Below are 54934 nucleotides of genomic sequence, written 5' to 3'. Positions count from 1 at the left end.
GCACTCGCGCCACGAGGTGACCTCGACGTCGCGGGCCGGACGCCGGCCCACGGTGACGCGGACGGCGTCGCGGGTGGTGCGGTCGTCGCTGTAGAGCAGCACCGAGATCTGGCGGGCCGAGGAGGCCGACGAGGTCGCTGCGTCGGCTGCGGGGGCGGGCGGAGCGGTCATGCGCCCGATGCTACCGGTGTGGTTCCGGACCCCCGCGCGGTGCCCGTCCGGGGCCCGAGTCGCACCTCACGGGGGGCCCCCGGTGTGCCGCGTTGCGAATGTGGCCATAATGGCGACCGTGGCGACAGCATCCGCAGTGACTTCAGAACCCTCGCGCGCGGCGAGCATCCCCGGACACGGACCGGTGTCCCGACCGAACATGGTGTCGGTCGGGACGATCGTGTGGCTCGCGAGCGAGCTGATGTTCTTCGCCGGCCTGTTCGCGATGTACTTCACGATCCGCTCCGTCGAGCCCGAGCTGTGGCGGACGTCCACCAGCGTGCTCAACGTCCCGTACGCGAGCGTCAACACGCTGATCCTCGTGATCTCCTCGGTGTGGTGCCAGCTGGGCGTCCACGCGGCCGAGCACGGCAAGGCGCACCGGGGCGACGCGAGGCTGCTCGACATCAAGAACTGGGGCATGCGCGAGTGGTACGTCCTCACCTACCTCTTCGGCGCGATCTTCGTGTCCGGCCAGGTGCTGGAGTACTCCGAGCTCGTGCACGAGAACATCACGCTGTCCTCGAGCGCCTACGGCTCGGTCTTCTACCTGACCACCGGGTTCCACGCGCTGCACGTGACCGGTGGCCTCCTGGCCTTCCTGCTCATCATCGGCCGCACGTTCACGACCCGGCACTACAGCCATGCCCAGGCCGCCGGCGCCGTCGTGACCTCCTACTACTGGCACTTCGTCGACGTGGTGTGGATCGCGCTGTTCGCGACGATCTACCTGCTGAAGTGACCCCGGTACCCCGACCACCCGTCATGTCCCCCGCCGCTCCCGCCCACACCGACAGGAACGCACCGTGAACGCTCTGGCCGCCCGTCGCCGCCACCCGGCCGCCATCGCCCTGCTGATCCTGCTGGGCCTGGTCGTCACAGGTCTGGCCTACTCCGCGTTCGCCCCGAAGGCGGCCAACGCCGCGACCGCCTCCGCGGACCAGGTCGAGCAGGGCAAGAAGCTCTTCCTCGCCAACTGCGCCACCTGCCACGGGCTACAGGCCCAGGGCACCAAGGCCGGCCCCACCCTCGCCGGCGTGGGCGCCGCCGCCGTCGACTTCCAGGTCGGCACCGGCCGGATGCCGCTGGCCGGCCCGAACGTGCAGGCCCCGCGGGCCCAGGTCCGGTTCAACCAGGACGAGATCTCCGCGATGGCCGCGTACGTCGCCTCGCTGGCCCCCGGGCCGGCGGTGCCGGACGCGCAGTACTCCAGCGGTGAGGGTGGCGACGTCGCCAAGGGCGCCCAACTGTTCCGCGTGAACTGCGCGATGTGCCACAACTTCGCCGGGTCCGGCGGTGCGCTCACCCGCGGCAAGTACGCCCCGAGCCTGCGCAACGTCGAGGGCAAGCACATCTACGAGGCCATGGTCACCGGCCCGCAGTCGATGCCGGTCTTCAACGACCAGAACATCTCCCCGCAGAGCAAGAACGACATCGTCGCCTACCTCCACGCGGTCGACAAGGAGGAGAACGTCGGTGGGATGAACCTCGGCAACCTCGGCCCGGTCTCCGAGGGACTGTTCGCCTGGGTCTTCGGCCTCGGGCTCATGGTCGCCTTCGCCGTGTGGCTCGGGAAGAAGGCCGCATGACCGGCCTGACCGCCCCGGCCGACCGGCCGCTCCCCGCACCCCACTCCTGCGACTCGACGGGATCGACGACACGATGAGCGAACACGACACGCCCCGCGGCGACGTCGTCCCCAGCGACGGCGACGGCTACGGCGCGAACGCCGTCCGGCTCGACCAGGGCCACATCGAGGGCACCGGCGGCCTGCCCGCCCGGTTCGACAACCCGGGCCTGCCGCCGCACGTCGCACGGATGAGCGACCTCGACGAGAAGGCGGCCAAGCGTGCCGAGCGCCAGGTGGCCACGCTGTTCGGCCTCTCGAGCCTCGCGACGATCGCCTTCGTCGTGGCCTACTTCGCGATCGACCCCGAGCACGTCGCGTTCATCCCCGGCATCGGCAAGGCCAACCTGTACAACGTCGTGCTCGGCGTCTGCCTGGCCCTGGCCCTGCTGGGCGTGGGCGTGGGTGCGGTCCACTGGGCCAAGACCCTGATGCCCGACACCGAGATGGTCGAGGAGCGCCACCCCCAGCGGGCCAGTGACGCCGACCGCCAGCGGGCCGTCGACAACTTCGTCGGCGAGGGCGGCAAGTCCCAGATCGGGCGACGCCCGCTCATCAAGTTCTCGCTCGCCGGGGCGCTCGCGCTGCCGCCGATCGCCCTGGTCCTGCCCCTGATCGGTGGGCTCGGCCCGCTGCCCAAGGACGAGCTGTCCAAGACCATCTGGAAGAAGGGCGACCGGCTCGTCCGCGACCCCGAGCGCACGCCCATCCGCGCCGACCAGGTCACCATCGGGTCGGTGTTCCACGTGCTGCCCGAGTCGATCAAGGACTCCCAGCACGTGCTCGAGGACAAGGCCAAGGCCGCCGTCCTGCTGATGCGCCTCAACCCCGAGGACATCAAGCCGCAGAAGGAGCGCGACTGGGGCCACGACGGCATCGTCGCGTACTCCAAGATCTGCACCCACGTCGGTTGCCCGGTCGGGCTGTACGAGCAGCAGACGCACCACCTGCTGTGCCCGTGCCACCAGTCGACGTTCGACGTCACCGACGACTGCAAGGTGATCTTCGGCCCGGCCAAGCGGCCGCTGCCACAGCTGAAGATTACAGTGGACTCCGAGGGATACCTGGTGGCCGACTCCCCGTTCCGCGAGGCGGTCGGCCCGAGCTTCTGGGAGCGTGGACACGCATGAGCACCACATCGACCGCGCGCGGCGCCGACCGGCTCCGCGCCGACGACCCGAAGCACGAGGCACCCCCTCCCGACGGCCTGAAGGCCGTCGGCGGTGTCGCGGGCTGGCTGGACGACCGCACCGGTGCGGCGAAGCCCTTCGGCTACCTGCTGAAGAAGGTCTTCCCCGACCACTGGTCGTTCATGCTCGGCGAAGTCGCCATGTACTCGATGATCATCTGCCTGCTCTCGGGCACGTTCCTCACCTTCTGGTTCGTGCCCAGCGCCGGCCAGGTCGTGTACGACGGCTCGTACCTGCCGCTGCGGGGGGTCACGGTCTCCGAGGCGTACCGCTCGACCGTCGACATCTCCTTCGACATCAAGGGTGGGCTGCTGATCCGGCAGATCCACCACTGGGCCGCGCTGATGTTCATCATCGCGCTGTCGGTGCACATGCTGCGCGTGTTCTTCACCGGCGCGTTCCGCAAGCCGCGTGAGATCAACTGGGTCATCGGCACGATGCTGTCGATGCTGGCCCTGATCGAGGGCTTCGCCGGCTACTCGCTGCCGGACGACCTCCTCTCGGGCACCGGCCTGCGCGCGGCCGAGGGCTTCATGCGCTCGGTGCCCGTCATCGGCTCGTACCTGTCGTACTTCGTCTTCGACGGCGCCTTCCCGGGTGAGGCGATCATCCCGCGCCTGTATGCCGTGCACGTGCTGCTGCTGCCGGCGATCCTCGTCGGCCTGTTCACCGCCCACATCGGGCTGGTGTTCGTGCACAAGCACACCCAGTACCCCGGCCCGGGACGCACCAACGACAACGTGGTCGGCTACCCGGTCATGCCGGTGTACGCCGCGAAGGCCGGTGGCTTCTTCTTCATCGTCTTCGGTGTCATCGCCCTCATCTCCGCGCTGGTCACGATCAACCCGATCTGGGCCTACGGGCCGTACGACCCCTCCCCCGTCACCGCGGGGTCGCAACCGGACTGGTACATGGGCTTCGCCGACGGCGCACTGCGCCTGTTGCCCGGCTGGCTGGAGTTCACCGCGTTCGGGTTCACCTTCAGCTTCAACGTCATGATCGGCGCCATCCTGCTCATCCCGGTCATGTACGGGCTGATGGGCGCCTACCCGTTCCTGGAGAAGTGGGTCACCGGCGACGACCGTGAGCACCACCTGCTGGACCGGCCCCGCAACAACCCCACCCGCACGGGCCTGGGCATGGCGGCGATGACGATGTACGGCGTGCTCATGTTCGCCGCCGGCAACGACCTCATGGCGATCAAGCTGCACCTGTCGATCAACGACATCACCCACATCCTGCGGGCGTCGTTCTTCATCGCCCCGGTCATCGTGTTCTGGGTCACGAAGCGGATCTGCCTGTCGCTGCAGCGCCGCGACCGCGACCTGGTGCTGCACGGTCGCGAGACCGGGCGGATCATCCGCACCGCGGAGGGCCAGTTCTTCGAGCAGCACGAGCCACTCGACGCGTACACCCGGTGGAACCTCGTGCAGCACGACGCGCACCAGGTCCTGCAGCTCGAGGCGCCGACCGACGAGCACGGGGTGGCCTCCCCCACCGCCCGCAAGGACCGCGCTCGCGCCGCCCTGTCACGGTTCTACTTCAACGACCGGATCGACCCGGTCACCCCGGAGCAGCTCGCTGCCGCGCACCACGACGGCCACGAGCGCGAGGCGATCGAGGCGGCTCCGCAGGAGCAGGAGACCCGCCCCGGCCTGGAGACCGCCAACCGGAAGCCGCCGCAGCGTCCCTGACGCCCGCACCGGCCCACCGACGCCGTGTGCCGCCCGCTCACCTCGAGCGGGCGGCACACGGCGTTCTGGTGCCCTTCCTGGGGCCGGCAGTGGTCGGTGGAGCTCCCGCGCCGCCGGTGTCGGGCCCACCCGGGGGACGTGCGAGGCTGAGCCGGTGGTGCAGATGGGACGAGCCGAGTTCGAGCAGGCGGTGGATGCCGCCCTGGACGGCGTGCCGCCCGAGCTGCTGCGGCTGATGGACAACGTCGTGATCTTCCTCGAGGACGAGCCCCCGCGGGAGGACGCCGACCTGCTCGGGGTCTACGAGGGGGTGCCGTTGACCGAACGCGGCGAGGCATGGGCCGCCGGCGCGCTCCCCGACCGCATCACGATCTTCCGCGGTCCGCTGAGCCGCATGTGCGCCACGAGGGACGAGCTCGTCGAGGAGATCGCCGTCACCGTGGTGCACGAGATCGCCCACCACTTCGGGATCGACGACGAGCGGCTGCACGAGCTGGGCTGGGGCTGATCCACGGCTGCCACCGTGAGCCGGCCGCACCTTCGAGCGCGCCTCCGCACAGGGCCCGACTCCGGGCAGGGCCCGACTCCGGGCAGGGCCCGACTCCGGGCAGGGCGCGGCTCCCGCGCCGCCCTCGGTTCCGACCCAGGTGCCCGCGGCAGCGGTCACGGCCGGACGGGCACGCCGAAGGCGGCGGCCAGCGAGGGTGCCTCCGCTCCCCGCCCCAGCGGTGCGGTGCGGGTCACCTCCGCGTAGAACCGCGTCAGCGAGTAGTGGTCGAGCGGTGTCGTCACCACGACGTGGTGCAGCGCCGGGTGTGCGACCACCGTGAGCACGCGGTTGCCGGAGGAGCGGTCGTCCTCGTCCGCGGTCAGCACCACGACCAGTCGTCCGGAGCGCCAGTCCGAGCCCGCCTCGATGCGGGTCATCCACTCCCGGAACCACGCGTCCGCCACCGCGAGCGAGCAGTCGTGGGCGTCGTGGCACAGGTCGGGCACGAGCATCCCCGCAGCCGGCAGGGAGCCTTGCGCGATCGCCGCGGGCAGGGCGGACAGCGGAAGGTCGAGCTGCCGGCACTGGCTGCGCTCGGCCGGGAAGTAGGCCCACGGGTTGTGCTTCACGGCGTACCGACCGTGAGGCTCCTGCTCGCAGGGCTGCGTCATGCCCTCGGCGTACACCGCGGCAGTCGACCCCGCCGCCAGCGCCCGGCCGAACACGGTCGCCCCGGGGAGCGGGTGCTCCGCCGGGGAGGCGTCGTCCCCCACCCCGTGGGTGCCTCCCGACGCGATCGCCAGGTAGTTCGGCAGCGAGGGGTGCCGCACGGCGCGGTAGTCGGTGGCGTACCCGTACCGCTGGGCCAGGCGGGAGGTGAAGGGCATCGCCGCCCGCATCTGGGCCAGCGAGTGGTTCTCCATGACCACGACGAGCAGCTTCGTGGCCACCACGGCGCCACCGGAGGGTGCGGCGTCGGAGGTGGGCGCCGGGGTCGACCCACCGGAGGACGGGCGAACGGACGACCCGGTGCTCGTCGCCCTCGTCGGGCCCGAGCCGGTCGCGGGAGCGGCACCGGCACTCGACCCCGTGGTGCCACCACCCCCGGTGCCGCCCGGACCGGCGCTGCAGCCCCCTGTCGCCACGAGGGCGGCCAGGGCCACCAGCACGAGCACCCGGCTGAGGGGCCGGAACCCGGGCGGCCGGGTCATGGCGAGGCGCCTCAGGCCAGCGCGCTCTGCTTGACCCAGTTGGCGTAGGAGTACTGCCACACGCCGATGCCCTCCGTGGGCTGGAAGACGCGGCTCGAGCCCGTGAAGACCACGACGTCACCGGCCTTGGAGATGGAGTACATCCAGGCCGCCTCGCTCGGCGACATGTTGACGCACCCGTGGCTGACGTTGGAGCTGCCCTGCGACCCGACCGACCAGGGCGCCGAGTGGAGGTACTCCCCCGTCCAGGTGACGCGCATGGCGGACTCGGTCTTGATCTTGTAGTAGCCGGGCTGGCCCTTCTTGATGCCGATGGTGCTCGAGTCCATGACCACGGTCCCCTCCTTGCGGATGATGACCTTGATGCCGGACCGGGTCTCGGTCTGGGGGCCGGGACGACCGGCGCTGATCGGGATGGTCCGCAGCACGCGGCCGTCCTGCCGGACGGTCATCACGTGCCGCTTGATGTCGACCGTCGAGATCGTCGAGGAGCCCACCGTGAAGCTGGCGCTGTCGTCGTTGGCGATCCACTTGCCCGGACCGGTCTGGACGCCGCTCAGCGGCGCCGTGATCGTGACCTTGGTGCCGGGCTTCCAGTAGGTCTTCGGGCGCCACATGAGCTGGCGGCTGTCGAGCCAGCCCCAGTGCCCCTCGACCTTGGGCGAGGTGGTGACCGAGACGAGCTTCTCGACCTCGGCCCGCTGCTCCGGGGTCGTCACGGGCGAGTCGAACTGGATCGAGGCGGGCATGCCCACGCCCACCGTCTGGCCGGAGTAGAGGATTCCGTAGGTCGCGGTCACCGCGGGCTTGAGCGTGCGGAAGGTCGAGGTGCTCGTGCTGGGGCTCTCGTCGGACCCGGCCGCCGTCATCGAGACCGTGTAGGTGCTGTCCGGTGCCAGGCGCCCCGTGGAGGTCCACGTGCTGCCCTCGAGCGAGCCCTCGAGCGGCCGGCCCTGGGCGTCCTTGACACTGACGGACTCCAACGTGCCGGACTTGGCCTCGACGACCACGGGCTGGCTCGGCAGGACGCCGGTGGCGCCGTCGGTGGGCTGCACCGCGAGGTCAGCGGGGACCACCGGTGCGGTGCTCGAGGACGACGACGAGGAGGACGGGCTGCCCGCCACGTTGTCGGTCGACGGGCTGCTGGGGGTGCCGGAGCACCCGGCGACGAGCGTCGCCGCCGTGACCAGCATCGCCGCGGCGACGAGCCGTCGTCGGGCCCCGAGAGTCATACCCACCACTGCCACTCCTGTGCTCGCGCCCTGGGGCGCGCTCCTCGCGGTTCGTGTCCTGTCTCGCGGGCCGGGCGCAGGCGCCCGGTCCACTCCGTCAGACGCTCGGCAGCCCCGGTTGGTTGGCTCCCTGCGCCTGTGATCGGCCAGGCGGTCACGACCGCGTCAGGCCCCCATGCAGACGGTCCGCTGGCGCGGACCGACGACACCATGGTACCCGCTGACCGCGCCGGTCCCTCGACGCGAGCGAGGCGGTGCCGCACCCCTTCCGGGTCCGGCACCGCCTCGGGGGACGTCGACGCAGGTCAGACGGCGTGCGGCCCCTTGAAGTACTCGAACGTCCACCCGACGAGGGCGACGACGCCGAACGCCGCGCCGATGATGAACAGCCACCAGCCGACGGCCAGGCCGAGGAAGCACACGGCGGCAGCGCCCGCGAGCGGGAGGGGCCACCAGGAGTGCGGGCTGAAGAAGCCGTACTCGCCCTCCTGCTCGGCGATCTCACCCGCCGGGTTGTCCTCCGGGCGCTCGGGCAGCCGGCGTCCCGTGGCCCAGAGGTAGAACGCGATCATCGCGCCGAGGCCACCCGAGAGGAACAGTCCCGCCGTGCCGACGGGCTCGTGCCAGTGCGTGAAGATGCCGTAGATGAGCGCGACGGGGGCGAAGAAGACCGCCAGGATGACGAAGAGCTTGAACTCGATCTTCATGCTCAGTCGCGCTCCTCGTGGAATCGGGCGTGGGTGTCGTGGTCGAGCTCACCGGTGTGGTGGGCGTGGGGTCCCTCGCCCTGGGCCGGGCCGATGATCCGGCTCAGGGTGTCGAGGTCGGCCGGCAGCGACGAGAACGGCGCCGCCTCGGGGTGGTGCAGGTCGAACGCGGGCCGCTCGGAGCGGATCCGGGGGATGACGTCGAAGTTGTGCCGCGGCGGCGGGCAGGAGGTCGCCCACTCCAGGGAGGCACCCCAGCCCCACGGGTCGTCGGTCTCCACCAGCGGGGCCGTGCGCCAGGTCTTCCACACGTTGTAGAGGAACGGCAGCGTCGAGGCCCCGAGCAGGAACGACCCGTACGTCGAGACCTGGTTCATCCAGGTGAACCCGTCCTCGGGCAGGTAGTCGGCGTACCGGCGCGGCATCCCGTCCACCCCCAGCACGTGCTGGATCAGGAACGTGGTGTGGAACCCGACGAACAGCATCCAGAAGTGGATCTTGCCGAGCTTCTCGTCGAGCATCCGCCCGGTGAACTTGGGCCACCAGAAGTAGAACCCGGCGAACATCGCGAACACCACCGTGCCGAACACCACGTAGTGGAAGTGCGCCACCACGAAGTAGCTGTCCGAGAGGTGGAAGTCCAGCGCGGGGCTGGCCAGGATGACGCCGGTGAGGCCACCGAAGAGGAAGGTGACGAGGAAGCCGATCGACCACAGCATGGGAGTCTCGAAGGTGAGCTTGCCGCCCCACATCGTGCCGACCCAGTTGAAGAACTTCACCCCTGTCGGCACCGCGATCAACATCGTCATGACCGCGAAGAACGGCAGCAGTACCTGGCCGGTCGCGTACATGTGGTGCGCCCAAACGGTCACGGACAGGGCCGCGATGCTGATCGTCGCGAAGACGAGCGTCTTGTACCCGAAGACCGGCTTGCGGGAGAAGACGGGCAGGATCTCGGTGACGATGCCGAAGAACGGCAACGCGATGATGTACACCTCCGGGTGCCCGAAGAACCAGAACAGGTGTTGCCACAGCATCGGCCCACCGTTCTCCGGCTGGAACACCTGAGCCCCGAACTTGCGGTCGGCCCCGAGCGCCAGCAGCGCGGCGGCGAGCACCGGGAACGCCATCAGCACCAGCAGCGACGTGATCAGGATGTTCCAGGTGAAGATCGGCATCCGGAACATCGTCATGCCCGGCGCGCGCATGCAGATGATCGTGGTGATGAAGTTGACCGCACCGAGGATGGTCCCGAACCCACCGAGCGCCAGGCCGAAGACCCACAGGTCACCGCCGAGGCCAGGGCTGTTCGAGGCGTCCGAGAGCGGCGCGTAGGCGAACCACCCGAACGACGCCGCCCCGGAGGGGGTCAGGAACCCGGCCGAGGCGATCAGGCCACCGAAGAGGTACAGCCAGTACGCGAACATGTTCAGCCGCGGGAACGCCACGTCCGGCGCCCCGATCTGGATCGGCATGAGGGCGTTGGCGAACCCGGCGAACAGCGGCGTCGCGAACAGCAGCAGCATGATCGTGCCGTGCATCGTGAACAGCTGGTTGTACTGCTCGGGGTTGTCCACCACCTGCAGGCCCGGCTCGAAGAGCTCCGCCCGGATCAGCAGGGCCAGGATGCCGCCGAAGATGAAGAAGATGAACGAGGTGATGAAGTACAGGTTGCCGATCACCTTGTGGTCGGTCGTGGTCATCCACTTGACCACGGTCTGGCCCTTGGTGAGCTTGCGCGTCGACGTCGCCTGCGTCGAGCGCAGGTAGGTACCCGCCGTGGACTCGGTGGCCGCTGCCATCACTTGCTCCCTGTGCTCGGGACGAGAGTCTTCTGGTTGTTCATGATCCGCTCGGAGTTGAGGCTGTTGTCGAGCTGACCGGTGTTGCCCTTGGCCTTGAGCTCGGCGATGTGGGCGTCGTAGGTGGCCTGGTCGACGACCTTGACGTTGAAGAGCATCTGCGAGTGGTAGGCGCCGCACAGCTCGGCGCACTTGCCCTTGAAGTCACCGGTCTCGGTGGGGACGACCTGGAACTTGTTGACCCGGCCCGGGATCATGTCGAGCTTCTGCAGGAAGGCCGGCACCCAGAACGAGTGGATGACGTCACGAGAGGTCAGCACGAACTCGGTCCGCTTGTTCACCGGCAGGTAGAGCGTGGGGAGCGACGCCTCCGCGCCCGGCTTGCCGGTGAGCTCGGCCTGGGTGCCGCTCTCGTAGGTGTCCTCGTTGACGTAGTTGAAGTCCCAGGACCACTTCTTGCCGACCACGTTCACGACCACGTCGGGGTGCTTGCTGGTGTCCAGCAGGGCCGACTCGTCACGCTGGGTGTAGTAGAAGAGCACGGCGATCATGAACACCGGAACGATCGTGTACAGGATCTCCATCGGCACGTTGTAGCGCAGCTGGACCGGCAGCTCGGTGTCGTCCTTGCGCCGGCGGTAGACCACGACGCACCACAGGATGAGGCCCCACACGAGGACACCGACGGCGAGGGCGGCGATCCAGGCGCCGTTCCACAGGGTCGTGACGCGCTCGCCACCCTGGGTGGCGGCTCGCGGCAGGAAGCCGTCCTGGACACGGCCGGCGCAGCCCGAGAGCGTGAGCGCCAGCAGGGAGGCCACGACACCCACGGTGGACCTGCGGAGAGCTGTCCGCCGGCGCGGGGGGCGCGGCGCAGAGACGTCGTGCTGACGCAACGGTGCACCTTCTTCGAAGCAGTGATGGGCCATTCGCGCCAAACCCTACTCCAGCCGCAGGGCGAAGTCGGGTCGGGGTGCGGCTACGGTCGGGGTGTGGCGAGACCCCTTTCCGGACGCGTGCTCCTCGATGCCGCCCCCGGCCCCCTGCACCCGGCCGCGAGGGCCACCCTGGTCGCCGCCGTGGACGCCGGTTGGGCCGACCCCCGGAGGCTGCACGCCGAGGCGCGGGCCGCCCGGCGCATGCTCGACCAGGCCCGTGAGGTCATCGCCGCCGGCCTGGGGGTCCGCCCCGCCGAGGTCGCCTTCGCCCCGGACGGCCCCACCGCGGTCCGGTGGATGCTCGAGGGGCTGCGGCACGCTGCGCGCCGACGCGGCGCCCGGACGGTCGCCTCGGCTGTGGAGCACTCGGCCGTGCTCGTCCCCGGCCGGCACGACGCCGTACACGCCGGTGAACCGGACCGCTTCGCCGAGGTGCCGGTCGACCGGCTCGGCCGGGTCGACCTCGACGCGTGGCGTGGCGCGCTCGCCCGGCCGGGCACGGTCGCCGCGGCCCTCCAGCAGGCCAACGGCGAGGTGGGCACGCTCCAGCCGCTCGAGGAGGCCCACGCCCTCTGCCGCGCGGCCGGCGTGCCCCTCGCGGTCGACGCCCAGGCGGCCCTGGGCCGGGTCGCGCCCCCGACTGCCTACGACGTCCTCGCCGGCGACGCGCAGTCGTGGGGCGGTCCCGGTGGCCTCGGGGTCCTGGTGGTCCCCGAGGCCACCCGCTGGCAGCTGCCGGGCGCCACCGATCCCGACGCGGGCCTGCACGGTCCCACGCGCCACACCCCGTGGGTGCCGCTCGCCCTCGCCGCGGCCGAGGCGTGGCAGCAGACGGAGGCCGTGCGCGAGCAGGACGCCGCCGAGGCGTTCGAGCTGGTGCGGCAGCTGCGCGCGGCGGCTGCCCGGCTGCCCGACGTCGACGTGGTGGGCGACCCCGAGGGCCGGCTCCCGCACGTCCTCACCTTCTCCGCCCTGTATGCCGACGGCGAGGCGCTCGTGCGCGAGCTCGACCGGGCGGGCTTCGCCGTCGCGTCGGGCTCGGCCTGCACGGCCAGCACCCTCGAGCCGAGCCACGTCCTGGCGGCCATGGGGGCGCTGACCCACGGCAACGTGCGCCTCACCCTGCCCCTGGCCGCCGTCGACCCCGACCGGGCCGCCGCCGTCGCCGCGTTCACGCAGGTGCTGCCCGGGGCGGTCCAGCGGGTGCGCGACGAGCTGGGGGCAGGGCGGCTGTGACGGACGGCGTCGTCGACGCGAGGGGGCTGCGCTGCCCGCTGCCGGTGATCCGGCTGGCCGAGCGGGCGCGCGACGCGGCAGCCGGCGCCGAGCTCGAGGTGTGGGCGACCGACCCCGCGGCCGGGGCCGACGTGCCGGCCTGGTGCCGGATGCGGGGCCACACGTTCCTCGGCGCGCTGGACGCCGGTGACCACACGGCATACCGCGTCCGGGTCGAGGCACCGCCGCGCTAGGGGACGGTGGCTAGGGGACGGTGAACGAGGGCGGGTCGAGGGCCAGGGCATCGCGGAGCCGGCGCAGGTACTCCGAGCGCGGGATGCTCACGATGCCGAGGGTGCGCAGGTGGTCGGTCGCCCACTGCACGTCGATGATGCGGCGCGGGTCGCCGTCGGCGAAGACGTGGCCGGCCATCGCGACCAGGGCGGCCTTGGAGGCGTCGGTCACGCGGTGGAACATCGACTCGCCGGCGAACAGCCCGCCCACGCCGATGCCGTAGAGGCCGCCCACCAGCTCGCCGTCCTGCCACGTCTCGATGCTGTGCGCCCAGCCGAGCGCGTGCAGCTGGGTGTACGCGTCGGCGACCTCCGCGGTGATCCACCGACCCTCGCGGGCCGGGTCCGCGCACGCCTCGACCACCTCGCGGAAGGCCGTGTCCACCCGGACCTCGAAGCGCCGCAACGCCCTGCGCAGCGACCGGCTCGCGTGCAGCCCGCCGGGGAGCAGGACGCCCCGGGGGTCGGGCGACCACCACCCCATCGGACGAGCGCCCTGGTCGCCCAGCCCCATGGGGAACACGCCGGTGCGGTAGGCCTCGAGGATCGTGCCGGCCCGCAGGTCACCCCCGACGGCGACGAGGTCCTCCCCCTCGTCGACCCCGGACAGGTCGAAGACCCAGCCGCTCGGCAGGGGCTCGACGGGCTCGGGGGCGGTCACCGGTCAGGGAGCCACGCAGGCGATGTGCGGCTCGATGGCGTCGGCGGAGTCCTGCCCGTACGCCTCGGCGAGGCGCCCGAGGAAGGTCGCCTTGCCGAGGGTGTACTCCTGCGTGCCGACGGTCTCGATGACGTAGGTGGCCAGCATCGAGCCCAGCTCGGCGGCGTGGCGCAGGCCGAGGTCGGCTGCGAGGCCGGTGAGGAAGCCGGCACGGAACGCGTCACCGACACCGGTGGGGTCGGCCCGGCGCACCTCGCGGGCGACGTCCACGTGCACGGGGTCCTCGCCCTTGCGCTCGATCGTCACGCCGTCCTTGCCCTTGGTGACGACTCGGGTGTTGACGCGGGCAGCGATCTCCTCCGAGCTCCAGCCGGTCTTCTGCTCGGTCAGGGCCGCCTCGTACTCGTTGGTGAGCAGGTAGTCGGCGCCGTCGATCAGCTGGCGGATGGTGTCGCCGTCGGCGAAGGCGAGCTGCTGGCTCGGGTCGGCCGCGAACGGGATCCCCCGCGAGCGGCACTCCCGGGTGTGCCGCAGCATCGCCTCGGGGTCGTTGGCGCCGACGACCACCAGGTCCAGGCCCATGACGCGCTCGGCGATGGGGCCGAGCTCGATCGCCCGCGCCTCGCTCATCGCGCCGGCGTAGAAGGTGGCGATCTGGGCCATGTCCTCGTCGGTCGTGCAGACGAACCGGGCCGTGTGCTTGGACTCCGAGACGTGCACCGAGGTGCAGTCCACCCCGTGCCGCTCCAGCCAGCTGCGGTAGTCGGCGAAGTCCTCGCCGACCGCACCCACGAGGATGGGTCGCTGGCCGAGGTTGGCCATGCCGAAGGCGATGTTCGCCGCCACTCCCCCACGGCGGACCTCGAGGTCGTCGGCGAGGAAGGACAGCGAGACCTTGTCGAGCTGCTCGACGACGAGGGAGTCGCGGAACCTCCCCTTGAAGGTCATGAGGTGGTCGGTGGCGATGGACCCGGTGACGGCTATCTGCACACGGGAAACCTACCTGCTCTCGGTGGGGTCTGCCGTTGCGGCCGGCGGCCCGGCGGTGGACAGTCTCCCCATGACCAACACGGGGGCAGGGACGGGGACGCAGACGGCGGCGGGGGCACTCGAGGAGGTGGACTTCAGCGACCTGCGGGCGACGTTCGTCAACTGCACGCTCAAGCGCTCCCCCGAGCGCAGCCACACCCAGGGGCTCATCGACGTCAGCACGGGCATCATGCGCGCGCACGGCGTCGACGTGCGCGAGTTCCGGGCCGTCGACCACGACATCGCCACCGGGGTGTACGTCGACATGACCGAGCACGGGTGGGACCGCGACGAGTGGCCGACGATCTTCGCGGAGATCCTCGAGTCGGACATCCTCGTCCTCGCCGGGCCGATCTGGCTCGGCGACAACTCCAGCGTCACCAAGCGGGTCATCGAGCGGCTCTACGGCGGGTCGTCGATGACGAACGCCGCCGGGCAGTACGTCTACTACGGCAAGGTCGGCGGCGCGATCATCACCGGCAACGAGGACGGCATCAAGCACTGCGCCTCGAACATCCTCTACAGCCTGCAGCACATCGGCTTCACGATCCCGCCGGGCGCCGACGCCGGGTGGATCGGCGAGGCCGGCCCGGGCCCGTCATACCTCGACGAGGGCAGCGGTGGCCCGCAGAACGAGTTCACCCGGCGGAACACCACCTTCATGACCTGGAACCTCATGCACCTCGCGGCGATGTTCCGGGTGGCGGGCGGCTTCCCGGTCGGTGGCAACCAGCGGGTGGCCTGGGACGCCGGGGACCGGTTCGACGCCCCCAACCCCGAGTACCGCTGACCGGAGTCCTCGGACGAGCCCGGAGGCACGTGGCAGGGCAACCGCTAAGGCCGTTGGCAAGCCATCCGGGCTGGTACTTGGCAAAGCCAGGTACCTGACGTACCTTGGTTCCGTGCCCCACGACCCGCAGATGCTCAAGGGAGTGCTCTCGCTGCTCCTGCTGAGCGTGCTGCGCGAGGAGCCGGGATACGGCTACGGCATCGTCACGCGGCTCAAGGCCGCCGGCTTCGAGGACCTGTCCGAGGGCACGGTGTACCCCGCGCTCACCCGGCTGGAGTCGGCCGGCCTGCTCGAGTCGCACCTGGTGCCGTCGGCGTCCGGGCCGACCCGCAAGTACTACCGCACGACCCCGGCAGGCGTGGCCGAGCTGGCCACCCGGGGCCGGGCCTGGCGGTCGCTCGTCGCGGCCGTCGACACCGTCACGGGCGCCGCACCGCCCACCACCGAGGGGGACACCGCATGAGGATCGTCGACCGTGCCCGCATCGCCTGGGCCCTGTCCCGGTACGACTTCTGGATGGACTTCAGGGGGGTGCCCGGGCGGCGGCGCAAGGAGCTGCGCACGGAGCTACGGGCCAACCTCGAGGAGGCGGCCGCGCAGGAGGGGACGACGCGCGCCCTGCTCGCGATCGGCTCCCCCAGGGCGCTGGCGTATGCCGTGGCCGAGGCCTACCGGGGCCGGCCGCGCTGGGCGTTCGGCGCCTACGTCGCGCTGGCCACGGGGGTGGTCCTGCAGCTGGTGTGGGCCTTCTCGGTCCTCGGCTTCGTCCAGGGCGTGCGGGCCAGCGGGGTGACCGGCCGGCCCGTCACCGGCTCGGTACCACCCCTCGTGCCGGAGGCCAGCGCCGAGTTCGGTGCGGGCGGTGACCCCGTGTCGATGGCGGGGGTGCTGCCGCTGACGGTGCTGCTGGTCAGCCTGGTGGTCTTCGTCCTCGCCGCCGCCCCGTGGCGGCCGCTGCTCCACCGCCGCACGGGCGCGATGCCTGCCTGAGTCGGTCGTCCCGGCACGACGACGGGCCCCTCACCGGCTGGTGCGGGGCCCTTCGTCACGACCGACCCGGTGGACCCGGGTCCGGTCGGCTCAGCTGAAGCTGTCGCCGCAGGCGCAGGAGCTGCCCGCGTTGGGGTTGTCGATGGTGAAGCCCTGCTTCTCGATGGTGTCGGCGAAGTCGATGGTGGCGCCCTCGAGGTAGGGGGCGCTCATCCGGTCGACGACGACCTCGACCCCGTCGAAGTCGCGCACCAGGTCACCGTCGAGCGTGCGCTCGTCGAAGTACAGCTGGTAGATGAGGCCGGAGCAGCCACCGGGCTGCACGCCCACGCGCAGGCGAAGGTCGTCACGACCCTCCTGCTCGAGCAGGGACTTGACCTTGCCGGCGGCGACGTCGGTGAGCTGCACGCCGTGCGCCTGCTCGACCTCGGCGGCCGTCTCGGTCGCGGCCGGAGCGGTCTGGTCCTGAACACTCATGGTGATGCGTCCTTCATGGTCGGGGAGGTGGGCCACTGGGGCCAACCTGCGGTCGGCGCGAAATGTTCCCCGCGCCGCTTCCACTGTACGTCGTCCTCAGCGCTGGGGTGACCAGGTGGCCGCCACCCGGGCGGTGCGGCGCGCGAGGGTGCCCACCGGGTCGGCCATCGCGGCCTCCACCTGCTCCGGGGTCTCGGCCACGGCATACGACCCCGACAGGCCCAGCGTCATCGCCTCACGGCGCCCGACGAGGGTCTGCCCCGCGATGACCACGCTGGGCGTGGCGGTCTCCAGGGCGAGGCCGGCCACGCCGGCGACGACCTTGCCCTGCAGGCTCTGCCAGTCGAAGCTGCCCTCCCCCGTCACCACCAGGTCCGCGGCCGCGAGCAGGTCGCGCAGGCCGACGGCGCGCAGCACCTCGGCCACCCCGCTGACCCGGGTCGCGCCGAGCAGGTAGAGGGCGTAGCCGAGCCCGCCCGCCGCGCCGGCGCCGGGCTCCTTGTCGAGGCGTCGTGGCTTGCCGGTCAGCAGGTCGGTCTGCTCGGGCACGGTGCGGCGGACCACCTCGACGAACCGGCCGAGGGCCGCCTCCAGCGCCTGGGCCAGCTCGGGCGAGGCACCCTTCTGCGGCCCGAAGACGGCCGAGGCGCCCTGCAGCCCGAGCAGCGGTGACTCGACGTCGCTCGCCAGCACCAGCTCGATCCCGGCGAACCGGTTGCGGGCGGCCTCGATGCCGCCGAGGGCGTCGTCGCCGATGTCGGCGAGGGGCAGGCCGCCGCGGGCCAGCTCCTCGGCCGCCCCGACCCCCAGGGCGGCGAGCATGCCCGCGCCGGCGTCGTTGGTGCCGCTTCCGCCGAGGCCCAGGACGATCCTCGTGGCACCCGCCGCAAGGGCGGCGTCGAGCAGCTGACCGACCCCCCACGTGCTCGTCACCGCAGGGTTGCGTTCGTCGGCGGCGAGCAGGTGCAGCCCGGCCGCCTGGGCGGACTCCAGGTATGCCGTGCGCGAGCCCTCCGTGTCGACGAGGAGCACCGCGGCGGGCACGTCCCGGCCCAGCGGGTCGGCGACCGTCACCACGACCGTCTCGGCCTCGGGCCGGGCACCCGCCAGGACGTCGACGAAGCCGGGACCCCCGTCGGAGAGCGGCACGAGGGTGAGCAGGTCGCGGGGTGCGACCTCGCGCCAGCCCTGGGCCATCGCCTCGGCCGCCTGCTGGGCGGTGAGGGTGCCGGTGAAGCAGTCAGGGGCGATGACGACGTGCACGCGACGAGGCTACCGGCGGCACGCGGTCCCCTGGCAGGGGCTCGGCTGACGAGCGCAACCGCTCCCCGAAGTCCCAGACCTCGGCGCTCAGGACCCGCCGGGCAGCCGAGGTCCCAGACCTCGGCGTTCAGGACGCGCCGGGCGGCCGAGGTCCCAGACCTCGGCGCTCAGGACCCGTCGGGCAGCCGAGGTCCCAGACCTCGGCGCTCACGAGCCGCGGGGCACCCGAGGTCCCAGACCTCGGATGCCCCGACGGGGTGCACGGCTGACGGTCAGCGACCGCGGCGGGTGCCGGCCCGGCTGCCGGAGGAGAAGGCGGCGGCTCCACCGGACATGGGGGTGGAGGTGGAGTAGGCCGTGCTGGACCCCGGGCCCGACCGGCGTCGGGAGCTGCCGGCGCCGGGACCGGCGTCGCTGCGACGGGCGCCGTCGCGTCCGCGGGCGTCACCGGCCTGCGACTGGCCCCCGGCGCGCTGTCCGCCGCCGGCGCCGCGGCCGCCCGAGCCTCCCCGGGCGCTGCGACGGCGGCCCGGTCCCCGGCCGGACGGCGCGTCGGAGGAGCGGTGGGAGCCACTACCGGCGGGTGCACCGGACGCGGCCCCACCGCCGGCCGGCACGAAGCCGCCCGTGAAGCTGCGCTCCCCCTGGGCCACCTCGGCGAGCAGGGGGTGCCCGAGGTGGACGCGGGTCGTGGTCGGGTTGATCCCGGCCTTGCGGGTCAGGTCACGCACGTCGCGGACCTGCTCGTCCGTCATGAGCGTGACGACCGTGCCGCTCGAGCCGGCGCGAGCGGTGCGACCGGAGCGGTGGAGGTACGCCTTGTGCTCGACCGGCGGGTCCGCGTGGATGACCAGGCCGACGTCGTCGACGTGGATGCCACGGGCGGCGATGTCGGTGGCGACCAGGGTGGTCGCGGTCCCGGCGTGGAACGCCTCGAGGTTGCGGGTGCGGGCGGTCTGGCCCAGGTTGCCGTGCAGCTCGACGGCGGGCACTCCGGAGGAGTTGAGCTGGCGGGCCAGCTTCTTGGCCCGGTGCTTGGTCCGCGTGAAGACCACCGTGCGGCCCGGGGCAGCGGCGAGGTCGAGCAGGACGGGGAAGTGGGCGTCGGGCCGCAGGTGGAAGACGTGGTGGGTCATCTGGGAGACGGGCGACTGCTCCGAGTCGGCCTCGTGCGTCACCGGGGAGCTGAGGTAGCGCTTCACGATCACGTTGACCCCGCTGTCGAGGGTCGCGGAGAACAACAGCCGCTGCCCACCGGCCGGGGTCGCGTCGAGGAGGCGGCGCACGGCGGGCAGGAAGCCGAGGTCGGCCATGTGGTCGGCCTCGTCCAGCACGGTGACCTCCACGGCGTCCAGACCCACGTGGCCCTGGCCGATGAGGTCCTCGAGGCGTCCGGGGCAGGCGAGGACGACATCCACGCCCGCCTTGAGCCCGCGGACCTGCGGGTTCTGGCCCACGCCGCCGAAGACCGTCTGGCTGCGCAGGCCCAGGGCCGCGGCCAGGGGGGCCATCGCGGCCTCGATCTGCAGCACGAGCTCACGGGTCGGGGCCAGGACGAGGGCACGGGGGCGGCCCGGCCGGCGGGGGGTGCCGCTGGCCGCGAGGCGGGTCAGCAGCGGCAGGAGGAAGGCGTAGGTCTTGCCCGAGCCGGTGCGTCCGCGGCCGAGCACGTCGCGCCCGGCGAGGGAGTCCGGCAGGGTTGCGGCCTGGATCGGGGTGGGTTCGGTGATGCCGCCCTCGGCGAGCAGGGCGACGAGGGAGGTGGGCACGCCGAGGCGCGCGAAGGTGGTGTCGACAGACACAGGTGGGTGCTCCAGAGGTCAGAGAGAGGTGTTCCGCCGGGCGCAGGCCGTCAGTGGCCGCAGCACACGAGAAGGGACGTCACACGATTCGCCCGTGGCGAAACTGTCCGGGCGACATCCGGAGTCTACCGGGTCGCCGCGGCGGATCCGACGCGGCCGGGGGTGGCGCGCACGTCCGCCGGCGTTTGGGTGGAGACTGGAGGCATGTCCACTCGCCCCCCGAGCAAACGCGCCCACCTGCAGAACAGCCCCTTCAACCGCGACACCGAGCCGGTCGTGCACCCCACGTTCGCCGTCGGCGACCGCGTCTCGCACGACCGCCACGGCCTCGGGTCGGTGGTGAAGCTCGAGGACGACCGGGTCGTCGTCCGCTTCGGCGACCAGCACGTGAGCGTCGCCCGGAGCAGCCCGAAGATCCACTTGCTCTGAGCCGGGTCCGCACGGCGGTGACGCGGGTCAGTGCGGCGCGAAGCCCGGCAGGTTCTGGCCCAACCACTGCAACGCTGACGGAACTTCCGAAGCCCACAGCATGACCCGGTGTCCGCCCGTCTTGAGCAGGTCCGTGGTCACCGAGAGGGGTGCCTTCACGTTCTTGAGGAAGAGCGCGGTGGGAGGGTAGGAGTAACCGTCCTTCTTGCTCGACTGGACCCACATCGCCATCGCTGGCGGGTTCTTCGCGGCCAGCCTCACCAAGTCATAACGCGCCGGCAGCGCACGGCCGAAAGGCCTGTAGGCCAAGGTGAACTCGGGCCTGAACGTCCCGCTGAAAACCAGGTCACCAGCGAAGATGTTGGGGTGCAGCATGCCGACCATTGCCGCGCACCAGCCGCCCTCCGAGTACCCGGCCACGGCCCACGAGCTGCGGTCGGTCGCGACCCGGAAGTGGGAGGTGACGAACCTCGGCACGTCCGTGGCCAGCCAGGTCTCCGTCTGCGGCGTGCCGCTGGGGCCGTTGACGCACTCACCGTCCAAGGACAGCGGGAAGTTGTCCTGAGGCAGCACGATGAGGCTCGGGGCAATCTTTCGTGCCGCCACCGCGGCATCAAGGGACTGCTCGAGGTCCATCCCTCTCAACCAGGAGGTGGCGCTGCCCGGGATCCCGTGCAGGGCTTCGATCACCGGGTAGTGCCGCGACGAACTGGGGTCGTACCCGGGCGGCAGAAGGACCAACACCTGGCCCGAGAGCCCGCTCTTCGCTCCCCTGACCTCGAAGGTCTGTAGCCGACCCGAAGCCCTCAGCGCGGGAAGGACGGACGGAGGCGGGGTGAGGCCACTGCGAAGATGGTGGTTCAACGCCAACCGCGTTGTCCCCCCGTGGTGCGTGACGGTGACGGGTGCCCGAGCGCCGGCGAGGTCGTTCCAGCTCACGTAGAACCCGAAGTGATCGTTGGCGATGACTCCCACCAGGCAAAGCACCACCACGTTGAGCGCGGCAATGCCCCCGGCTCGGGTCGTCACGGCCACCCACCGGCGGCGGACCACGGGGAAGCCGGCCGCGAGGACGACGAACAGGGCCACTGCCAGCAGCGCGAGCAGCGTGGGGAGGGTGGTACCGGTCAGCGACACGAGGCACCTCTTGTCATGAGCCACTCGGCGGGGCCGGACCCGGCCGGGATGCTCGCAGTCGCTCGTCGCACGTGGAAATGCTGGACCCGGCCGCTGGGAGGGTGCTGCACCGCGGCTGGGACTTTGCTGAGGACAGCGGGGCTGACCAGGGCAGGGCGCGCACGGCATACGATTCAGGCGTGAGCACCACCACAGCGACGCCGCGCAACGCCCCGCTCCCCCTGCTCGTCCTGGGCCACGGCACCGACCTGCACACCGAGCGCGGGGTCGAGTGCCCCGGCGACCTGCCGGCTCCCTCCGACCGCGGCCTGGTCGAGCGGGCGCGCGCCGCGAAGGCGGCCCTCGGGGACCGCGTGTTCGTGCTCGGCCACCACTACCAGCGCGACGAGGTGATCGAGTTCGCCGACGTCACCGGCGACTCGTTCAAGCTGGCCAAGGACGCCGCCGCGCGCCCGGACGCCCCGTACATCGTGTTCTGCGGCGTGCACTTCATGGCCGAGTCGGCCGACATCCTGACCAGCGGCGGGCAGACCGTGATCCTCCCCGACCTCGCCGCCGGCTGCTCCATGGCGGACATGGCTGCGATCCAGCAGGTCGAGGACGCGTGGGAGGACCTCGTCGCCGCGGGCGTCGCAGATCGCACCGTGCCGGTCACCTACATGAACTCCTCGGCCGCCATCAAGGCCTTCACGGGCCGGCACGGCGGCACCGTCTGCACGTCCTCGAACGCGCGGGCGGCGCTGTCGTGGGCGCTGGAGCAGGCCGGCGACGGCGGCAAGGTGCTGTTCCTGCCCGACCAGCACCTGGGCCGCAACACCTACGTCCGGGACCTCGGTGGGGCGCTCGACGACTGCGTCGTCTGGGACCCGCACCAGCCGAACGGCGGCCTGACCCGGGAGCAGCTCGAGGCGGCCACGATGCTGCTCTGGCGCGGACACTGCTCCGTGCACGGCCGGTTCACCCTCGAGGCCGTGGAGCAGGCACGGCGCGAGATCCCCGGCGTCAAGGTCATCGTCCACCCCGAGTGCCGCCACGAGGTCGTCGAGGCCGCCGACGAGGTGGGGTCGACCGAGAAGATCATCGCCACGATCGCGGCCGCTCCCGCGGGGACGTCATGGGTCGTCGGGACCGAGCTCAACCTCGTGCGCCGGCTGTCCGAGCAGTTCCCCGAGCAGCGGATCGCCTTCCTGGAGAAGAACGTCTGCTACTGCTCGACGATGAACCGGATCGACCTGCCGCACCTGGTCTGGGCGCTGGAGTCCCTCGTCCAGGGCCGGGTCGTCAACCCGATCCGGGTCGACCCGGACGTGGCGCACTGGGCCCGGGTCGCTCTCGACCAGATGCTCGCACTGCCCGGCCCCACCGGTCGGGACTGACCGGCGCACGACGAAACCCGCACCACCCCAACGGGGTGTTCGGCCAGGTCCGCCTCCACTCGCGTTCCGCGAGCCGCCCGTCAGCGTGGTCGGGCTTGTCCTGGTTGCGAGCATGTCCTAGCGGCCGTTGTGCACCGCGGTTGCTGCCCTCCGGCAACGCGTTCTGCGGGTTGCACCAACCGGTGAGCGCGCCTTGGTCCAGGACCATGTAAGGGCGTCACAGGCTCCCGGTGGCCCACTGCAGGGCGAGGCTGCTCGCGGCGACCGCCACCCACAGCACCGCCCCGAGGGCCAACGGGCGCCACCCGGCAGTGCGCAGTGCGCCGAACGGGGTTCCCATCCCCACACCGACGAGGGCGAGGGTGGTGAAGTAGCGCGCGGTCCAGGACAGCGGGCTGTGCCATCCGGGGGGAACCAGGCCGAAGCTGTTCAGGGCCACCACGACGAGGAACAGCAGCAGGAACACCGGCACGAGCCGTCGCCACGGCACCGCCGTCCGGGCTCCCCCCGCTGCAGCACGCTCGCGGCGGTGCCGCCCCATGGCCAGGGCCACCGACATCGGCACGATCATCAACGTCCGCGTGAGCTTCACCACCACCGCGAACGAGGTCGCCGCCGAGCCGTAGACCGTCGCGGCCGCGACGACCGACGAGGTGTCGTTCACGGCGGTTCCTGCCCACAGCCCGAACGCGGCCTGTGACAGACCCATCGCGTGACCGAGCGCAGGAAAGACCAGCACCGCAACGACGTTGAAAACGAAGATCGTCGTCATCGAGTAGGCGATCGCCAGCTCTGAGGCCCCGATCACCGCGCTCACGGTGGCGATGGCCGAGGCTCCACAGATGCCCGTCCCGACGCCGATCAGGGTGCGGGTCTCCCGCTCGACCCCGAGCCACCGACCGACCAGCGCAGTGCTGACCAGGGCGACCGTGAGCGTGCCCACCATGACGGGCAGCGCTCCCCAGCCGGTGTGGACCACCTGCGCCATCGACAGGCCGGCACCGAGGATGACCACGGCCGCCTGGAGCACCACGGTCGCGGCAAAGCGTGACCCGGGGACCAGGGCCGGGCGGGAGCCCAGCAGCGCGTGCGCGAGGACGCCCAGGACGATGCCGATGACCGGACCGCCGACCACTGGAACCAGCGCGCCGAGTCCGGTGGCGAGCAGACCGATGGACGCGGCCAGGCCGAGGCCCGGCAGTACGGCGAGGGGGCTGCGCCATCGCGGCCGGGGGCGGGCTGATTGCGCACGCGGCGAGACCTGTGCAGTCATGTTCGGCATCCCTGCTGGCTCACAACGCGGCCTCAACCACGATCTCCCCCTCGACCGGCGCCCCACCCGGCAGCGGCCCGGAGGTGAGGACGAGGTCGGCGGCCCGACCCGCGGGGGCGTGGGCGGTGGACGGGGCGGGCACGTCAGGGAGAACGACGCCGACCTGGTGGCGCCGGTCTTCGACGGTGCTGGTCATTGTGGGATGAGGTCGAACTTCTCGCCCGGGAAGTACTTCTCCAGCCGCACGTCGGCAGACCGGGCGTGACCTTCCATCCCCTCCACCCGGGAGACCCGCGCGACGACCTCACCGACTTCACGGCTGGCGTCGCGGGTCATCTGCTCGAAGGTCAGGGTCTTGAGGAACTTGCCGACCCACAGACCGCCCGAGTACCTGGCGGCCTGCTTGGTGGGCAGGATGTGGTTCGGGCCGGCGGACTTGTCCCCGTAAGCGACCGTGGTCTCCTCGCCGAGGAAGAGCGTCCCGTAGTTGCGCAGGGTGTCGTGCCACCACTGCAGGTCCTCGGCATGGACCTCGACGTGCTCCGAGGCGATCTCGTCGGCCACCTGGGCTGCCTCCTCGCGGGTGTCGCACACGATGACCTCCCCGACATCGGCCCACGCCTGGGCGGCGACCTCGCCGGTGGGGAGGGGGTCGATGGCTTTGGGCATCAGGTCCAGGACCTGGCGGCCCAGCTCCATCGACGTGGTGACCAGGACCGTCGGGGAGTCCGGTCCGTGCTCGGCCTGGCTGGCGAGGTCGACGGCCACGATCCACGGGTCGGCGGACCGGTCGGCGATGACCAGCGCCTCCGTCGGCCCGGCGAACACGTCGATGCCGACCCGGCCGAACAGCAGCCGCTTGGCTTCTGCCACGAAGCGGTTCCCGGGCCCGGCCAGAACGTCTGCCGGCTTGCCGGTGTACAGCCCGAACGCCATGGCGGCGATGGCCTGGACGCCACCGAGACACATGATCGCGTCGGCGCCGGCCGCGGCCATCGCGTACAGGGTCGCGGGGTGGATGCCCGCGCCACCTCGCGGCGGGGAGCAGGCCACGACGAAGGGGACTCCGGCGGCCTTGGCGGTGCCGATGCTCATGGCGGCTGAGGCGGCGTGCGCGTAGCGGCCACCGGGGATGTAGCAGCCGGCCACCCCCACCGGGATGTGCCTGTGCCCGGCGATCAGGCCGGGGCTGAGCTCGAAGCTGAGGTCGTGCATGCTGGCTCGTTGGGCTTCGGCGAACTTCGTGACCCGGGCCAGCGAGAAGTCGATGTCCGACCGGACCTGGGCGGAGATCTGGTTGCTGGCCCGTTCGATCTGCTCGGGCGTGACGAGGAAGCTGTCCGGGGTCCACCCGTCGAGCTCGGCCGAGTACCGGGCAGCAGCCTGCTCACGGCCTGCCTCGATCTCGGCGAGCATCGTGGTGACCAGGGCGGTGGTCTTGCTGTTGTCCTCCGGGCTGGCCGGCGTGGCCCGCTTGAGGTGCGTGATCGTCATGGTTGCACTCCTGCTCGATGGGTGGAGGTGGAGCTGTCAGAGTTGGTCTGCGCGCTCGGCCGCGTGGGTGAGGATGGCGACGACGTCCCTGCACCGGTTCAGCGGCAGGGCCAGGGGGACCCGGATGTCGCACAAGGTGGCCAGGGTCGCGTCGGTGCGTGGTAATGGGCGCGGCTGCGCGTAGCCCCACGAGGTGTAGGCGCTGGTGAAGGCCGCTGGAGCTGCGGCACCGAACCACTTGACGTGCACCCCGAGCTGGTCGGCGACCGCGCAGAAAGTCTGGATCTGGGCCGGGGACCGGCCGGCGAGGAAGAACTGCACCGAGCTACCGACGTACTGCTCCTGGGTCGGGCGTTCGGGCAGGCGGACTCCGGGGATGGCGACCAGGCCTGTCGAGAGGCGCTCGTACCGCTCGTTCCACTCCAGCACCCGGCGTGCCAGGGTCCGCAGCTGTGGGCGCAGGACCGCGGCCGCGATGCTGGTCAGGCGCATGCTGTGGTTGGGCTCGGCGTACCGGAGCTGGTCGAAGTACTCGACCGGGGGACGACGCGTGTGCTGGCCGTAGAGCATGTAGCTGCCGGACCCGAGGATGGCCCGGGCCGCGACCTCGTCGTCGTCGGTGGCGAGCAGGCCGCCCTCACCGGAGTTCAGGTGCTTGTAGGTCTGCGTGCTGAAGCAGCCGACGGTTCCCTGCGTCCCGGTGAGCCTGCCCTCCCAGGAGCCGCCGATGGAGTGGGCGCAGTCCTCGACGAGACGCAGCCCGTACCTGCTGCACACCTCCAGGACCGCCGGGATGTTGCTGATGTGCCCGCGCATGTGGGACAGCAGCAGGATGCTGCCCTGGTGCGATCGTGCCTGCTGCTGCAGGTCGTCGAGGTCCACCGTGAGGTCGGGCGTCGTCTCCACCAGGACGGCGCGTCCACCTGCGTGGTGGACGGCCCCGGGCACGGGCGCCAGCGTCCAGGAGTTGACGAGGACGGGGTCCCCCGGGCGCAGGCCCATGCTGTGCAGCGCCAGGTAGAGCGCCGCGCCGCACGAGTTCACGGCGACGACGTAACGGCGCCCGAGGTAGTCGGCGACCTCGCTCTCCCACAGGGACGTCTCGGAGGGCTGGCCACTCTCCTCGTCGTAGCGGAAGAGTCGTCCGCTTCGCATGATCTCGACCGCGCGCTCGACGCCCTCTGGTGGAATCGGGTCCGGGGTGGACAGGTCGATGCCGAGAGCCGGGGGCGCCTCGGAAGCGTCCTGCTCGAGCGGCGAGCGGCCCGGGCCGCCGGGACCGAGGGCCGCAGTCATCGCGGCGTGGCCGTCGGCGGGTGGACGACCGCGTCGGGCAGGGTGCTGCCGGCCGCGATGACGGGCAGGTCGACGTCGACGCATTCGGGGTACTTGATGCCGGCGCCGGTGTTCAGGACGACGACCCGGTCGTCGGGGGCGATCCAGCCTTCGCCCGCCAGGCGCCGTGTCGCGGCCACGGCGGCGGCCCCCTCCGGGCAGACGAACAGCCCCTCGTGGCGACCGAGCCTCGTGAGCTCCTCGAGCAGCTCGTCGTCCGGCACTGCGACAGCAGTGCCCTTGGTTTGGTACAGGATGTCCAGCATGATGAAGTCACCGAGGGCCTTCGGGACGTTGATGCCGAAGGCCACCGTCTGGGATTCCTTCCAGAAGGTGCTCTCGGGGGCCCCTTGCTCGAACGCGGAGACCACCGGTGCGCATCCGCTCGACTGCACCGCGACGAACCGGGGCATGGGACCGGTCACCCAGCCGAGCTCGATCAGCTCGCCGATGGCCTTGTGGATGCCGATGAGGCCGACACCGCCACCGGTGGGGTAGACGACGACGTCGGGCAGGGTCCACCCGAGCTGCTCGACGATCTCCAGGCCCATCGTCTTCTTGCCCTCGATGCGGTAGGGCTCCTTCAGGGTCGCCACGTCCACCCAGTCGCCGCGCGAGACGGCGTCGGCGACAACGGCACCGGCATCGCTGATGACGCCGTCCACGAGGTGGACCTGGGCCCCCGCCGACAGGCACTCGGCCCGGGTGATGCGGGGCGCGTCCTCAGGCATGACGATGAGCGCGTTCAGGCCCGCTCGTGCCGCGTAGGAGGCCCAGGCCGCACCGGCGTTGCCGTTGGTCGGCATGGCGATGTGGGTCCAGCCCAGCTCGCGGGCTCGGGACACCCCCACCGCAGCCCCACGCGCCTTGAAGGTGCTGGTGGGAGTGGCGCTCTCGTCCTTGATCCACAACTGCTCCAGGCCCATGTCGAGGCCGTGCCGGTCCATCTTCAGCAGGGGGGTGACGACCTCCCCGAGGCGGACCTCGGCCTGCCGGGCCGAGCTGGGCAGCAGCTCGTGGTAGCGCCACAGCTCCCAGTCGCGGCCGACCAGCGCGGACCGCGGAACCTCGCGCTGCAGGGCGTCGAGGTCGTAGCGCGCCAGCATGGGTGAGCTGCACCTGCTGCACAGGCCGGTCGCCACGGTGGCGTCGCTGATGTGCCCGCAGCGGGCACACTCCAAGTGGGACAGGTAGCTGTAGCGGGACATCGTGGTCCTCGTCTCGTCTCGTCTCGGGTCTGTGTGGTTCAGACGGCGGCGGTCAGCGGTGCGGAGTGGATGGCCGTCCTGACCTCGTCCACGACGGCCAGGAACTCCGGCATCGCGCGGATGCGCTCGGGCGCGATGGGCTCGCCGGGCTTGGAGAAGATCGCCGGCCGGTCGAGCACCACCCGTCCCGGGCGCGGGCTCATCACCATGACGCGCGAGCCGAGGAAGACGGCCTCGTCCACGCTGTGGGTGATGAACACGATGGTCTTGCCGGTGGCCCGCCAGATCTGCAGCAGCTCGTTCTGCAGGCGCTCCCGAGTCAACGCGTCGAGCGCACCGAAGGGCTCGTCCATCAGCACGATGTCGGGGTCGTTGGCCAGTACCCGGGCGATCTGGCAGCGCTGCTGCATCCCGCCCGACAGCTCGTAGGGCCGGCGCTCGGCGAACTCGGTCAGGCCGACCATGTCGAGGAACCGTTCGGCTGCCGCCTTGCGCGCGGGGGCGCGGACGCCGCGCAGCTTCGGTCCGAGCTCGACGTTGCCCTGGACGGTCAGCCACGGGTACAGGTTGGGCTGCTGGAACACCACGCCGCGGTCGGCGCCGGGCTTCGTGACGGGCTCGCCGTCGACCTCGATCGTGCCCTGGGAGGGGTGCATGAACCCGGCCAGGAGCCGGAGCAGCGTGGTCTTCCCACAGCCCGACGGGCCTGCCAGGCAGAGGAACTCACCGGGCTCGATGCGGAAGTCGATGTCGAGGAGAGCCTGGACCTGGGCGCCCTTGACGTCGAACCGGTGACTGACCGACCTGACCTGGACCGCGCGTTCGTGGCTCATGGCGTTCAGCCGGTCACGGACTTGGCCGGTCCGGGGTCGACGCCGTCCTGGTACGCCTGGTCGGGGCTGACGCCCTTGATGGAGCCCTGCTGGAGCAGGAAGCCGGCGGTGGTGATGAGGTCCTTCGCCACCTTGCCGTCCAGCCACTGCGCGGACGCCTGCTTCTCGGCCGGCAGGTAGATGTAGCCGCTGAACAGGTCGCTGACGTCCTTCGGGGAGATCCCCATCTGGATGGCGATGCTCTCGGCGGCCTTCTGCGGCTCGTTGCCGATCATCTTGACGGCGTAGTCCTGGGCCTTGGCCCACTGGGTCATGAACGCCGGGTTGGCCGCGGCGAACTTCGTGGAGGCCGCCGACAGGTCGTACGTGGGCTTGCCGGCCTTGGCGGTGTCCGCGCTGGAGTAGATCTGGCTGCCGGTCTTCTTGAGCTTGTCCAGGACGGGGTTCCAGATCCAGGCCGCGTCGATCTGGTGGCCGTCCCACGCTGCCGGGATCGCCCCGGGCGCCAGGTTGACCAGCGTGACGTCCTTGCCCGGGACCAGCCCGGCGCCGGTGAGCGCCTGCAGCAGGGAGAAGTGGGAGGTGGAGCTGAACGGCACCGCGATGCGCTTGCCCTTGAGCCCCTTCAGGTCAGTGATGCCCTTGTCCTGCACGACCAGCGCCTCCGCCTGCCCGATGACCTCCTGGATCCACACCACCTTGATGGGCATCTCCAGTGGCTTGGACAGGGCGATCGTCGCGGGCGAGGAGCCGAGCATGCCGACGTCGATGCTGCCGGCACCGAAGGCCTGGACGACGTCGCCGCCGGAGTTGAACTGGGACCACGTGATCTTGGCGTTCGGCATGCACGCCTCGAGCAGGCCGAGGTCCTTGACCACGAGGTCGCCGGTGGGGCTGGCCTGCCAGGCCAGCCGGGCGGTCGCCGTGACGCTGGGATCGGCCTTCCACGGGCACTTGGAGGCAGCGCCAGCAGGGCTGACCGCTGGCCGTCCCGATGCGACGCAACCGCTGACGGACAGGGCGAGACCGACGGCGCCGAGGCTGACCAACCGGAACAGGGGGCGATGTGCAGGCATGGCAGATATCGCTTTCTCGAGGGTGGAGCGTGGACCCGAGGTTGAACGACGACCGGGCTAGGCCTTGCCCCGCCAGGGGACCAGGAGCCGCTCGGTGGTCTTGAGCAGGCCGTCGAGCACGACGGCCGCGATGCCGATGACGATGATGGCGGCCACCGTCAGAGGGGTTTGGAGCTGGACGCCGGACAGGTAGGCCAGTCCGCCGATGCCGGGGATGCCGTTGTTGAGCTCGGCCGCCACGACGGTGGTCCAGGCGAACCCAGTGGCGACCCGGATTCCGGTCATCACCTCGGGCAGGGTCGCGGGGACCATGACGTGCCAGACCGACTGGCGACGGGTCGCGCCCAGCGAGAGCACGGCGTTGACCTGGTCCTCGCGCACCCCCCGCACCCCGCTGATCGTCGCCATGGTGATGGGCGGGAACGCGGCGAGGAACAGCAGCCAGACCTTGGAGGTGTCACCGATGCCGAACCAGACGATGAGCAGTCCGATGTAGCCCAGCGGCGGCAGGGACCGCAGGAAGTGCAGGTAGGGCTCAACGATCGTGCCGACCCAGCGGACCGTCGACATCAGCAGCCCGATCGGGATGCCCACCACGATGGCGGCGCCGACACCGATGCCGATCCGCTGCAGGCTCGCGATGAGGTGTTCCCACATGTAGTAGTTCTGTTCGCCGCGCACGATGCGGTCGACGCCTTCGGCGATGGGGTGGTCGGTGTTCGCCTGCACGAACGCCTGCCAGACCGAGACCGGAGACGGCAGGTACAGCGGCTTCACCAGGTGCAGACCCGTGATCGCGAACCACGCGGCCAGGAACACGGCCAGGGTGAGCAGCCGGGTGAGCCAGGAGCGGGCTCGCGGCGAGACGCGACGCCCCAGCGCGGGCACCGCGGCCCGGGCGGCTCCACCGGAGCCGCCCTCCCCCGCTGCGGAGGTGGTGGTCGTGGCTGAAGTACTCATCTGGTCCCCCGGGAGGGTGAGTCGGACTGATGTGCGGCACCGGGCCGCCGGCCGGGCTGGGCAAGATCCACCTGGGCCAGCAGCCCGTCCATGCGCCGCTGCAGCTCGGGGGCGTCGGCCGTGGCAGCGGCGAGGTTCTCCACCACGGAGGCCAGGTGGGCCAGGCTGCCGGCCCGGGCGCGTTCGGGGTCACCGGCAGCGATCGCCTGCCAGGTGACGTCGTGCTGGTCGGCCCAGACGTGCGGCAGGTCGCTCGCTTCCCAGGCCTGGACACGCGCGGTGACCAGCAGCGGGTCGATCGCCAGGTCGAGCACGTCCAGGACGGCATCACGCAGGAAGTGGTTGCGGCAGACGTCCAGCAGGGCTCGGTGCACGCGGATGTCGGAGGTTGCGTGGAGATTCTGGTCCTTGTCCACGGCGAAGTGCATGCCGCGGATGAGGTCCGCAGCGACCTCCAGGGCGTCGACGTCGGGATCCTTGGCCGCAGCTGCCAGGGCTTCCGGCTCCAGCAGGATGCGTGCCTCGAGCAGGTCGACCGCCTCTGCGAGAGACCGAAGGGGCTGTCGTTCCGTGGGGGTGCGGGCACCTGACTCGCTGCTGATGACCACTGTCCCCGAACCACGTCGGGACTCGACGTGACCGGCGAACTGCAGTGCGGCCAGCGCCTCCCGGACCGTGGGGCGACTGACGGCGAACTCCCGGGCCAGCGCCTCCTCGCTCGGGAGGCGGGCACCGACCGGGATGGAGCCGTCGACGATCCGTTCCAGGATCCGCTCCGCGATGGAGGAGCTGACCTGGGGCGCACGCGGAAGTGGGCTGAAGCTGGGCGCGTCCGGCGTGGTGGACATGTGGAAGAGAGTGGCACCTGCCAAGTTGCCTGTCAACTAGTCAAATGCGTTCATGGTGGAGGTGTGGCGGTCGGCCGTCTGCCCGACGGCGACGTCCATGCGGTCCCGATCGCCGACGCCTACCCGCCCCGGGGCCGCCGAGGGGTTTCGCACCTGCGCGTCAGGGCCGGGGACAGCTCGCACACCACCGCGGCCCGCCCGCCGCCTCCGCCGCACGGCGTCTGCACCGGTGATGGCGATGCCTCCGTGTCGACGTGCATCCGCTGCCGGGCACCGGCTGGGTGTTGCGGATCCCGTTGTCCTCGTGGGTCGTTCGAGGCGGCACCACCCCGGCAGCCATCCGCGCGATGTTCGCGGTCGCCGACGGGGTGGTCCGCGCTCGCGGTCAGGGTAGTTCGCGGTCGCGGCCGGGCGGCTCGCCACCGAAGTCGGGTCACTCGCTGCCGTGGCCGGCCAGCTCCTCGACGGTGAGCGTGAAGTCCCGGTCGCGCAGCCGCTCGACGAGCCGCCCGCGGATAGCGGTGGCTGGGGTGAGGACACCGGCGGCGGGCGGCAGGCGGTCGCCGTCCAGGGCCAGCGCCAGGGCGGCCTCGCCGAGCATCACGGCCGTCGCGGCATACCCGGGGTCCCCCTTCGCCGCCACCGTGGCGAGGTAGCGCCGACCGCTCGTCGTGGTGGTGCGCGCCTGCATGCGGAACCAGCCGGCCGCGCGCGCCTGCTCGCTCGGGCCCTCACCGGGCGTGGGCGCGAGACGGTCGACGAGCGGACGCGTCCGCGGGTCGGCCATGCCGGCCATCGCCAGGCCCAGCGCGCCCGTGACGAGCGTGGCGCGGCGCCGCCCGGCGAACCCGGTGCCGTAGCTGCTGAGCTCGCGGTAGCGGAAGCGCCGGCCGTACGCGTGGCCGAGGAGGGCGTTGCTGCGCCGGACGACCCGGGTGTTGAAGTCGGCCATCACGAACGGCCCCACCCACTGCCCGGACCCGGCCTCGACGAACACCGACCGCGGGTCGCGCTCCGGTCCGAGGTCCGGCTCGGAGGCGCGGTCCGGGCTGAGGGCGTAGGGGTCGCGCAGCACCTTCGAGAGGGCCGGGTCGGACCCGACCGCCTCGACCTGGGCCCGGGCGGAGTCGATCGTGCCGCCCGAGAAACCGCCCTTCATCCGGGCCAGCAGGGTCGTGTCGAGCAGGGTGCCGGCCCTGTCACGCTCGGCCTGCTCGTGCAGCAGCAGGACGGCGAGGTCCGACGGCACGGAGTCGTAGCCGCAGGCGTTCACGACCCGGGCACCGGTCGCGAGCGCCGTCTGGTGCACCTCGTCGGCGAGCCGGTGGACGAACAGGACCTCCCCGGTGAGGTCGGCGTAGTGGGTCCCGGCCTCGGCGCACGCGCGAGCCAGGGGGAGGCCGTACCGCAGGTAGGGCCCGACCGTCGTCACGACGGCGGTCGTCGAGGCGGCGAGGTCGGCGAGCGCGGCCGCGTCGGCGGCGTCGGCCACGACGACCGGCCAGTCGCGGGCGCGCGCCGGCAGGCCGCCACGCACCCCCTCGAGGCGCTCGCGGGACCGCCCTGCCAGCGCGATGCGGGTCCCGGCCGGCGCGTGCTGGGCGAGGTAGTGGGCGAGCAGCCGGCCCACGAAGCCCGTGGCGCCGACGACGACGAGGTCGTGCTCGCGGGCGCCAGTGCCTGCTGCCACGCTCACGGCTGGTGCTCCGCCGGGACGCGCTCACCCTCGCGGACCGGGCCGGGTGGCGTGCCGTCGCCGAACGGCCGGCCGCCGAGCTGCTCGCGCCCGTGGGCAGTGAGCCAGCCGGACAGGTCGGGGCCCTTGGGGACGATGCCGGTCGGGTTGATGTCGTGGTGGACCACGTAGTAGTGCCGCTTGATCTGCACGAAGTCCACGGTGTCGCCGAACCCCGGCGTCTGGAACAGGTCGCGGGCGTAGGCCCACAGCACCGGCATCTCGCTCAGCTTCGACCGGTTGCACTTGAAGTGCCCGTGGTAGACGGGGTCGAACCGCACGAGCGTGGTGAAGAGCCGCACGTCGGCCTCGGTGATGGTGTCGCCCATGAGGAACCGCCGCGTGGCGAGCCGCTCCTCCAGCCAGTCGAGTGCCGCGAAGAGCCGGTCGTAGGCCGCGTCGTACGCGTCCTGCTCACCGGCGAACCCGCAGCGGTACACGCCGTTGTTGACCTCGGTGTAGACGCGCTGCATCACCTCGTCCATCTCCTCGCGCAGCGCCTCGGGGTACAGGTCCGGCGCGCCGTCGCGGTGGAACGCGGTCCACTGCGTCGACAGGTCGAGGGTCAGGGGTGCGAAGTCGTTGGTGACGACCTGCCCGGTGGACACCTCGACGACGGCCGGCACCGTGATGCCGCGCGGGTAGCCGGGTTGGCGCTTCTCGTACGCGTCCTTGAGGCGCGGGATCCCGAGCACCGGGTCGACGCCACCGGGGTCGAGGTCGAAGGTCCAGCTGTCCTCGTCGTGCGTGGGTCCGCACAGCCCCATGGACAGCGCGTCCTCGAGCCCGAGCAGGCGGCGCACGATGATGGCGCGGTTGGCCCACGGGCACGCACGCGCGGCGACCAGCCGGTAGCGCCCGGCCTCGACCGGCCACTCCCCCTCGCCGTCGCCGCGCGCGGTGATGCGGTCGTTGATGTACCGGGTGTCGCGCTCGAACGACGGCTCGACGTAGCCCTTGCCCTTGCTGCCTTCAGCCATGGTGCGAACCTACCGGTGCCGGGCCGACCCCACCGGGGGCGCGTCCGCGGGCCGACCCCCGGTGGGACGGCCGCCCGACCCAAGCCGGGCGCGCCGGCGGGTCAGCGGTTGCGGGTGCGGGCGATGAGGTCGCGGTACCAGTGGTAGGAGTCCTTCGGGGTGCGCACCTGGGTGTCGTAGTCGACGTGCACGAGCCCGAACCGCTGGCGGTACCCCTCGGCCCACTCGAAGTTGTCGGTCGCCGACCACGCGAAGTAGCCGCGCACGTCGGCGCCGTCGGCGATCTCACCGGCCAGCGCCCGCAGGTGCGCGTCGTGGTAGGCGATCCGGCGGTCGTCCGCGACCCGGCCGTCGACCGGTCCGTCGGCGAACGAGCAGCCGCTCTCGGTGATGTAGACCGGCGGCAGCACGTCGCCGTACCGGTCGCGGAACTGCCGCACGACCTGCGCCAGGCCCTCGGGCACGATCGGCCAGTCGAAGTCGGTGCGCTCGTAGCCCTCGATGCGCCGGCTCTCGAACGGCAGCCCCTCCGGCATCGGTGGCCCGTCGGCGACGACCTCCCCGGCAGCCGGTGCCTGACCCGTGGCGGCGGCACCTCCCGCGGCACTGGCGGGGGCGCCGATCCGGGCCGGGTTGTAGTAGTTGATGCCGAACCAGTCCAGCGGCTGGCGGATCACGTCGAGGTCGCCGTCGCGGTAGGTCGGGAAGCCCTGCTCGGTGCCCTCGACCGGGTAACGGCCCAGCAGCACCGGGTCGGCGAACATCCAGTTCCACAGGTTGTCGTACACCTCGGCTGCCTGCTGGTCCTGCGGGCTGTCGGAGGCCGGCCACACCGGGGCGTGGTTGCTCGCGATGCCGACGTTGGAGCACCCCGCGGCGCGCAGGGTCTGGGCGGCGAGGCCGTGCCCGAGCAGCAGGTGGTGCGCCACGGGCAGCGCCTCGAAGCCCATCGACCGCCCCGGGGCGTGGACCCCGAGCGCGTACCCGAGCATGGTGACGACGTTGGGCTCGTTGAGCGTCATCCAGCGCGCGACCCGGTCACCGAGCCGCTCGCCGACGACGGAGGCGTATGCCGCGAAGTGCTCCGCGGTGTCGCGGCTCGCCCAGCCGCCGGCGTCCTCGAGAGCCTGCGGGGTGTCCCAGTGGAAGAGCGTCGCGGCGGGCTGGATCCCCGCCGCGAGCAGCTCGTCGACGAGCCGGTCGTAGAAGTCGAGCCCGGCGGCGTTGACCTCGCCGGTGCCGGTCGGCAGCACCCGCGGCCACGCGATGGAGAACCGGTAGCTGTCGACGCCGAGGTCCTTCAGCAGCGCGACGTCCTCGCGGTACCGGTGGTAGTGGTCGCAGGCGACCGCGCCCGTGTCGCCGTTCGCGATCGCACCCGGCCGCTCGCAGAAGGTGTCCCAGACCGAGCGGCCGCGGCCGTCCTCGTCGACCGCTCCCTCCACCTGGTACGACGCCGAGGCGACCCCGAAGAGGAAGTCCCGCGGCAGCTGCGGGAAGCCGCCCGCCGGCTGCGAGCGCTCGCCCGGCGACTGCGAGCCGTCGCCCGGCGACTGCGAGTCCTCGCCCGCCTGCTGCGGCCCCTCGGTCATCGCGGCATCGCCCCGAGCCGGGCGAGCAGCACGGCCTCGGCGACGCAGACCTTCTCGAACTCCTCGAGGTGGAGGGACTCGTTGGCGCCGTGGGCGCGCGTGTCGGGGTCCTCCACCCCGGTCACGAGGATCGCCGCGTCGGGGAACTTCGCGGCGAACGAGGCGACGAACGGGATGGAGCCGCCGACGCCGATGTCGACCGGCTCGACGCCCCACGCGTCGGTGAAGGCGGCGCGCGCCTGGTCGTAGACCGGGCCGTCCGCATCGGCGGCGAACCCGGCGCCCTGGTCGTCGAGGCGGACCTCGACCTTCGCACCCCACGGCGTGTGCGCCTCGACGTGGCGCTGCACCGCGGCATACGCGTCCATGGGCGCCTCGTCCGGCGCGAGCCGGATGGAGACCTTGGCGCTCGCGGTCGGCACGAGGGTGTTGGAGGACTTCGCCACGGACGGGGCGTCGAAGCCGATGACGGTGGCCGTGGGCTTGGCCCAGATGCGGTCGAGCAGGGTCCCGGTGCCGATCACCTCAACGCCGTCGAGCAGACCGGACTCCTCGCGCAGCCTGGCCTCGTCGAAGTCGAGGTCGCTGGCCTTCCCCGACTTCAGGCCGGCGACGGCGACGTCGCCCGCCTCGTCGTGGAAGGTCGCAAGCAGCCGGATCAGTGTGGTGACGGCGTCGGGCACGGCGCCGCCGAACATGCCGGAGTGGATGCCGTGGTCGAGCGTGGTCACGGTGACGACGACGCGGATGAGGCCGCGCAGCGTCGTCGTCAGGGCCGGCTCGCCGAGCGCCCAGTTGGTGGAGTCGGCCAGGACGATGGCGTCGGCGCGCAGCTTGTCGCCGTGGCGCTCGAGGAGGGTCGGCAGGGAGTCCGAGCCGATCTCCTCCTCACCCTCGACGAAGATCGTCACGCCGACGGGGAGCCGGCCGGCGTGCGCGCGCAGCGCAGCGACGTGCGCCATGATCCCGGCCTTGTCGTCGGCCGCGCCGCGGCCGTAGAGGCGGCCGTCGCGCTCGGTCGGTTCGAACGGCGCGCTGTCCCAGTCGGCGTCGTCCCCCGGGGGCTGCACGTCGTGGTGGGCGTAGAGCAGCACGGTGGGCGCTCCCTCGGGTCCGTCCACGTGGCCGATCACCGCGGGCCGGCCGCCCTCGCGCACGATCTCGACCTCGAGCCCCTCCGCCCGCAGCAGCTCGGCGGTCGCCTCGGCGCTCGCCTCGACGTGCGCCTGGTCGAACGCGTCGAGGCTGACGCTGGGGATGCGGGTCAGCGCCTCGAGGTCGGAGCGCACGCCGGGCATCAGGCCCGCCACGGTGGTCCGGAGGTCGTCGATCTGGTCCTGGGTGAGCACGTCGTCGGTCACGGCGGCGAGCCTAGTGGCTGGTCGTCGGCGGCTGACGCGGGGCGCGATTCGGGGGGCCGCGCCCCCACGGCATACAGTTGCGTCGTGTTCGGACGTGGCAAGACCCTCAATGAGCAGCAGGCCGAGACGGCGGAGCGACCCCAGCGGGAGGGCGCCAAGAACCGGCCGACGCCCAAGCGGCGTGACCAGGAGGCTGCGCGCCGGCGTCCCCTCGTCGAGACCGACCGCAAGGCGGCGCGCGACCGCGACAAGCTGGCGCGGCGCGAGGCCCAGCTCAGGCAGCGCCAGGCCATGGTGACCGGCGACGACGCGCACCTGCCCGCTCGGGACAAGGGGCCCGTCCGCCGCTACATCCGTGACTACGTGGACGCCCGCTGGAACCTCGGCGAGTTCATGCTGCCGGTCATGCTCGTCGTGCTGGCGCTGTCGTTCGTGCGGATCCCGTGGGTCTTCGCCGCCGTGTCGATCGGCGTGTACGCGCTCATCCTCATCGCAGCGGTCGACGGCTTCCTCATGTGGCGCAAGCTCAAGCAGCAGCTCGTGGCGAAGTTCGGCGCGGACAAGGTCGGCCGCGGGCTGGCGATGTACGCGGTGATGCGCGGCTTCCAGATCCGTCGCTCGCGGATGCCCCGACCGCTCGTCGACCGCGGCAGCTACCCGTCCTGAGCCGGCGGCTCCCGACCGGCCGGGTCGGTGCGGCGGGGAGCCTACTCGGCTGCCCGCAGGCTCATGGGTCCGTAGACCAGCCGGCCCTCGTGCCACAGGTTGACGGCGTCGACGCCCTGCTCCCCGAGCTCGTGCCAGCTCTCGCCGAACCAGTTCTCCGCGTCGGACTGCGACGGGAACGCCGTCGTCACCAGCCCGTCGCCGGACATCTCCCGGCCGTCGGCGTCGAGGTAGGTCCAGGTCCAGGCATCGCTCATGCGCCCACTCTAGGCGCGGCGTCGTGCCGGCCCGTGGACGGCCGCCGCCGCGCGCTGCGAGGGTGGCCCGCGTGATCGAGCTCGACCGGGTGGAGGTCCGGTATGCCGGTGGGACGGCCCTGCTGCCCACCCCCCAGGTCCCCGCCCTCCAGGTCCCCTCGCTCACGGTGCCCGAGGGCGAGCTGGTCCTCGTGGCCGGCCCGACCGGTTCGGGCAAGACGTCCCTGCTGCGGGTGGTCGCGGACCCCTCGCTCGACCGGTCCGTGCATGGCCGGGTGCTCGTGGACGGCTGTGCGGTCGGCACCCTGACCGCCGTCGAGCGCGCCCGCGTCGTGGGGTACGTCCGGCAGGACCCGGCGCCGATCGGGCCCACCGTGGAGGACGAGGTGCGCCGTGGGCTGGCCCTGCACCCGGTCCCGTCGACCGGCCCGGCCCGGCGCCTCGAGGAGACCCTCGACCTGCTCGACCTGGCCGGGCTGAGGGAACGCCCGGTGGGGCTGCTGTCGGGCGGTCAGCAGCAGCGCGTCGCGATCGCCGCCGCCCTCGCCGCCGGGCCCCGGGTGCTCGTCCTCGACGAGCCCACCTCGGCCCTCGACCCCGTGGCGGCGGAGGAGGTGCTGGCGATCCTGCACCGGCTCGTCCACGACGTCGGCACCACGGTCGTCGTGGCCGAGCACCGGCTCGAGCGGGTCGTGCACCATGCCGACTCGGTCGTCGTCGTCACCGACGGGGTCGCGACCGACCGGCAGGACCCGGCCGCGGCGATGCGCCACTCCCCCGTGTTCCCGCCCCTCGTGGCCCTCGGCCGGGCCCTGGGCTGGGAGCCACTCCCCCTGTCCGTGCGCGAGGCGCGCCGCACGGGGACGGCCCTGCGGGCACGACTCGACGGCGCGGCCCCCGGACGCCCGGAGGAACCACTGCCAGGCGGTGCCGCCACCCGGGGCAGCCCCGTGACCGGCCCCGCCGTCCGCACCCGAGGGCTCGGGGTGGTCCGCGACGGGGTCGTCGCCCTGCGGTCGGTGAGCCTGCTCGTCTCGCCCGGGGAGGTCGTCGCGCTGATGGGTCGCAACGGCTCGGGAAAGAGCACCCTGCTGGCGGCCCTCGCCGGTCGTCAGGTCCCGGCCCGCGGCCGGGTCGTGGTCGACGGCGAACCTGTCCTCACCCCCCAGGACCCCGGGCCCGTCCTCCGCGCACCGTCGGTCGCGGCGCAGCTGGACCACTCCGCCGACCCGGACACGGCGCAGGCGCTGCTCGACCGGTTCGCCCCCGGCGTCAACCGGCAGGCGGCACCGGACGAGCTGTCGCAGGGACAGCAGATGGGCCTGGCCCTGGCGACCCTGCTGGCTCCCCCCGGGGACGGGGCGCCGCCGCCCAGCCTGGTCCTGCTCGACGAGCCGACGCGTGGTCTGGACTACCGGGCCAAGGAGGAGCTGGCGGCGACGCTGAGGAAGCTCGCCGCGTCGGGCGGCGCGATCGTGCTGGCCACCCACGACGTCGAGCTCGCGGCCGAGCTGGCCTCGCGCGTCGTGGTCCTCGCCGAGGGGGAGGTGGTCGCCGACGGGCCGGCGCGCGAGGTCCTCGCCGGGTCTCCGGCCTTCGCGCCGCAGGTCGCCAAGGTCGTGGCGCCGCTCCCCCACCTCACCGTCGACGAGGTGCTCACCGACCTGGTCCGGATGACGGACTGACCGTGACCCCTGCTCAGGCCGGGGGGCCGGCCTCGATCCGCCGCCGCACCTCGGCGAGGCCGTCGGGTCCCGGATCCACGCTCCACCAGCTCTCCACCCACCACGTGGCGCCCACGTCGGCCCAGTCGGAGGGTGCTCCCTCCAGCTGGACGAACTGGCCCGTGCTGTCGGCCTCGACGACCACGTCGTAGCCGTCCCAGGGCAGTCCGGCGCACTCCCGCATGCCCCGCACGGTGGCGACCACGTCGCCGTAGGTGTCGAGGGAGTATGCGGTCCCAGGCTGCAGCGGTTCGTCCCCGACCACCGACACGAGCAGTCCGTCCCACCGGGCCGCCCGCTCGAGGGAGGGCTGCCGGGTGCGCCCGCGACGCCAGGCGCCCACCACCCAGATCGGCGGGTGGGGTCGCTGCGCGGGCGGCGGCGGCCCCGGGGGTGCCCCCTCCCCGGTGCCGGTGACCCGGTAGTGGCGGCCCTCGAAGGTGAACTCCTCGTCGGCCAGGAGCCCGGCGAGGACCGCCAGCCCCTCGTCGAGCTTCTCGGCCCGGGTGCGGCGTCCCTCGTCCGGCTCGAAGCGGGTCCAGCCGGGGTGCAGGGCCCCGAGCCCCACCGACACCACGACGCGTCCGCCGCTGAGCCGGTCGACGGTGGACACCATCGAGGCGAGGTCCCAGGGCCGGTGTCGCGACGCCGGCGTGAGCAGCGTGCCGAGCCGGATGCGGGAGGTGGTCATCGCTGCTGCGCCCAGCACGACCCAGGCGTGCTCCCCGTAGAGCGACTCCCACGTGAAGACGCCGTCCCACCCGCGCTGTTCCCCGAGGGCGGCGAACTCGGCGAACTGGCGGGCGTCGGCGAAGGGGACCACGAATCCGTAGCGCATGACCGGACCCTAGGCGCGACCACTGACACCCGACCTCGCTCACGGACGTCTGTGCACAGACCCGCGTCCCAGAGCGCAGGGAGCAGGTCCGCGCGCACTCACCCGGACGTCTGTGCACAGACCCGCGTCCCAGAGCGCAGGGAGCAGGTCCGCGCGCACTCACCCGGACGTCTGTGCGCACACCCGCGATCAGTCGCCAGGCCGCTCGACGACGACGGGCTGGAGTACCACGTCGGTGGTGAGGGAGCTCGCGACGTAGCACTCGTCGTGCGCCTGGTGCAGCAGCCGCTCGACCACGCTGGCCTCGGTCCCGGCGGCAACCGTCACGCGCGGTCGCAGCACGATCCGGGTGATGCGCAGCGGCACGGCGTCGTGCGGCATCTCGCCCTCCGCGTCGTCCTCGTACCCGACGACGTCGACCCCCGCTCGTGCGGCCACCGCGAGGAAGGACAGCAGCTGGCACGACGAAGCAGCCAGGACGAGCAGCTGCTCGGGGTTGGGCAGGTCGGCGTCGCCGCGGAAGTGCGGGTCGGCCGACAGCTCGAAACCCTCCGTGGCCGGCGGCACCCACGCCGAGTGCGCCCTCGGGTACGCGCGGTAGCCCGCCCCCGTCGACCCGGCCCAGCGCACCTGGGCGCGGTACCGGTGGTCGGCGCCCCCCGGCATACCTCAGCCCTCGCGGACGTCGACCTCGACGAACGGCGGTCGCACGACGGTGGCGGGCACCTCGCGCCCGCGCACGTCGATGACGACCTCGTCACCGGCGGCGACGTCCGGCGACAGCAGTGCCAGCGCGATGCCGTTCTTGAGCGTCGGGCTGAACGTCCCCGAGGTGACCTCGCCCACGACCTCACCACCGCGCTTGACCTCACAGTCCGCCCGCGGGATGCCACGGCCCGTCGCGAGCAGGCCCCAGGCGACGCGCTTCGGCCCGGCCTGCTTCTCGGCGACGAGTGCCTCGCGCCCCCAGAACTCGTCCTTCGTCCAGCCGACGGCCCAGCCGACGCGGGCCTGGACGGGGGTGATGTCGACGGACAGCTCGTGGCCGTGCAGCGCGTAGCCCATCTCGGTGCGCAGGGTGTCGCGGGCGCCGAGCCCGCACGGCAGCCCGTCGAACGGCGCGACCGCCTCGGCGAGCGCGTCCCAGAGCTCGCCGGCGACCTCCCACGCCGGGACGAGCTCGTAGCCCCGCTCCCCGGTGTACCCGGTGCGGCAGACGATGAGCGGGTGGCCGTGCCAGTCGGTCTCGACGAACGACATGTACTCGTGGCCGGCCGGCAGCCCCAGGGACTCGAGCACCTCGTCGGACCTCGTGCCCTGCACGGCAATGACGCCGTAGGACTCGTGCAGGTGCTCGACCGTGATGCCCTTCGGCGCGGCGGCGGCCAGCATCCGCACGACCTCGGCCGTGTTGGCGGCGTTGGGGATGAGGAACACATCCTCGTCGCTGCGCAGGTAGGCGATGAGGTCATCGACGACGCCGCCGGACTCGTTGCAGCACAGCGTGTACTGCGCCTTGCCCTCGGTGATGCGGCCGAGGTCGTTGGCGAGGCAGCGGTTGACGAAGTCGCGCGCGCCGGGCCCGGAGACCCGCGCCTTGCCCAGGTGCGACACGTCGAAGATCCCGACCGAGGTGCGGACCGCCGTGTGCTCCCGGACGACGCCGCCACCCGGGTACTCGATGGGCATCTCCCAGCCCCCGAAGTCCGCCATCTTCGCGCCGAGCGCGACATGGCGGTCGTGCAGGGGTGAGGTCTTCAGGGCTCCGTCGCTCATGGCGCGAACGCTACCGCCCGTCGCGCGGCACGCCGCATCCGCGGGGCTATCCTGCGGCGAGCGGGGGACGCGAACGACTGCGGCCCGAACCGTCCGGCCGGGACCACCCTGTCCCCCTGCCGGCGCGCCCCGGCACCCTGTCCACGAGAAAGAGAGCACCGTGACGACCGTCAACGTGACCGACCGTTCCGCCCACGACGTCAAGGCCGACGTCCTCGTCCTCGGCACGATCGAGCAGGACGGTTCCGCCGCCCTCGCGTCGGGTCACGGCCTCCCCCGGGATGCCGCGAGCCACCTGGCCGCCCAGCTCTCGGCCCTGCACGCCGCCGGGTCCGCCGACGAGGTCCTGACGGTCGCCGGCGTCCCGGGCGTCGCGGCCCCCGTGGTCGTGCTCGTGGGGCTGGGCCGGAACGGCGGAGCCACCACGGGTTTCGACCACGAGGTCCTGCGCCGCGCCGCCGGCTCGGCCCTGCGCTCGGTGAAGAAGGCGCGCAAGGTCGCCGTCGCGATGCCCGCGGCCGGTGCCGAGTCGGTCGCCGCCGTCGCCGAGGGTGCCGCCCTCGGGGCCTACCGGTATGCCGGGGTGCGCGGGCCCGCGCCGAAGGGCAAGGACAACAAGGGTTCGGACGTCGTCACGACCATCACCGTGGTCACGGCGGAGGGCCGCGGCAAGGCGGCGAAGGACGCGGCGACCCGGGCGACGGTGCTGGCCGACGCGAAGGCGTACGCCCGCGACCTCGTGAACACCCCGCCGAACAAGCTGTTCCCGCAGTCCTTCGCCGAGTCGGTGAAGGAGCGTGCCGCCGCCAGCTCGGCGAAGGTCAAGGTGTCGGTGCTCGACGAGAAGGCCCTCGCCAAGGGCGGCTTCGGCGGCATCGTCGGGGTCGGCCAGGGATCGGTCAACCCGCCCCGCATCGTCACCCTCACGTGGAACCCGCCGAAGGCGCGGGGCTCGGTCGCCCTGGTCGGCAAGGGCATCACCTTCGACTCCGGCGGCCTGTGCATCAAGCCCCCGGCCTCGATGCTCACGATGAAGTCCGACATGGCCGGCGCTGCCGCCGTCGCCGCCACGGTCTTCGCCGCAGCCGAGCTGGGCGTCCCGGTCACCGTCACCGGCTACCTCTGCCTGGCGGAGAACATGCCGAGCGGCAGCGCGCAGCGTCCCAGCGACGTCGTGACAATGCGCAACGGGACCACCGTCGAGATCCTCGACACCGACGCCGAGGGCCGCATGGTGCTCGGCGACGGCATCTGCCTGGCCGGCGAGTCCACGCCCGACGCGATCGTCGACATCGCCACCCTGACCGGCGCGCAGATGGTCGCGCTCGGCGGCCGCGTCGCCGGGGTCATGGCCAACGACGACGCGTTCCGTGACCGGGTCCGCGCGGCTGCCGACACGGCCGGTGAGGCCGCGTGGCCGATGCCGCTGCCGACCGACCTGCGGGCCCAGCTCGACTCCGCCGTCGCCGACCTCGCGCACAAGGGCGAGCGCTGGGGCGGCATGCTCACCGCCGGCCTGTTCCTCCAGGAGTTCGTCCCCCAGGGGACGCCGTGGGCGCACGTCGACATCGCCGGGCCGTCGTTCAACGAGGGCTCCGCCTGGGGCTACACGCCCAAGGGCGCGACCGGCTACGGCGTGGGCACGCTGCTGCGCCTCGTCGAGGGGTATGCCGGCTGATCGCCGCGCGTCACGACGAGGCCCGCCCGGGAACACCTCGGGCGGGCCTCGTCGCGATGGGTCGGGCGCTCAGCCGCTCTTGCGGCGGAACATCTGCTGGGTCGCGTTCGTCGCGGCGTTCTGGGCGTGGTCGACCTTGCCGTGCTCGTGGTCGTCGGAGACGTCACGGCCGGAGTGGGCCTGCTTCTTCTCCAGGGCCTCGCGGAACTTTCGCTTGACGTCCTCGCTGGGTCCCTGCGGTCCGGACTTGCCAGACATGCCGCCTCCTGTGGCTCGTGGTGTTCGGGTCCCTCCCAGCCTCGCATCCCGGGCCGGGCGGTCACCAGTGGTTTGGGACTGCCTCAGCCCTTGTCGCGCTGGCGGGAGTTCCACTCGCGCATCCGGCTCGGGTAGCCGGTCTGCAGCACGTCGTAGACCGGCACGCCCAGGCTCGCGGCGAGGTCGAACGCGGCCTGGCGCGAGCCCGCGGCGCGTCGGGTCCACTCGCCGTCGTGCGCGATGAGGATGACGGTCGTCGCGGTGACGTTGGTGGGCGGTTCGACGTACGCCTCGACGCCGCGTCGCGACGAGGCGAACTCGGCCAGGTGGCGGCGCACCGCCTGTTGGTCGACCGCCATGTTGGGCCCGTCGGAAGGTCCTCGGCGTGCCCTCGCGCCGCCCCGTCTCCACCACGCCATGCGTCCACGATACGGGCACGACCCCCCGGTTCCCCCGCACGTGACGCGTTCCGGCGGGCGCGAGTCCGCGACGGCGAGACCTGCTTGCGCCCCCTCCTGCAATCAGTGACAAGATGCTCAGTGTCGATCCGCGCTCGGCCACGACCTGGTCACGCCGCCGGCCGACAGGACCGTCCGATGCACACCACGCAAGGGAGCGAGCATGCCGGCTGAGGCCGAGACCACCTTCGATGTCGTCATCCTGGGTGGGGGCAGCGGCGGCTACGCGTGCGCGTTCCGGGCGGCCGAGCTGGGCCTGCGCGTCGCGCTCGTGGAGAAGGGCAAGCTCGGCGGCACCTGCCTGCACGTCGGCTGCATCCCGACCAAGGCGCTGCTGCACGCCGCCGAGGTCGCCGACACCGCCCGCGAGGGCTCGAGGTTCGGCGTGAAGACGACGTTCGAGTCCGTCGACATGACCGGGGTGAACGCCTACAAGGACGGTGTCGTCGCCCGCCTCTACAAGGGGCTGCAGGGCCTGGCCAAGGCGCACGAGATCGAGCTGGTCGAGGGCGAGGGCCGCCTCGTGGACCGCTCCACCGTCGAGGTCGGCGGCCGCCGGCTGACCGGGCGCAACGTCGTCCTCGCGACCGGCTCCTACGCGAGGTCGCTGCCCGGCCTGGAGATCGGTGGCCGCGTCATGACGAGCGAGCAGGCGCTGTCGCTCGACTTCGTCCCGCCGCGCGTCGTCGTCCTCGGCGGCGGCGTCATCGGCGTCGAGTTCGCGTCGGTCTTCCGCTCCTTCGGCTCCGAGGTCACCATCGTCGAGGCGCTCCCCCGGCTCGTGGCCGCCGAGGACGAGGCGGTCTCCAAGACGCTCGAGCGCTCGTTCCGCAAGCGCGGCATCGCCTTCCGCACCGGGGTCAGGTTCGAGGGCGCCAGCCAGTCCGGCGACACCGTGACCGTGTCGCTCGAGGGCGGTGACACCCTCGAGGACGACCTGCTCCTCGTGGCCGTCGGCCGCGGCCCGGTCACCGACGGCCTGGGGTATGCCGAGGCCGGCGTCACCCTCGACCGCGGCTACGTCGTCACCGACGAGCGCCTGCGCACCGGGGTCGAGGGCGTGTATGCCGTCGGCGACATCGTGCCCGGCCTCCAGCTCGCGCACCGCGGCTTCGCCCAGGGCATCTTCGTGGCCGAGGAGATCGCCGGGATGTCCCCCGCCGTCATCGACGAGGCGGGCATCCCCCGGGTCACCTACTGCGACCCCGAGATCACCTCCGTCGGCCTCACCGAGGCGCAGGCGCGGGAGAAGTACGGCGAGGTCGACACCTACGAGTACAACCTCGGCGGCAACGGCAAGTCCCAGATCCTGCAGACGCAGGGCTTCGTCAAGCTCGTCCGCGAGAAGGACGGGCCCGTCGTCGGCGTCCACATGATCGGCGCCCGGATGGGCGAGCAGGCCGGCGAGGCCCAGCTCGTCTACAACTGGGAGGCGCTGCCCGAGGACGTCGCCGGGCTCGTCCACGCCCACCCCACGCAGAACGAAGCCCTCGGCGAGGCCCACCTGGCCCTCGCCGGCAAGCCCCTGCACGCTCACAACTGACGCAGCACACAACCAAAGAGGAGAACGATCAGATGTCCGAACGCGTGACCATGCCGGCTCTGGGTGAGTCCGTCACCGAGGGCACGGTGACGCGCTGGCTCAAGAACGTCGGCGACACCGTCGCGGTCGACGAGCCGCTCCTCGAGGTCTCGACCGACAAGGTCGACACGGAGATCCCGTCCCCCGTCGCGGGAGTGCTGCAGGAGATCCTCGCGGGCGAGGACGACACCGTCCCCGTCGGCGCCGACCTCGCCGTGATCGGCGACGGCACCGAGGGCGGCGGCTCGGCCGGTGACCAGCAGGACCAGGGCCAGCAGGACCAGGGCCAGCAGGACCAGGGCCAGCAGGCCGGCGAGGAGCAGGCGCCGCCGGAGCAGGACCAGGCACCGGCCTCCGAGGCACCCTCGACGGCGCAGGAGCCGCAGCCGGGGACCTCCGAGCCGGAGCAGCACGAGCAGCAGGCCCAGCAGGGCGGCGGCGACCAGGGCGGCCAGCAGTCCGGCGGCTCCGGTGGTGGCGAGACCGTCACGATGCCCGCGCTCGGCGAGTCCGTCACCGAGGGCACCGTCACCCGCTGGCTCAAGGCCGAGGGCGACACCGTCGAGGTCGACGAGCCGCTGCTCGAGGTGTCCACCGACAAGGTCGACACCGAGATCCCCTCGCCGGTTGCCGGCGTCGTCACCAAGATCCTCGTCCAGGAGGACGACACCGTCCCCGTCGGCGGTGACCTCGCCGTCATCGGTGGCTCCGCGGGCGGCTCGGGCCAGCAGGAGCAGGCCGCGCCGCAGCAGGAGCAGCAGGCACCGCAGCAGGAGCAGGCCGCGCCGCAGCAGGAGCAGGAGCAGCAGGCGGCTCCGGCTCAGGCGCAGGCCGACACCGCCCAGGCTGCGGCCGAGACGGCGGCCGGCCAGCCGGCCGGGTCCTCCCCCGCGGAGCAGGCCGAGCGCGCGGCGGCGCCCGCCCCGGCGCAGGCACCGGCTCAGTCCCAGCCCCCCGCCCCGGCGACCTCGGGCGACGCCCAGGACGCCTCGGCATACGTCACCCCGCTGGTGCGCAAGCTCGCGGCCGAGAACAACGTCGACCTGGCCAGCCTCAAGGGCACCGGCGTCGGCGGCCGCGTGCGCAAGCAGGACGTCCTCGACGCGGCCAAGGCTGCGCAGGAGGCCGCCGCGGCCCCCGCGCCGGCACCGGCTGCTGCCCAGGCGCCCAGCGCGCCCGCGGCTGCGGCGAGCGCGCCGGCCGCCTCCGGTGGCGTCTCCCCCAAGCGGGGTACGACCGAGAAGATGTCACGACTGCGCCAGACCATCGCCAAGCGCATGGTCGAGTCGCTGCACGTCTCGGCCCAGCTCACCACCGTGGTCGAGGTCGACGTCACCAAGGTCGCGCGGCTGCGGGCCCGCGCCAAGGCCGACTTCGAGCGTCGCGAGGGCACCAAGCTGAGCTTCCTGCCCTTCTTCGCCCTCGCCGCGGTCGAGGCGCTCAAGGAGTACCCGCAGGTCAACTCGAGCGTCGAGGGTGACCAGGTCACCTACCACGGGCAGGAGAACCTCGGGGTCGCCGTCGACACCGAGCGCGGCCTGCTCGTCCCGGTCATCAAGAACGCCGGCGACCTCAACATCGCCGGTCTGGCGCGGGCGATCGCGGACCTCGCGGACCGCACGCGGGGCAACAAGATCATGCCGGACGAGCTCTCCGGCGGTACCTTCACGCTGACCAACACGGGCAGCCGCGGTGCGCTCTTCGACACCCCGATCATCAACCAGCCGAACGTCGGCATCCTCGGCACCGGCGCAGTCGTCAAGCGCCCGGTCGTGGTGACCGACGCCGACGGCGGCGAGACCATCGCCGTCCGCTCGATGGTCTACCTGGCCCTGTCCTACGACCACCGCGTGGTCGACGGGGCGGACGCCGCCCGCTTCCTCAGCACCATGAAGTCGCGCCTCGAGGAGGGCAACTTCGAGGTCTGAGTCGGCGCACGTCGACCCAGCACGAACGGGCGCGGTCCGGGTCATCCCGGGCCGCGCCCGCCCGCTCCCCCCGCCCCCGCAGGAGATCCAGGAGATCCCATGTCACAGCGCGTCGCCATCACCGGCTCCACCGGACTGATCGGGTCCGCGCTGTCGGCGTCCCTGCGCGCGAGGGGGGACGAGGTCGTCCGCCTGGTCCGTCGCGCACCCAGCGCTGCCGACGAGGTCGAGTGGGACCCTGCCGGCCACCGGCTGGACCCGCACGACCTCGAGGGCGTCACGGCCGTCGTGAACCTCGCCGGCGCCGGCGTCGGTGACAAGCGCTGGACGCCGTCGTACCAGCAGCTCATCCTGACCTCCAGGGTCGACTCCACGACCACGGTGGCCCGCGCCCTTGCGGAGCTCGGTGGGCCGGTGCGACTCGTCTCGGCGTCCGCCGTGGGCTACTACGGCGACCGGGGTGAGGAGCTCCTGACCGAGGAGTCGACCCCGGGTGACACCTTCCTCAGCGACGTGGTGCGCGCCTGGGAGGGTGCCGCCGACGCCGCCCGTGACGCCGGGCTCCCCGTCGCCCACCCCCGGACCGGACTGGTACTGGCCCCCGGCGGCGGTGCGATGGCCAAGATGCTGCCCCTGGCCAGGGCAGGCATCAACGGGCCGCTCGGCAGCGGCCGGCAGTGGTGGCCGTGGATCTCCCTGCGCGACACCGTCGCGGGGCTGGTGCACCTGGTCGACCACCCGGAGGTCACCGGCCCGGTGAACCTCGTCGGCCCGCACCCGGACCGCCAGGTCGACGTCGCCCGGGAGCTCGGGCGCCAGCTGCACCGACCGGCAGTGCTGCCGGCACCGGCCTTCGGCATCCGGCTGGTGCTCGGCGGTTTCGCCGACGAGGTCCTCCACAGCAAGCGGGTGGTCCCGGGCCGCCTCACCGACAGCGGCTTCACGCACACCGACGGCGACGTCGCAGCCGCCCTGCGCTGGGTGCTCCAGCAGGCCTGACCGCCGGCCCCGACCTGTACCCCTACCCGGCGCCGCCGCCTGCGCTGACCGCGCGGCGGATCAGGGGACGGGTCGCGCGTCGGCCACCGAGTCGACCTTCCACCGCGCGTCGTGCCACCCGAGGACGAACCGCAGGGGTCGTCCCGAGGTCGCCGGCCGCTGCTCCACCCGCCCGCCCCCGACGAGCTCGTAGGCCGCGGTGTCCACGGCGGCCTCGAGGGTGGCCCGCGTCCCCGAGGCGGACACCAGGCGCACCCGGTCGGCGGTGAGGCGCACCCCGGCGTACCGCTGCCCGCGCCCGACCAGCTCGCGCAGGGCCGCGGTGTCCTGGCGCAGCACCTGGGAGCCGGGCGCGTCGAGGGCCTCCAGCCGGTCCGGGTCGCCGGCGTTCATCACCGCGGCACGCTCGTCGGCCAGCGCCTGCAGGAGGGCGTGGGGGTCACGCTGCGGAGCCCGCCGGTCGCTGACGGGGTCGGTGACCGGCGAGGACGGGGTGGGACGGGCCGGCTGCCGGGGCCCGGTCGACCGCGGGACCGAGGGCAGCCACCCGGGGGTCGAGCCCCCGGCCGCAACGACGATCCCGGCGGGCACGAGGACGGCCGCCGCCACCGCGAGGGCCAGCACGACTGCCACGGCGCGCCCCCTGGGTGCCGACCAGGCCGAGCGCCTCGTCCTGCGGGCCGCCACGCCGCCGAGGAGGGCACGGATCCTGCGCCCCGGGTGACGGCTCCGGGCGACGGCCTCCTCCCCGGTGGGCGGTGGCTCGCCGGTGTCCCGGATGCGCTGGGTCAGCAGGGAGGTCTCGTCCGAGCCGACCGTCAGGCGCAGCGGCTCGCACGGCGCCGCGTCGAAGTAGCCGAGCGCCAGCTCGGCGGCGCTCGGCCGCAGCCGTGGGTCACCCGACAGGGCCAGGCTCGTGAGCCGGCGCCACGCCTCGGGCAGGTCGGGGAGGACCTCCTCCACGGAGGGACGAAGCGGTCCGGGGTCGGGCGCCGTCCCCGTCGCGCACCACCAGGCCAGCGCCCCCACGGCATACACGTCGCCGGCCGGTCCCGCCTCCTCGCCGTCGAGCACCTCCGGTGCCACGAAACCCGGTGTGCCCCAGGCCTCCCCCACGCCGGCACCAGCGACGGCCGCGACGCCGAGGTCCGACAGCAGGGGCCGGCCGGTGAGCTCGAGCAGGATGTTGCCGGGGCTCACGTCGCCGTGCACGACGCCCAGCGCGTGCAGCCCCGCCAGGGTGCGCGCCACGGGCGCCAGCACCGTCACCGTCTCGCCCACGGTCAGGTGGCCGCGCGCCTCCACGACCCGGGCGAGGGACCCTCCACGCACGCGGTCCAGCACGACGGCGAGGGCCGGGGGGGCGCCCGTCAGCCCGACCGCCTCGTGGAAGCCCACCAGCCCGTCGACCTCGACCCGCGCCAGCACCGCGAGCTCCCTGGCCGCGACGCGGGCCTGGGCGTCGGTGCCCAGCGGCACCACCTTGACGGCGACCGGCGCGCCGTCCCGCTGACGGGAGGCTGCCCACACCTCTCCGGAGCCGCCGCGCCCCACGAGCTCGGCCAGGTCGTACCCGGGCACCTCCGGCGGGGGCGTGCGGACACCGCCCGGTCCCTTCTCCTCCATGTCCTCGAGTCTGCCGCGGGCGACCCCGGTCGCCCCGGTTGTCCACAGCCCGTCCTAGAGTCCCGGCATGCCCGCAGACCAGCCCACGATCCTCGCCACCTCCGGCGGTTACCGCTTCGGCGAGCGCACCCGCCTGGAGTTCGACGCGCTCGTCCACCACGCCGTCGAGCTGTCCGGCGTGACCGGCCGCAGCCCCCGGGTCACGGTGCTCGGCACGGCCAGCGGTGACCACCGCGGCTTCGCCGAGGACATGCACGAGGCGGGTCGCGTGGCCAGCTTCGACCTCACCAACCTGCACCTGTTCCCCATGCCGAACGTCGACGACGTCGAGGGCCACCTGCTCGACCAGGACGTCGTCTGGGTCAACGGGGGCTCCGTCGCCAACCTCCTCGCCGTGTGGCGGGTGCACGACCTCGACGCGGTCCTCCGCCGGGTCTGGGAGGCGGGGGTGGTGCTCGCCGGCGTCTCCGCCGGGTCGATCTGCTGGTACCTCGGCGGCACCACCGACTCCTTCGGCCCCGAGCTGCGCGCGGTCACGAACGGCCTGGGCCTCCTGCCCTACGGCAACGGCGTCCACTACGACTCCGAGGCCCGCAGGCGCCCCCTGATCCACCGGCTCGTCGCGGACGGCACCCTGCCGACGACGCACTGCACCGACGACGGGGTCGGCCTGGTGTACCGCGGCACCGAGCTCGTCGAGGCTGTGACGGAGACCGGCGGCAAGGGCGCGTACGTCGTCACCCGCGACGGCGACGCGGCCCACGAGGAGCGGCTCGAGCCGCGCCGGCTGCCCACCCCCTGACCCGCCCGCGCCGCGGCGTACCGTGGTGCCCATGCGGTTCGAGCACCTGGGCTTCGCCCCCGACTTCGTCGACTACCAGGCCGGCTGGGAGCACCAGCGCGAGGTCCACGCGGCCGTCGTCGAGGGCGCCGAGGACACCGTGCTGCTGCTCGAGCACTCCCCCGTCTACACCGCGGGCAAGCGCACCGAGGACCACCAGCGGCCCAAGGACGGCACGCCGGTCGTCGACGTCGACCGTGGCGGCCTCATCACCTGGCACGGTCCGGGCCAGCTCGTCGGCTACCCCATCGTGCGGCTGCACGGCGTGCCGATCGACGTCGTGGCCCACGTCCGGCGGCTCGAGGAGGTCATGATCCGCACCTGCCGCGAGTTCGGCGTGCAGACCGCCCGGGTCGACGGCCGCTCCGGCGTGTGGGTGCTCGCGGACGACCGTGGCCCCGACCGCAAGCTCGGCGCCATCGGCGTGCGGGTCAGCCGGCAGGTGACGATGCACGGCTTCGCGCTCAACTGCGACGCCGACCTCTCGTGGGCGGACAACATCGTCGCCTGCGGCATCGAGGACGCGGGTGTCAGCTCGATCAGCCGCGAGGCCGGGCACGGGGTCACGGTGCAGGACGTGCTCCCGTATGCCGAGAAGCACCTCACCGAGGTCCTCGCCTCCGCCTGACCCGCGGGACGGGACCTGCGCCCCTGCCACGATCCACGACCCTCCGGTGGGATGGGAGTGGACCCGTGGAAGGAGGACCCCATGTCGACCCTCACCCATCCTCATGCCGCACACCGCGAGGCCCCCGACCCCCGCCGCCTGACCCGCGGGTCGTGGTGGATGGTCCCGGTCTTCCCGGTCGTGTTCTGGCTGACCGACCTGCTCGGCACGTACGGGCTGCTGCCGCTGCTGGGGCTGCAGGAGGGCGACCTGCCCCTCATGGCCCGCAACGCGGCCGGGTGGGTGGTCGAGACGGCGCTGTTCCTCGGTCTCGCGGCCGCTCCGGTGACGGGTGTCGTCCTCGCCGCCACCGCCCTGCGGCGCGGGGGCCGGGCAGGAGCGTGGACCGGTCTGGCCGTCAACGCGGCCCTCGTCCTGGTCGCGGTCTACCTGTTCGCAGACGCGGTTCGGATGACGTACTTCCCGTCGTTCACCTTCCCCTTCAGCGGCTGAGAGGCCCACCTGCTCGCTGAAAGCCACCTGCGGTGACCTCGCGCGCCAACTGCTCGATCCGCCGCTGGGACTCGCCCCACCCCCGCACCGCCTCCTGGTGCACCATGCCATGGCCGAAGCGGTGCACCTCCACGATCCACGGCGTCCCGAACACCGAGCGCGCCAGCATCCAGAACGGCAGCAGCAGGAACAACAGGAACAACAGGAGGAGCTCGCCCACCGCGATCGCAGCAACGAGGATGATGGGGAACAAGAGGATGGCCAGCACCACCACGAGGACTGCAACGAAGTCGTCGCCATCCACGCCGACCAGGTCCAGGTTGGACCGGTCCACCACCCGGCGACGTTGGCGCCAGGGGAGCCACCGCCGCTTGACGCGGTACCGGTCGCCATCAGCCCCCCACACCCGCACCTGGGCATCGTAGGTCCCTGGGCCTCGCCGTGACGCCAGGTTCGCGGTGATCACCGTTGGCGCACCTCTCCGGAATAGCGCGCACGGCGCAGGCGTAGTCTTGACAGCACGCCCGGGAACCTCCGGGCGCACCCGCGTCCCACGGCACACCGGCCGGTGGTGGCGCGCCGCACGCACCGAACGCAAGGCAAGGGAGTCTTCGTGACCGTCGCACCCGAGGGCCGCCGGCTGCTGCGTGTCGAGGCACGCAACGCCGAGACGCCGATCGAGCGCAAGCCCGAGTGGATCCGGACGACCGCCAAGATGGGGCCGGAGTACACCAAGCTGCACTCGATGGTGAAGACCGAGGGCCTGCACACGGTCTGCCAGGAGGCCGGCTGCCCCAACATCTTCGAGTGCTGGGAGGACCGCGAGGCCACGTTCCTCATCGGCGGTGACATCTGCACCCGCCGCTGCGACTTCTGCGACATCGCCTCCGGCCGGCCCCTGGCCCTCGACCTCGACGAGCCGCGCCGCGTGGCCGAGTCGGTCGCCCAGATGGGCCTGCGCTACTCGACCGTGACGGGCGTGGCCCGCGACGACCAGCCCGACGGCGCCGCGTGGCTGTATGCCGAGACGATCCGGCAGATCCACGAGAAGAACCCGAACACCGGCGTCGAGATCCTCCCGCCCGACTTCGGCGCCAAGCCCGAGCTCGTCGGCCAGGTCTTCGACGCCCGGCCCGAGGTGTTCGCGCACAACCTCGAGACCGTGCCGCGGATCTTCAAGCAGATCCGGCCTGCGTTCACCTACGAGAAGTCGCTCAAGGTCCTGTCGATGGCGCGCGACGCCGAGCTCGTGACCAAGTCCAACCTCATCCTCGGCATGGGCGAGGAGGACCACGAGGTCGAGCAGGCGATCCGGGACCTGCACGACGCCGGGTGCGACATCCTCACCATCACCCAGTACCTGCGGCCCTCGAAGCTGCACCACCCGATCGACCGGTGGGTCAAGCCCGAGGAGTTCGTGCACTGGAGCCAGGTCGCCGAGGAGATCGGCTTCAAGGGCGTCATGGCCGGGCCGCTCGTGCGCTCCTCCTACCGCGCCGGCCGGCTGTGGGCGACGGCCATGATGAAGTGGGGCCGCCCCATCCCCGGGCACCTGCAGCACCTCGCCGACGCCGCTGGGGACCCCGCCCGGCAGGAGGCCGCCTCGCTCGTCGCCGCCCGCACTCCGGCGGCCGTGGGCACCTCCGCCTGACGGTATCCTGACCCTCATGGCCCGCAAGGAGAAGCAGCAGTCCGGCACGCCCAAGGAGCCGGGTCGCCTCGCGCAGGTCCGCCAGGTCTACACGGCGGCGCGTCAGGTCGACCCCACCATCCCGTGGTGGATGCTGCTGGCGTTCCTCGCGGTGCTGGTCGTCGGTGTCGGCATCGGCGCCCTCCTCGGCAACTGGGTCTACGCGCTCGTGCTGTCCATCCCCCTGGGCCTCCTGGCCGCCGTCCTCGTGCTGAGCCGCAAGGCCGAGCGCGCC

56 protein-coding genes (2 of these 56 only partly in view) are annotated in these 54934 nt (G+C 72.4%); 23 read left to right on the top strand and 33 right to left on the bottom strand.

The features are described 5' to 3' along the window. A protein-coding gene (locus ACYVDO_RS03160) for a response regulator (protein ID WP_460932775.1) crosses the window boundary here: on the bottom strand, nt 1-171 show its 5' end (the start). The gene continues 282 nt to the left of window position 1, outside the view; only the first 171 of its 453 coding nucleotides appear in the window; its start codon is at nt 169-171; its stop codon lies beyond the left edge, outside the window. A 100-nt stretch (nt 172-271) separates the two neighbouring features. Here ACYVDO_RS03160 and ctaE point away from each other — a divergent pair, with 100 nt between their 5' ends. From ctaE to ACYVDO_RS03135, 5 genes are all read left to right on the top strand, one after another. Next, complete coding sequence (ctaE, locus tag ACYVDO_RS03155; protein ID WP_460932774.1) at nt 272-952, top strand: aa3-type cytochrome oxidase subunit III; 681 nt, start codon at nt 272-274, stop codon at nt 950-952. A 64-nt stretch (nt 953-1016) separates the two neighbouring features. Next, a complete protein-coding gene (gene qcrC, locus ACYVDO_RS03150; protein WP_460932773.1) occupies nt 1017-1799 on the top strand; it encodes a cytochrome bc1 complex diheme cytochrome c subunit in 783 nt (260 codons plus the stop codon). 73 nt (nt 1800-1872) lie between these two features. Further along, on the top strand, nt 1873-2967 hold the full coding sequence (gene qcrA, locus ACYVDO_RS03145; RefSeq protein ID WP_460932772.1) for a cytochrome bc1 complex Rieske iron-sulfur subunit: 1095 nt from the start codon (nt 1873-1875) through the stop codon (nt 2965-2967). Then, entirely contained in the window at nt 2964-4721 is a 1758-nt protein-coding gene (gene qcrB, locus ACYVDO_RS03140; RefSeq protein WP_460932771.1) for a cytochrome bc1 complex cytochrome b subunit, read from the top strand. The genes qcrA and qcrB overlap by 4 nt, the downstream gene beginning before the upstream one ends. A 163-nt stretch (nt 4722-4884) precedes the next feature. Then, complete coding sequence (locus ACYVDO_RS03135; protein WP_460933401.1) at nt 4885-5229, top strand: metallopeptidase family protein; 345 nt, start codon at nt 4885-4887, stop codon at nt 5227-5229. A gap of 155 nt (nt 5230-5384) precedes the next feature. Here the strand turns inward: ACYVDO_RS03135 and ACYVDO_RS03130 are convergent, their stop codons facing one another. The 5 genes from ACYVDO_RS03130 to ctaC form a co-directional block, all read right to left on the bottom strand. Continuing rightward, nucleotides 5385-6422: an alkaline phosphatase family protein gene (locus tag ACYVDO_RS03130; protein ID WP_460932770.1), complete on the bottom strand. Its 1038-nt coding sequence runs from the start codon at nt 6420-6422 to the stop codon at nt 5385-5387. An 11-nt stretch (nt 6423-6433) separates the two neighbouring features. Next, nucleotides 6434-7654, bottom strand: coding sequence for a L,D-transpeptidase (locus tag ACYVDO_RS03125; protein WP_460932769.1), 1221 nt, complete (start codon nt 7652-7654; stop codon nt 6434-6436). Between the two features lie 305 nt (nt 7655-7959). Further along, nucleotides 7960-8361: a cytochrome c oxidase subunit 4 gene (locus ACYVDO_RS03120; RefSeq protein ID WP_460932768.1), complete on the bottom strand. Its 402-nt coding sequence runs from the start codon at nt 8359-8361 to the stop codon at nt 7960-7962. A 2-nt stretch (nt 8362-8363) separates the two neighbouring features. Further along, nucleotides 8364-10163: an aa3-type cytochrome oxidase subunit I gene (ctaD, locus tag ACYVDO_RS03115; protein ID WP_460932767.1), complete on the bottom strand. Its 1800-nt coding sequence runs from the start codon at nt 10161-10163 to the stop codon at nt 8364-8366. Further along, on the bottom strand, nt 10163-10984 hold the full coding sequence (gene ctaC, locus ACYVDO_RS03110) for an aa3-type cytochrome oxidase subunit II (RefSeq protein ID WP_460932766.1): 822 nt from the start codon (nt 10982-10984) through the stop codon (nt 10163-10165). Before ctaC ends, ctaD begins: the two co-directional genes overlap by 1 nt. A gap of 171 nt (nt 10985-11155) precedes the next feature. On the opposite strand from ctaC, the gene ACYVDO_RS03105 reads away from it, so the two are divergent. Further along, entirely contained in the window at nt 11156-12337 is a 1182-nt protein-coding gene (locus ACYVDO_RS03105; protein WP_460932765.1) for a cysteine desulfurase family protein, read from the top strand. Further along, nucleotides 12334-12570: a sulfurtransferase TusA family protein gene (locus ACYVDO_RS03100; RefSeq protein ID WP_460932764.1), complete on the top strand. Its 237-nt coding sequence runs from the start codon at nt 12334-12336 to the stop codon at nt 12568-12570. Before ACYVDO_RS03105 ends, ACYVDO_RS03100 begins: the two co-directional genes overlap by 4 nt. 10 nt (nt 12571-12580) lie before the next feature. Here the strand turns inward: ACYVDO_RS03100 and aat are convergent, their stop codons facing one another. Together aat and ACYVDO_RS03090 are read right to left on the bottom strand one after the other, a co-directional pair. Further along, the gene (gene aat / locus ACYVDO_RS03095) at nt 12581-13270 is read right to left on the bottom strand and encodes a leucyl/phenylalanyl-tRNA--protein transferase (RefSeq protein ID WP_460932763.1); all 690 of its coding nucleotides are present in this window, start codon (nt 13268-13270) and stop codon (nt 12581-12583) included. A gap of 3 nt (nt 13271-13273) precedes the next feature. Next, nucleotides 13274-14260, bottom strand: a complete 987-nt coding sequence (locus ACYVDO_RS03090; RefSeq protein WP_460932762.1) for a carbohydrate kinase family protein — start codon at nt 14258-14260, stop codon at nt 13274-13276. Nucleotides 14261-14330: 70 nt separating this feature from the next. Here ACYVDO_RS03090 and ACYVDO_RS03085 point away from each other — a divergent pair, with 70 nt between their 5' ends. From ACYVDO_RS03085 to ACYVDO_RS03075, 3 genes are all read left to right on the top strand, one after another. Continuing rightward, nucleotides 14331-15089: a flavodoxin family protein gene (locus ACYVDO_RS03085; RefSeq protein WP_460932761.1), complete on the top strand. Its 759-nt coding sequence runs from the start codon at nt 14331-14333 to the stop codon at nt 15087-15089. A gap of 112 nt (nt 15090-15201) precedes the next feature. After that, nucleotides 15202-15552: a PadR family transcriptional regulator gene (locus ACYVDO_RS03080; protein WP_460932760.1), complete on the top strand. Its 351-nt coding sequence runs from the start codon at nt 15202-15204 to the stop codon at nt 15550-15552. After that, nucleotides 15549-16079 (top strand): hypothetical protein, encoded by a 531-nt coding sequence (locus tag ACYVDO_RS03075; RefSeq protein ID WP_460932759.1) that lies wholly within the window; start codon nt 15549-15551, stop codon nt 16077-16079. The genes ACYVDO_RS03080 and ACYVDO_RS03075 overlap by 4 nt, the downstream gene beginning before the upstream one ends. A gap of 90 nt (nt 16080-16169) precedes the next feature. On the opposite strand, the gene erpA is transcribed toward ACYVDO_RS03075, so the two are convergent. The 3 genes from erpA to ACYVDO_RS03060 form a co-directional block, all read right to left on the bottom strand. After that, on the bottom strand, nt 16170-16556 hold the full coding sequence (erpA, locus tag ACYVDO_RS03070; protein ID WP_460932758.1) for an iron-sulfur cluster insertion protein ErpA: 387 nt from the start codon (nt 16554-16556) through the stop codon (nt 16170-16172). Nucleotides 16557-16652: 96 nt separating this feature from the next. After that, a complete protein-coding gene (locus ACYVDO_RS03065; RefSeq protein ID WP_460932757.1) occupies nt 16653-17819 on the bottom strand; it encodes a glycerate kinase family protein in 1167 nt (388 codons plus the stop codon). A 272-nt stretch (nt 17820-18091) separates the two neighbouring features. Further along, complete coding sequence (locus ACYVDO_RS03060; protein ID WP_460932756.1) at nt 18092-19621, bottom strand: DEAD/DEAH box helicase; 1530 nt, start codon at nt 19619-19621, stop codon at nt 18092-18094. Nucleotides 19622-19825: 204 nt separating this feature from the next. Here ACYVDO_RS03060 and ACYVDO_RS03055 point away from each other — a divergent pair, with 204 nt between their 5' ends. Next, on the top strand, nt 19826-20050 hold the full coding sequence (locus ACYVDO_RS03055; protein WP_460932755.1) for a hypothetical protein: 225 nt from the start codon (nt 19826-19828) through the stop codon (nt 20048-20050). Between the two features lie 27 nt (nt 20051-20077). Here ACYVDO_RS03055 and ACYVDO_RS03050 read toward each other — a convergent pair whose 3' ends face one another. Then, the gene (locus tag ACYVDO_RS03050) at nt 20078-21187 is read right to left on the bottom strand and encodes an alpha/beta hydrolase (protein WP_460932754.1); all 1110 of its coding nucleotides are present in this window, start codon (nt 21185-21187) and stop codon (nt 20078-20080) included. A 179-nt stretch (nt 21188-21366) separates the two neighbouring features. Between ACYVDO_RS03050 and nadA the strand changes: the two genes are divergently transcribed. Then, the gene (nadA, locus tag ACYVDO_RS03045; protein WP_460932753.1) at nt 21367-22563 is read left to right on the top strand and encodes a quinolinate synthase NadA; all 1197 of its coding nucleotides are present in this window, start codon (nt 21367-21369) and stop codon (nt 22561-22563) included. 217 nt (nt 22564-22780) lie between these two features. Here nadA and ACYVDO_RS03040 read toward each other — a convergent pair whose 3' ends face one another. The 13 genes from ACYVDO_RS03040 to ACYVDO_RS02980 form a co-directional block, all read right to left on the bottom strand. Beyond that, entirely contained in the window at nt 22781-23836 is a 1056-nt protein-coding gene (locus ACYVDO_RS03040; protein ID WP_460932752.1) for a YeiH family protein, read from the bottom strand. A 19-nt stretch (nt 23837-23855) separates the two neighbouring features. Continuing rightward, the gene (locus ACYVDO_RS03035; protein WP_460932751.1) at nt 23856-24032 is read right to left on the bottom strand and encodes a hypothetical protein; all 177 of its coding nucleotides are present in this window, start codon (nt 24030-24032) and stop codon (nt 23856-23858) included. Beyond that, the gene (gene hisD, locus ACYVDO_RS03030) at nt 24029-25330 is read right to left on the bottom strand and encodes a histidinol dehydrogenase (RefSeq protein WP_460932750.1); all 1302 of its coding nucleotides are present in this window, start codon (nt 25328-25330) and stop codon (nt 24029-24031) included. The genes ACYVDO_RS03035 and hisD overlap by 4 nt, the downstream gene beginning before the upstream one ends. Nucleotides 25331-25366: 36 nt before the next feature. Further along, nucleotides 25367-26626 (bottom strand): DegT/DnrJ/EryC1/StrS family aminotransferase, encoded by a 1260-nt coding sequence (locus tag ACYVDO_RS03025; RefSeq protein ID WP_460932749.1) that lies wholly within the window; start codon nt 26624-26626, stop codon nt 25367-25369. Beyond that, nucleotides 26623-27873: a threonine synthase gene (locus ACYVDO_RS03020; protein ID WP_460932748.1), complete on the bottom strand. Its 1251-nt coding sequence runs from the start codon at nt 27871-27873 to the stop codon at nt 26623-26625. The genes ACYVDO_RS03025 and ACYVDO_RS03020 overlap by 4 nt, the downstream gene beginning before the upstream one ends. 38 nt (nt 27874-27911) lie before the next feature. Further along, nucleotides 27912-28706 (bottom strand): ABC transporter ATP-binding protein, encoded by a 795-nt coding sequence (locus ACYVDO_RS03015; RefSeq protein ID WP_460932747.1) that lies wholly within the window; start codon nt 28704-28706, stop codon nt 27912-27914. A 5-nt stretch (nt 28707-28711) separates the two neighbouring features. Further along, the gene (locus ACYVDO_RS03010; protein WP_460932746.1) at nt 28712-29782 is read right to left on the bottom strand and encodes a taurine ABC transporter substrate-binding protein; all 1071 of its coding nucleotides are present in this window, start codon (nt 29780-29782) and stop codon (nt 28712-28714) included. 57 nt (nt 29783-29839) lie between these two features. Then, complete coding sequence (locus ACYVDO_RS03005) at nt 29840-30742, bottom strand: ABC transporter permease (RefSeq protein WP_460932745.1); 903 nt, start codon at nt 30740-30742, stop codon at nt 29840-29842. Continuing rightward, nucleotides 30739-31590, bottom strand: a complete 852-nt coding sequence (locus tag ACYVDO_RS03000; protein WP_460932744.1) for a FadR/GntR family transcriptional regulator — start codon at nt 31588-31590, stop codon at nt 30739-30741. The genes ACYVDO_RS03005 and ACYVDO_RS03000 overlap by 4 nt, the downstream gene beginning before the upstream one ends. Before the next feature lie 433 nt (nt 31591-32023). Further along, nucleotides 32024-33286 (bottom strand): saccharopine dehydrogenase family protein, encoded by a 1263-nt coding sequence (locus ACYVDO_RS02995; protein ID WP_460932743.1) that lies wholly within the window; start codon nt 33284-33286, stop codon nt 32024-32026. Further along, nucleotides 33283-34305, bottom strand: a complete 1023-nt coding sequence (locus tag ACYVDO_RS02990) for a glutathione S-transferase family protein (protein WP_460932742.1) — start codon at nt 34303-34305, stop codon at nt 33283-33285. The genes ACYVDO_RS02995 and ACYVDO_RS02990 overlap by 4 nt, the downstream gene beginning before the upstream one ends. Nucleotides 34306-34406: 101 nt before the next feature. Continuing rightward, the gene (locus ACYVDO_RS02985) at nt 34407-35897 is read right to left on the bottom strand and encodes a glycoside hydrolase family 1 protein (RefSeq protein ID WP_460932741.1); all 1491 of its coding nucleotides are present in this window, start codon (nt 35895-35897) and stop codon (nt 34407-34409) included. Beyond that, a complete protein-coding gene (locus ACYVDO_RS02980) occupies nt 35894-37258 on the bottom strand; it encodes a M20/M25/M40 family metallo-hydrolase (RefSeq protein WP_460932740.1) in 1365 nt (454 codons plus the stop codon). The genes ACYVDO_RS02985 and ACYVDO_RS02980 overlap by 4 nt, the downstream gene beginning before the upstream one ends. Nucleotides 37259-37342: 84 nt before the next feature. On the opposite strand from ACYVDO_RS02980, the gene ACYVDO_RS02975 reads away from it, so the two are divergent. After that, nucleotides 37343-37924, top strand: coding sequence for a DUF3043 domain-containing protein (locus ACYVDO_RS02975; RefSeq protein WP_460932739.1), 582 nt, complete (start codon nt 37343-37345; stop codon nt 37922-37924). 41 nt (nt 37925-37965) lie between these two features. Here the strand turns inward: ACYVDO_RS02975 and ACYVDO_RS02970 are convergent, their stop codons facing one another. After that, on the bottom strand, nt 37966-38181 hold the full coding sequence (locus tag ACYVDO_RS02970; RefSeq protein ID WP_460932738.1) for a hypothetical protein: 216 nt from the start codon (nt 38179-38181) through the stop codon (nt 37966-37968). Nucleotides 38182-38252: 71 nt separating this feature from the next. On the opposite strand from ACYVDO_RS02970, the gene ACYVDO_RS02965 reads away from it, so the two are divergent. Further along, on the top strand, nt 38253-39866 hold the full coding sequence (locus ACYVDO_RS02965; RefSeq protein ID WP_460932737.1) for an ATP-binding cassette domain-containing protein: 1614 nt from the start codon (nt 38253-38255) through the stop codon (nt 39864-39866). Between the two features lie 13 nt (nt 39867-39879). On the opposite strand, the gene ACYVDO_RS02960 is transcribed toward ACYVDO_RS02965, so the two are convergent. From ACYVDO_RS02960 to gcvT, 3 genes are all read right to left on the bottom strand, one after another. Further along, nucleotides 39880-40743: an LLM class flavin-dependent oxidoreductase gene (locus ACYVDO_RS02960; RefSeq protein WP_460932736.1), complete on the bottom strand. Its 864-nt coding sequence runs from the start codon at nt 40741-40743 to the stop codon at nt 39880-39882. 189 nt (nt 40744-40932) lie between these two features. Further along, nucleotides 40933-41409 (bottom strand): OsmC family protein, encoded by a 477-nt coding sequence (locus ACYVDO_RS02955; protein ID WP_460932735.1) that lies wholly within the window; start codon nt 41407-41409, stop codon nt 40933-40935. Between the two features lie 3 nt (nt 41410-41412). Beyond that, nucleotides 41413-42519, bottom strand: a complete 1107-nt coding sequence (gene gcvT, locus ACYVDO_RS02950; RefSeq protein WP_460932734.1) for a glycine cleavage system aminomethyltransferase GcvT — start codon at nt 42517-42519, stop codon at nt 41413-41415. A 160-nt stretch (nt 42520-42679) separates the two neighbouring features. Between gcvT and ACYVDO_RS02945 the strand changes: the two genes are divergently transcribed. Continuing rightward, complete coding sequence (locus tag ACYVDO_RS02945) at nt 42680-44197, top strand: leucyl aminopeptidase (protein ID WP_460932733.1); 1518 nt, start codon at nt 42680-42682, stop codon at nt 44195-44197. A 69-nt stretch (nt 44198-44266) separates the two neighbouring features. Here ACYVDO_RS02945 and ACYVDO_RS02940 read toward each other — a convergent pair whose 3' ends face one another. Further along, nucleotides 44267-44455 (bottom strand): DUF5302 domain-containing protein, encoded by a 189-nt coding sequence (locus tag ACYVDO_RS02940; RefSeq protein WP_460932732.1) that lies wholly within the window; start codon nt 44453-44455, stop codon nt 44267-44269. A gap of 83 nt (nt 44456-44538) precedes the next feature. Beyond that, nucleotides 44539-44814 (bottom strand): hypothetical protein, encoded by a 276-nt coding sequence (locus ACYVDO_RS02935; RefSeq protein ID WP_460932731.1) that lies wholly within the window; start codon nt 44812-44814, stop codon nt 44539-44541. Between the two features lie 262 nt (nt 44815-45076). On the opposite strand from ACYVDO_RS02935, the gene lpdA reads away from it, so the two are divergent. The 3 genes from lpdA to ACYVDO_RS02920 all read left to right on the top strand — a co-directional run bounded on the left by lpdA (nt 45077) and on the right by ACYVDO_RS02920 (nt 49422). Continuing rightward, the gene (lpdA, locus tag ACYVDO_RS02930; protein WP_460932730.1) at nt 45077-46456 is read left to right on the top strand and encodes a dihydrolipoyl dehydrogenase; all 1380 of its coding nucleotides are present in this window, start codon (nt 45077-45079) and stop codon (nt 46454-46456) included. 32 nt (nt 46457-46488) lie between these two features. After that, nucleotides 46489-48423, top strand: coding sequence for a 2-oxoglutarate dehydrogenase, E2 component, dihydrolipoamide succinyltransferase (gene sucB, locus ACYVDO_RS02925; RefSeq protein WP_460932729.1), 1935 nt, complete (start codon nt 46489-46491; stop codon nt 48421-48423). A gap of 99 nt (nt 48424-48522) precedes the next feature. Continuing rightward, nucleotides 48523-49422: a TIGR01777 family oxidoreductase gene (locus ACYVDO_RS02920; RefSeq protein ID WP_460932728.1), complete on the top strand. Its 900-nt coding sequence runs from the start codon at nt 48523-48525 to the stop codon at nt 49420-49422. 60 nt (nt 49423-49482) lie between these two features. Here the strand turns inward: ACYVDO_RS02920 and ACYVDO_RS02915 are convergent, their stop codons facing one another. Continuing rightward, nucleotides 49483-51048, bottom strand: coding sequence for a serine/threonine-protein kinase (locus ACYVDO_RS02915; protein WP_460932727.1), 1566 nt, complete (start codon nt 51046-51048; stop codon nt 49483-49485). 67 nt (nt 51049-51115) lie between these two features. Here ACYVDO_RS02915 and ACYVDO_RS02910 point away from each other — a divergent pair, with 67 nt between their 5' ends. The 3 genes from ACYVDO_RS02910 (at nt 51116) to ACYVDO_RS02900 (ending at nt 53009) form a co-directional block, all read left to right on the top strand. After that, the gene (locus tag ACYVDO_RS02910) at nt 51116-51850 is read left to right on the top strand and encodes a Type 1 glutamine amidotransferase-like domain-containing protein (protein WP_460932726.1); all 735 of its coding nucleotides are present in this window, start codon (nt 51116-51118) and stop codon (nt 51848-51850) included. A 31-nt stretch (nt 51851-51881) separates the two neighbouring features. Continuing rightward, on the top strand, nt 51882-52517 hold the full coding sequence (lipB, locus tag ACYVDO_RS02905; protein WP_460932725.1) for a lipoyl(octanoyl) transferase LipB: 636 nt from the start codon (nt 51882-51884) through the stop codon (nt 52515-52517). Nucleotides 52518-52598: 81 nt separating this feature from the next. Further along, nucleotides 52599-53009: a hypothetical protein gene (locus ACYVDO_RS02900; RefSeq protein ID WP_460932724.1), complete on the top strand. Its 411-nt coding sequence runs from the start codon at nt 52599-52601 to the stop codon at nt 53007-53009. Here ACYVDO_RS02900 and ACYVDO_RS02895 read toward each other — a convergent pair. Further along, nucleotides 52999-53475, bottom strand: a complete 477-nt coding sequence (locus tag ACYVDO_RS02895; protein ID WP_460932723.1) for a hypothetical protein — start codon at nt 53473-53475, stop codon at nt 52999-53001. The two genes, ACYVDO_RS02900 and ACYVDO_RS02895, sit on opposite strands and share 11 nt — an antisense overlap. Nucleotides 53476-53622: 147 nt before the next feature. On the opposite strand from ACYVDO_RS02895, the gene lipA reads away from it, so the two are divergent. Continuing rightward, entirely contained in the window at nt 53623-54660 is a 1038-nt protein-coding gene (gene lipA / locus ACYVDO_RS02890; protein ID WP_460932722.1) for a lipoyl synthase, read from the top strand. 16 nt (nt 54661-54676) lie between these two features. After that, nucleotides 54677-54934, top strand: the beginning of a protein-coding gene (locus ACYVDO_RS02885) for a DUF4191 domain-containing protein (protein WP_460932721.1). 477 nt of this gene lie beyond the right edge of the window; the window shows 258 of its 735 coding nt (coding positions 1-258); the start codon lies at nt 54677-54679; its stop codon lies beyond the right edge, outside the window.

The sequence above is a fragment of the Phycicoccus ginsengisoli genome (genome assembly GCF_054779295.1).
Note: the sequence above shows the minus strand (reverse complement) of the source record. Positions and strands in the feature narration are given on the sequence as shown.

What these genes read in the sequence shown, in the direction of transcription:
- qcrA (WP_460932772.1), top strand. Translation starts at nt 1,873, where the DNA reads ATGAGCGAACACGACACGCCCCGCGGCGACGTCGTCCCCAGCGACGGC.
- qcrB (WP_460932771.1), top strand. Translation starts at nt 2,964, where the DNA reads ATGAGCACCACATCGACCGCGCGCGGCGCCGACCGGCTCCGCGCCGAC.
- ACYVDO_RS03135 (WP_460933401.1), top strand. Translation starts at nt 4,885, where the DNA reads ATGGGACGAGCCGAGTTCGAGCAGGCGGTGGATGCCGCCCTGGACGGC.
- ACYVDO_RS03130 (WP_460932770.1), bottom strand. Translation starts at nt 6,422, where the DNA reads ATGACCCGGCCGCCCGGGTTCCGGCCCCTCAGCCGGGTGCTCGTGCTG.
- ACYVDO_RS03125 (WP_460932769.1), bottom strand. Translation starts at nt 7,654, where the DNA reads ATGACTCTCGGGGCCCGACGACGGCTCGTCGCCGCGGCGATGCTGGTC.
- ACYVDO_RS03120 (WP_460932768.1), bottom strand. Translation starts at nt 8,361, where the DNA reads ATGAAGATCGAGTTCAAGCTCTTCGTCATCCTGGCGGTCTTCTTCGCC.
- ctaD (WP_460932767.1), bottom strand. Translation starts at nt 10,163, where the DNA reads ATGGCAGCGGCCACCGAGTCCACGGCGGGTACCTACCTGCGCTCGACG.
- ACYVDO_RS03085 (WP_460932761.1), top strand. Translation starts at nt 14,331, where the DNA reads ATGACCAACACGGGGGCAGGGACGGGGACGCAGACGGCGGCGGGGGCA.
- ACYVDO_RS03075 (WP_460932759.1), top strand. Translation starts at nt 15,549, where the DNA reads ATGAGGATCGTCGACCGTGCCCGCATCGCCTGGGCCCTGTCCCGGTAC.
- erpA (WP_460932758.1), bottom strand. Translation starts at nt 16,556, where the DNA reads ATGAGTGTTCAGGACCAGACCGCTCCGGCCGCGACCGAGACGGCCGCC.
- ACYVDO_RS03055 (WP_460932755.1), top strand. Translation starts at nt 19,826, where the DNA reads ATGTCCACTCGCCCCCCGAGCAAACGCGCCCACCTGCAGAACAGCCCC.
- ACYVDO_RS03040 (WP_460932752.1), bottom strand. Translation starts at nt 23,836, where the DNA reads ATGACTGCACAGGTCTCGCCGCGTGCGCAATCAGCCCGCCCCCGGCCG.
- ACYVDO_RS03035 (WP_460932751.1), bottom strand. Translation starts at nt 24,032, where the DNA reads ATGACCAGCACCGTCGAAGACCGGCGCCACCAGGTCGGCGTCGTTCTC.
- hisD (WP_460932750.1), bottom strand. Translation starts at nt 25,330, where the DNA reads ATGACGATCACGCACCTCAAGCGGGCCACGCCGGCCAGCCCGGAGGAC.
- ACYVDO_RS03025 (WP_460932749.1), bottom strand. Translation starts at nt 26,626, where the DNA reads ATGACTGCGGCCCTCGGTCCCGGCGGCCCGGGCCGCTCGCCGCTCGAG.
- ACYVDO_RS03020 (WP_460932748.1), bottom strand. Translation starts at nt 27,873, where the DNA reads ATGTCCCGCTACAGCTACCTGTCCCACTTGGAGTGTGCCCGCTGCGGG.
- ACYVDO_RS03015 (WP_460932747.1), bottom strand. Translation starts at nt 28,706, where the DNA reads ATGAGCCACGAACGCGCGGTCCAGGTCAGGTCGGTCAGTCACCGGTTC.
- ACYVDO_RS03010 (WP_460932746.1), bottom strand. Translation starts at nt 29,782, where the DNA reads ATGCCTGCACATCGCCCCCTGTTCCGGTTGGTCAGCCTCGGCGCCGTC.
- ACYVDO_RS03005 (WP_460932745.1), bottom strand. Translation starts at nt 30,742, where the DNA reads ATGAGTACTTCAGCCACGACCACCACCTCCGCAGCGGGGGAGGGCGGC.
- ACYVDO_RS03000 (WP_460932744.1), bottom strand. Translation starts at nt 31,590, where the DNA reads ATGTCCACCACGCCGGACGCGCCCAGCTTCAGCCCACTTCCGCGTGCG.
- ACYVDO_RS02990 (WP_460932742.1), bottom strand. Translation starts at nt 34,305, where the DNA reads ATGGCTGAAGGCAGCAAGGGCAAGGGCTACGTCGAGCCGTCGTTCGAG.
- ACYVDO_RS02985 (WP_460932741.1), bottom strand. Translation starts at nt 35,897, where the DNA reads ATGACCGAGGGGCCGCAGCAGGCGGGCGAGGACTCGCAGTCGCCGGGC.
- ACYVDO_RS02970 (WP_460932738.1), bottom strand. Translation starts at nt 38,181, where the DNA reads ATGAGCGATGCCTGGACCTGGACCTACCTCGACGCCGACGGCCGGGAG.
- ACYVDO_RS02960 (WP_460932736.1), bottom strand. Translation starts at nt 40,743, where the DNA reads ATGCGCTACGGATTCGTGGTCCCCTTCGCCGACGCCCGCCAGTTCGCC.
- ACYVDO_RS02955 (WP_460932735.1), bottom strand. Translation starts at nt 41,409, where the DNA reads ATGCCGGGGGGCGCCGACCACCGGTACCGCGCCCAGGTGCGCTGGGCC.
- gcvT (WP_460932734.1), bottom strand. Translation starts at nt 42,519, where the DNA reads ATGAGCGACGGAGCCCTGAAGACCTCACCCCTGCACGACCGCCATGTC.
- ACYVDO_RS02940 (WP_460932732.1), bottom strand. Translation starts at nt 44,455, where the DNA reads ATGTCTGGCAAGTCCGGACCGCAGGGACCCAGCGAGGACGTCAAGCGA.
- ACYVDO_RS02935 (WP_460932731.1), bottom strand. Translation starts at nt 44,814, where the DNA reads ATGGCGGTCGACCAACAGGCGGTGCGCCGCCACCTGGCCGAGTTCGCC.
- lpdA (WP_460932730.1), top strand. Translation starts at nt 45,077, where the DNA reads ATGCCGGCTGAGGCCGAGACCACCTTCGATGTCGTCATCCTGGGTGGG.
- sucB (WP_460932729.1), top strand. Translation starts at nt 46,489, where the DNA reads ATGTCCGAACGCGTGACCATGCCGGCTCTGGGTGAGTCCGTCACCGAG.
- ACYVDO_RS02920 (WP_460932728.1), top strand. Translation starts at nt 48,523, where the DNA reads ATGTCACAGCGCGTCGCCATCACCGGCTCCACCGGACTGATCGGGTCC.
- ACYVDO_RS02915 (WP_460932727.1), bottom strand. Translation starts at nt 51,048, where the DNA reads ATGGAGGAGAAGGGACCGGGCGGTGTCCGCACGCCCCCGCCGGAGGTG.
- ACYVDO_RS02910 (WP_460932726.1), top strand. Translation starts at nt 51,116, where the DNA reads ATGCCCGCAGACCAGCCCACGATCCTCGCCACCTCCGGCGGTTACCGC.
- lipB (WP_460932725.1), top strand. Translation starts at nt 51,882, where the DNA reads ATGCGGTTCGAGCACCTGGGCTTCGCCCCCGACTTCGTCGACTACCAG.
- ACYVDO_RS02900 (WP_460932724.1), top strand. Translation starts at nt 52,599, where the DNA reads ATGTCGACCCTCACCCATCCTCATGCCGCACACCGCGAGGCCCCCGAC.